The sequence below is a fragment of the Marinobacter sp. Arc7-DN-1 genome, from assembly GCF_003441595.1.
GTDB lineage: Bacteria > Pseudomonadota > Gammaproteobacteria > Pseudomonadales > Oleiphilaceae > Marinobacter > Marinobacter metalliresistant.
Window position 1 is genome coordinate 2,474,116 of record NZ_CP031848.1, and the last position, 56,492, is coordinate 2,530,607.

Annotated in this window: 57 protein-coding genes (2 of these 57 only partly in view); 20 read left to right on the forward strand and 37 right to left on the reverse strand. The window is 59.3% G+C overall.

What is annotated here, in order from left to right:
- The 3 genes from D0851_RS11635 to D0851_RS11645 all read left to right on the forward strand — a co-directional run.
- Positions 1-164, forward strand: partial view of a 4'-phosphopantetheinyl transferase family protein gene (locus tag D0851_RS11635; protein WP_162893725.1) — the end only. 592 nt of this gene lie to the left of the window's left edge; only the last 164 of its 756 coding nucleotides appear in the window; its start codon lies beyond the left edge, outside the window; it ends in the stop codon at positions 162-164.
- Between the two features lie 38 nt (positions 165-202).
- Positions 203-784, forward strand: coding sequence for a DNA-3-methyladenine glycosylase I (locus tag D0851_RS11640; protein ID WP_117618791.1), 582 nt, complete (start codon positions 203-205; stop codon positions 782-784).
- Positions 785-878: 94 nt separating this feature from the next.
- Entirely contained in the window at positions 879-1,334 is a 456-nt protein-coding gene (locus D0851_RS11645) for a DUF3429 domain-containing protein (protein ID WP_117618792.1), read from the forward strand.
- An 11-nt stretch (positions 1,335-1,345) separates the two neighbouring features.
- Here D0851_RS11645 and D0851_RS11650 read toward each other — a convergent pair whose 3' ends face one another.
- The 8 genes from D0851_RS11650 to D0851_RS11685 all read right to left on the reverse strand — a co-directional run bounded on the left by D0851_RS11650 (position 1,346) and on the right by D0851_RS11685 (position 10,912).
- Positions 1,346-2,788 carry an aspartate kinase gene (locus D0851_RS11650; RefSeq protein WP_117618793.1) on the reverse strand — a complete coding sequence of 481 codons (1,443 nt, stop codon included), beginning with the start codon at positions 2,786-2,788 and terminating at the stop codon, positions 1,346-1,348.
- Positions 2,789-2,840: 52 nt separating this feature from the next.
- Positions 2,841-4,109: a diaminobutyrate--2-oxoglutarate transaminase gene (gene ectB, locus D0851_RS11655; protein ID WP_117618794.1), complete on the reverse strand. Its 1,269-nt coding sequence runs from the start codon at positions 4,107-4,109 to the stop codon at positions 2,841-2,843.
- A gap of 204 nt (positions 4,110-4,313) precedes the next feature.
- Positions 4,314-4,829: a diaminobutyrate acetyltransferase gene (ectA, locus tag D0851_RS11660; RefSeq protein ID WP_117618795.1), complete on the reverse strand. Its 516-nt coding sequence runs from the start codon at positions 4,827-4,829 to the stop codon at positions 4,314-4,316.
- A 149-nt stretch (positions 4,830-4,978) separates the two neighbouring features.
- The gene (locus tag D0851_RS11665; RefSeq protein WP_117618796.1) at positions 4,979-5,929 is read right to left on the reverse strand and encodes a metallophosphoesterase family protein; all 951 of its coding nucleotides are present in this window, start codon (positions 5,927-5,929) and stop codon (positions 4,979-4,981) included.
- Positions 5,929-7,341, reverse strand: coding sequence for a sodium:solute symporter family transporter (locus tag D0851_RS11670; protein WP_117618797.1), 1,413 nt, complete (start codon positions 7,339-7,341; stop codon positions 5,929-5,931). The genes D0851_RS11665 and D0851_RS11670 overlap by 1 nt, the downstream gene beginning before the upstream one ends.
- Entirely contained in the window at positions 7,338-7,697 is a 360-nt protein-coding gene (locus D0851_RS11675; RefSeq protein ID WP_117618798.1) for a hypothetical protein, read from the reverse strand. Before D0851_RS11675 ends, D0851_RS11670 begins: the two co-directional genes overlap by 4 nt.
- A gap of 67 nt (positions 7,698-7,764) precedes the next feature.
- Entirely contained in the window at positions 7,765-8,736 is a 972-nt protein-coding gene (locus D0851_RS11680; protein WP_117618799.1) for a radical SAM protein, read from the reverse strand.
- The gene (locus tag D0851_RS11685; RefSeq protein WP_117618800.1) at positions 8,723-10,912 is read right to left on the reverse strand and encodes an FAD-dependent oxidoreductase; all 2,190 of its coding nucleotides are present in this window, start codon (positions 10,910-10,912) and stop codon (positions 8,723-8,725) included. Before D0851_RS11685 ends, D0851_RS11680 begins: the two co-directional genes overlap by 14 nt.
- A 269-nt stretch (positions 10,913-11,181) precedes the next feature.
- Between D0851_RS11685 and D0851_RS11690 the strand changes: the two genes are divergently transcribed.
- Positions 11,182-11,799: an RNA polymerase sigma factor gene (locus D0851_RS11690; RefSeq protein ID WP_117618801.1), complete on the forward strand. Its 618-nt coding sequence runs from the start codon at positions 11,182-11,184 to the stop codon at positions 11,797-11,799.
- Positions 11,793-12,050 carry a zf-HC2 domain-containing protein gene (locus D0851_RS11695; protein WP_117618802.1) on the forward strand — a complete coding sequence of 86 codons (258 nt, stop codon included), beginning with the start codon at positions 11,793-11,795 and terminating at the stop codon, positions 12,048-12,050. The genes D0851_RS11690 and D0851_RS11695 overlap by 7 nt, the downstream gene beginning before the upstream one ends.
- 35 nt (positions 12,051-12,085) lie before the next feature.
- On the opposite strand, the gene D0851_RS11700 is transcribed toward D0851_RS11695, so the two are convergent.
- The 4 genes from D0851_RS11700 to nrtS form a co-directional block, all read right to left on the reverse strand.
- Entirely contained in the window at positions 12,086-12,832 is a 747-nt protein-coding gene (locus D0851_RS11700; protein WP_205422185.1) for a DUF6969 family protein, read from the reverse strand.
- A gap of 73 nt (positions 12,833-12,905) precedes the next feature.
- Positions 12,906-13,391 (reverse strand): cytochrome-c peroxidase, encoded by a 486-nt coding sequence (locus D0851_RS20835; protein ID WP_264756444.1) that lies wholly within the window; start codon positions 13,389-13,391, stop codon positions 12,906-12,908.
- Positions 13,392-13,935: 544 nt separating this feature from the next.
- Complete coding sequence (locus D0851_RS11710; protein ID WP_117618803.1) at positions 13,936-14,871, reverse strand: DUF3179 domain-containing protein; 936 nt, start codon at positions 14,869-14,871, stop codon at positions 13,936-13,938.
- 93 nt (positions 14,872-14,964) lie between these two features.
- Positions 14,965-15,291: a nitrate/nitrite transporter NrtS gene (gene nrtS / locus D0851_RS11715; protein WP_117618804.1), complete on the reverse strand. Its 327-nt coding sequence runs from the start codon at positions 15,289-15,291 to the stop codon at positions 14,965-14,967.
- 184 nt (positions 15,292-15,475) lie between these two features.
- On the opposite strand from nrtS, the gene D0851_RS11720 reads away from it, so the two are divergent.
- Positions 15,476-16,231, forward strand: coding sequence for a YiiX/YebB-like N1pC/P60 family cysteine hydrolase (locus tag D0851_RS11720; protein ID WP_117618805.1), 756 nt, complete (start codon positions 15,476-15,478; stop codon positions 16,229-16,231).
- Here D0851_RS11720 and D0851_RS11725 read toward each other — a convergent pair.
- A complete protein-coding gene (locus tag D0851_RS11725; RefSeq protein ID WP_117618806.1) occupies positions 16,201-18,348 on the reverse strand; it encodes a putative bifunctional diguanylate cyclase/phosphodiesterase in 2,148 nt (715 codons plus the stop codon). The genes D0851_RS11720 and D0851_RS11725 overlap by 31 nt on opposite strands.
- Positions 18,349-18,528: 180 nt before the next feature.
- Positions 18,529-19,416, reverse strand: a complete 888-nt coding sequence (locus D0851_RS11730) for a YeeE/YedE thiosulfate transporter family protein (RefSeq protein WP_117618807.1) — start codon at positions 19,414-19,416, stop codon at positions 18,529-18,531.
- 378 nt (positions 19,417-19,794) lie between these two features.
- Between D0851_RS11730 and D0851_RS11735 the strand changes: the two genes are divergently transcribed.
- Genes D0851_RS11735 through D0851_RS11755 form a run of 5 tightly spaced genes read left to right on the forward strand, consistent with a single transcriptional unit; the run spans position 19,795 to position 25,599 of the window.
- On the forward strand, positions 19,795-21,903 hold the full coding sequence (locus tag D0851_RS11735) for a TonB-dependent receptor family protein (protein WP_117618808.1): 2,109 nt from the start codon (positions 19,795-19,797) through the stop codon (positions 21,901-21,903).
- Complete coding sequence (locus D0851_RS11740; RefSeq protein WP_227539277.1) at positions 21,903-22,718, forward strand: ABC transporter substrate-binding protein; 816 nt, start codon at positions 21,903-21,905, stop codon at positions 22,716-22,718. Before D0851_RS11735 ends, D0851_RS11740 begins: the two co-directional genes overlap by 1 nt.
- Positions 22,708-23,712 (forward strand): FecCD family ABC transporter permease, encoded by a 1,005-nt coding sequence (locus tag D0851_RS11745; RefSeq protein ID WP_117618809.1) that lies wholly within the window; start codon positions 22,708-22,710, stop codon positions 23,710-23,712. The genes D0851_RS11740 and D0851_RS11745 overlap by 11 nt, the downstream gene beginning before the upstream one ends.
- Positions 23,713-23,758: 46 nt before the next feature.
- The gene (locus D0851_RS11750) at positions 23,759-24,790 is read left to right on the forward strand and encodes a FecCD family ABC transporter permease (protein WP_227539278.1); all 1,032 of its coding nucleotides are present in this window, start codon (positions 23,759-23,761) and stop codon (positions 24,788-24,790) included.
- A 14-nt stretch (positions 24,791-24,804) separates the two neighbouring features.
- Positions 24,805-25,599, forward strand: coding sequence for an ABC transporter ATP-binding protein (locus tag D0851_RS11755; protein ID WP_117618811.1), 795 nt, complete (start codon positions 24,805-24,807; stop codon positions 25,597-25,599).
- A gap of 59 nt (positions 25,600-25,658) precedes the next feature.
- Here the strand turns inward: D0851_RS11755 and D0851_RS11760 are convergent, their stop codons facing one another.
- The 8 genes from D0851_RS11760 to D0851_RS11795 form a co-directional block, all read right to left on the reverse strand.
- Positions 25,659-26,090, reverse strand: a complete 432-nt coding sequence (locus D0851_RS11760; RefSeq protein WP_117618812.1) for an SRPBCC family protein — start codon at positions 26,088-26,090, stop codon at positions 25,659-25,661.
- A gap of 63 nt (positions 26,091-26,153) precedes the next feature.
- Positions 26,154-27,128 (reverse strand): NHL repeat-containing protein, encoded by a 975-nt coding sequence (locus D0851_RS11765; protein ID WP_117618813.1) that lies wholly within the window; start codon positions 27,126-27,128, stop codon positions 26,154-26,156.
- A 14-nt stretch (positions 27,129-27,142) separates the two neighbouring features.
- Complete coding sequence (locus D0851_RS11770; protein WP_117618814.1) at positions 27,143-28,060, reverse strand: transporter; 918 nt, start codon at positions 28,058-28,060, stop codon at positions 27,143-27,145.
- Entirely contained in the window at positions 28,050-28,367 is a 318-nt protein-coding gene (locus D0851_RS11775) for a heavy-metal-associated domain-containing protein (RefSeq protein ID WP_117618815.1), read from the reverse strand. Before D0851_RS11775 ends, D0851_RS11770 begins: the two co-directional genes overlap by 11 nt.
- Before the next feature lie 82 nt (positions 28,368-28,449).
- Positions 28,450-28,815, reverse strand: coding sequence for a hypothetical protein (locus D0851_RS11780; RefSeq protein WP_162893726.1), 366 nt, complete (start codon positions 28,813-28,815; stop codon positions 28,450-28,452).
- 107 nt (positions 28,816-28,922) lie between these two features.
- The gene (locus tag D0851_RS11785) at positions 28,923-31,349 is read right to left on the reverse strand and encodes a heavy metal translocating P-type ATPase (RefSeq protein ID WP_117618817.1); all 2,427 of its coding nucleotides are present in this window, start codon (positions 31,347-31,349) and stop codon (positions 28,923-28,925) included.
- A 140-nt stretch (positions 31,350-31,489) separates the two neighbouring features.
- Entirely contained in the window at positions 31,490-32,140 is a 651-nt protein-coding gene (locus tag D0851_RS11790) for a cytochrome c biogenesis protein CcdA (protein WP_117618818.1), read from the reverse strand.
- A gap of 4 nt (positions 32,141-32,144) precedes the next feature.
- Positions 32,145-32,819 (reverse strand): MerR family DNA-binding protein, encoded by a 675-nt coding sequence (locus D0851_RS11795; RefSeq protein WP_117618819.1) that lies wholly within the window; start codon positions 32,817-32,819, stop codon positions 32,145-32,147.
- Positions 32,820-33,131: 312 nt separating this feature from the next.
- On the opposite strand from D0851_RS11795, the gene D0851_RS11800 reads away from it, so the two are divergent.
- Entirely contained in the window at positions 33,132-34,109 is a 978-nt protein-coding gene (locus tag D0851_RS11800; RefSeq protein ID WP_117618820.1) for a cysteine synthase A, read from the forward strand.
- A gap of 86 nt (positions 34,110-34,195) precedes the next feature.
- Here the strand turns inward: D0851_RS11800 and D0851_RS11805 are convergent, their stop codons facing one another.
- The 4 genes from D0851_RS11805 to merR (D0851_RS11820) form a co-directional block, all read right to left on the reverse strand.
- Positions 34,196-34,870 (reverse strand): FAD-binding oxidoreductase, encoded by a 675-nt coding sequence (locus D0851_RS11805; RefSeq protein ID WP_117618821.1) that lies wholly within the window; start codon positions 34,868-34,870, stop codon positions 34,196-34,198.
- Between the two features lie 39 nt (positions 34,871-34,909).
- The gene (locus tag D0851_RS11810; RefSeq protein WP_205422186.1) at positions 34,910-35,350 is read right to left on the reverse strand and encodes a hypothetical protein; all 441 of its coding nucleotides are present in this window, start codon (positions 35,348-35,350) and stop codon (positions 34,910-34,912) included.
- A 91-nt stretch (positions 35,351-35,441) separates the two neighbouring features.
- Entirely contained in the window at positions 35,442-35,675 is a 234-nt protein-coding gene (locus D0851_RS21085; protein ID WP_117618822.1) for an acyloxyacyl hydrolase, read from the reverse strand.
- An 18-nt stretch (positions 35,676-35,693) separates the two neighbouring features.
- On the reverse strand, positions 35,694-36,125 hold the full coding sequence (gene merR / locus D0851_RS11820) for an Hg(II)-responsive transcriptional regulator (protein ID WP_117618823.1): 432 nt from the start codon (positions 36,123-36,125) through the stop codon (positions 35,694-35,696).
- Positions 36,126-36,198: 73 nt separating this feature from the next.
- Here merR (D0851_RS11820) and D0851_RS20570 point away from each other — a divergent pair, with 73 nt between their 5' ends.
- The 5 genes from D0851_RS20570 to D0851_RS11845 all read left to right on the forward strand — a co-directional run bounded on the left by D0851_RS20570 (position 36,199) and on the right by D0851_RS11845 (position 43,202).
- Positions 36,199-36,537 (forward strand): mercuric transporter MerT family protein, encoded by a 339-nt coding sequence (locus D0851_RS20570; protein ID WP_117620382.1) that lies wholly within the window; start codon positions 36,199-36,201, stop codon positions 36,535-36,537.
- Between the two features lie 51 nt (positions 36,538-36,588).
- A complete protein-coding gene (locus tag D0851_RS11830; RefSeq protein WP_117618824.1) occupies positions 36,589-37,020 on the forward strand; it encodes a hypothetical protein in 432 nt (143 codons plus the stop codon).
- A gap of 85 nt (positions 37,021-37,105) precedes the next feature.
- Entirely contained in the window at positions 37,106-38,452 is a 1,347-nt protein-coding gene (locus tag D0851_RS11835; protein ID WP_162893727.1) for a TolC family protein, read from the forward strand.
- A gap of 5 nt (positions 38,453-38,457) precedes the next feature.
- Positions 38,458-39,975 carry an efflux RND transporter periplasmic adaptor subunit gene (locus D0851_RS11840; protein ID WP_117618826.1) on the forward strand — a complete coding sequence of 506 codons (1,518 nt, stop codon included), beginning with the start codon at positions 38,458-38,460 and terminating at the stop codon, positions 39,973-39,975.
- Positions 39,969-43,202: an efflux RND transporter permease subunit gene (locus D0851_RS11845; protein ID WP_117618827.1), complete on the forward strand. Its 3,234-nt coding sequence runs from the start codon at positions 39,969-39,971 to the stop codon at positions 43,200-43,202. The genes D0851_RS11840 and D0851_RS11845 overlap by 7 nt, the downstream gene beginning before the upstream one ends.
- A gap of 122 nt (positions 43,203-43,324) precedes the next feature.
- Here D0851_RS11845 and merR (D0851_RS11850) read toward each other — a convergent pair whose 3' ends face one another.
- Positions 43,325-43,738, reverse strand: coding sequence for an Hg(II)-responsive transcriptional regulator (gene merR, locus D0851_RS11850; RefSeq protein WP_117618828.1), 414 nt, complete (start codon positions 43,736-43,738; stop codon positions 43,325-43,327).
- A 73-nt stretch (positions 43,739-43,811) separates the two neighbouring features.
- On the opposite strand from merR (D0851_RS11850), the gene merT reads away from it, so the two are divergent.
- The 3 genes from merT to merA are packed head-to-tail and all read left to right on the forward strand — an operon-like array spanning position 43,812 to position 45,880.
- Positions 43,812-44,162, forward strand: coding sequence for a mercuric ion transporter MerT (gene merT / locus D0851_RS11855; protein WP_117618829.1), 351 nt, complete (start codon positions 43,812-43,814; stop codon positions 44,160-44,162).
- 15 nt (positions 44,163-44,177) lie between these two features.
- On the forward strand, positions 44,178-44,483 hold the full coding sequence (gene merP / locus D0851_RS11860) for a mercury resistance system periplasmic binding protein MerP (protein ID WP_117618830.1): 306 nt from the start codon (positions 44,178-44,180) through the stop codon (positions 44,481-44,483).
- Positions 44,480-45,880 carry a mercury(II) reductase gene (merA, locus tag D0851_RS11865; RefSeq protein ID WP_117618831.1) on the forward strand — a complete coding sequence of 467 codons (1,401 nt, stop codon included), beginning with the start codon at positions 44,480-44,482 and terminating at the stop codon, positions 45,878-45,880. The genes merP and merA overlap by 4 nt, the downstream gene beginning before the upstream one ends.
- 36 nt (positions 45,881-45,916) lie before the next feature.
- Here the strand turns inward: merA and D0851_RS11870 are convergent, their stop codons facing one another.
- The 10 genes from D0851_RS11870 to D0851_RS11915 form a co-directional block, all read right to left on the reverse strand.
- Positions 45,917-46,111 carry a hypothetical protein gene (locus D0851_RS11870; RefSeq protein ID WP_117620383.1) on the reverse strand — a complete coding sequence of 65 codons (195 nt, stop codon included), beginning with the start codon at positions 46,109-46,111 and terminating at the stop codon, positions 45,917-45,919.
- 14 nt (positions 46,112-46,125) lie between these two features.
- On the reverse strand, positions 46,126-47,340 hold the full coding sequence (locus D0851_RS11875) for a YeeE/YedE family protein (protein WP_117618832.1): 1,215 nt from the start codon (positions 47,338-47,340) through the stop codon (positions 46,126-46,128).
- Positions 47,341-47,361: 21 nt separating this feature from the next.
- Positions 47,362-48,801: a DUF547 domain-containing protein gene (locus D0851_RS11880; protein ID WP_117618833.1), complete on the reverse strand. Its 1,440-nt coding sequence runs from the start codon at positions 48,799-48,801 to the stop codon at positions 47,362-47,364.
- A gap of 89 nt (positions 48,802-48,890) precedes the next feature.
- Positions 48,891-49,583 carry a TVP38/TMEM64 family protein gene (locus tag D0851_RS11885; protein WP_117618834.1) on the reverse strand — a complete coding sequence of 231 codons (693 nt, stop codon included), beginning with the start codon at positions 49,581-49,583 and terminating at the stop codon, positions 48,891-48,893.
- Positions 49,584-49,667: 84 nt separating this feature from the next.
- The gene (locus D0851_RS11890) at positions 49,668-50,222 is read right to left on the reverse strand and encodes a carboxymuconolactone decarboxylase family protein (protein ID WP_117618835.1); all 555 of its coding nucleotides are present in this window, start codon (positions 50,220-50,222) and stop codon (positions 49,668-49,670) included.
- A gap of 183 nt (positions 50,223-50,405) precedes the next feature.
- Positions 50,406-50,639 (reverse strand): formate dehydrogenase subunit delta, encoded by a 234-nt coding sequence (locus tag D0851_RS11895; protein WP_117618836.1) that lies wholly within the window; start codon positions 50,637-50,639, stop codon positions 50,406-50,408.
- Between the two features lie 20 nt (positions 50,640-50,659).
- The gene (fdhD, locus tag D0851_RS11900) at positions 50,660-51,520 is read right to left on the reverse strand and encodes a formate dehydrogenase accessory sulfurtransferase FdhD (protein WP_117618837.1); all 861 of its coding nucleotides are present in this window, start codon (positions 51,518-51,520) and stop codon (positions 50,660-50,662) included.
- Positions 51,501-54,416, reverse strand: a complete 2,916-nt coding sequence (gene fdhF / locus D0851_RS11905) for a formate dehydrogenase subunit alpha (protein ID WP_117618838.1) — start codon at positions 54,414-54,416, stop codon at positions 51,501-51,503. Before fdhF ends, fdhD begins: the two co-directional genes overlap by 20 nt.
- 24 nt (positions 54,417-54,440) lie before the next feature.
- Positions 54,441-55,979, reverse strand: a complete 1,539-nt coding sequence (locus D0851_RS11910; protein WP_117618839.1) for a formate dehydrogenase beta subunit — start codon at positions 55,977-55,979, stop codon at positions 54,441-54,443.
- A 17-nt stretch (positions 55,980-55,996) separates the two neighbouring features.
- Positions 55,997-56,492, reverse strand: partial view of a formate dehydrogenase subunit gamma gene (locus D0851_RS11915; protein WP_227539279.1) — the 3' portion only. Its footprint extends 35 nt past the window's final position; the window shows 496 of its 531 coding nt (coding positions 36-531); its start codon lies off the right edge, out of view; it ends in the stop codon at positions 55,997-55,999.

Sequence of the window (56,492 nt, forward strand, 5' to 3'; positions counted from 1 at the left end):
TCGAGGGCTACCTGGTGACCCTGGTATTCCGTGGAAGCCGGCCGCAATGGCCTGACATCACCCTGCTGGAACCACCGCCCGGCGATTTCAGCCTGGTGGATGCGGTATCGATGGAGGCTTCCTGGGAGCCGCTGTTCCAGCGCACCATCCGCCCGAAACGCTAGCAGCCTGAACCAGGCAGAGGTAACAGAGGCCACTGTATATGGATAATCCCGAACGCTGTCCCTGGTGCGGAAATGATCCGCTTTACGTGCACTATCATGACACCGTATGGGGGCGCCCCGAATACGACGACCTCGCACTGTTCGAAAAACTCTGCCTGGATGGCCAGCAGGCCGGCCTGAGCTGGATCACCATCCTGCGAAAACAGGAGAGTTACCGGGCCGCCTACGATCACTTCGATCCGGAAACAATCGTAAATTACGGTGAAGCCCGGGTGGAGGAACTGCTGGCCGACCCAGGCATCATTCGCAACCGACTAAAGGTTCGGTCGATCATCAAGAATGCCCGGAGCTATCTGGATTTGCGGGAACAAGGCATTGGCTTCAGCGATTTTCTCTGGTCCTTTGTTGAGAACCAGCCGGTTCAGAACCGCTGGCGCTCACTGGCAGAAGTGCCTACGGCAACCCCTGAATCCGAGGCCATGTCCAAAGCCCTGAAACGGGCTGGCTTTACCTTTGTCGGCCCTACCATTGTCTATGCCTTTATGCAGGCGACCGGCATGATCAACGACCACTTGGTACAGTGCCCGCAACATCAGGAATGCTATTTGCTGAGCCAATGATCTCAATGGACTGGAGGGTCGTACGTTCTGGAGTGTTTTAAACCCCGGAGCTTGACCATGAGAATCACCCTCAACGAACTCAGAGGCAGAAAACGTGATTGCTGTAGCTAGGCTCGCCATTCTCGTTGGCATTGCCGGGCTGATCCCGTTTATCGCGATGATCGCGGGGCTGTTTTTCATGCCCCAACACGGTGTCGCGCTGATTGGTTACTTCTACCTTTACAGCGCCGGCGTCCTGGCCTTCATGGCAGGGGTGTACTGGCCCATTGCCATGCAGCTCGATAATTGCAGCTATCCGGTGTCGCCACTGGTAACCATGCTGCTCAGCCAGGTATTCTTTGTGGCCGCCGGTATTGGCTTGCTGTTGCCCACCTCGGGACAGGTCCTCCTGTACACCACCGCTTACCTGGCGCTCTACCTGGTGGATGCAGGATGGATGCGGGCGTACTGGCCGGTATGGTATCTGCGGCTACGCCTGGTGCTTACGTCGGTAGTGGTGGTATGCCAGCTGTCCGCGACAGCCTGGCTCTTCCTTATTCCAGCCCACTGACCTCCTGCAGCTCAGGCTGCAACAATGGCGTATTCGTGGTTATGGGGCTCAATGAGCACGCCATGCAAGGCCACGATCGCCTTCTCGTAGTCGTCCTCATCCACCACAAACTGGATATCCACCTGGCGCATGCACTGGTGCAGGGCCAGAACGCTGATGTCCTCATCGGCCAGGGCTTTCACGGAACGGGCAAGAATACCCGGCACCTTCATGTCGCTGCCGATGGCAGACACCACAGCCACCTTGCGGGTGTTGATCTCGGCATTGGGAAACTCTTCCTTCAGGGCCTTAACCACACGTTTTACGTGCTTCAGGGTGCTGCCCACGTAATGGGTAATGGTGTTGGCGTTGGTGTCCTTGGACATGAAACGCACCTTGAAGCGGCCCAGTACGTCCAGAATACGGCGGTCCGAACCCGGCTCGCCCTGCATGTCCTGATCGAATACTTCCACAGCAAACACGCCCTTGGCGCCGGCGATAATCTCCACCTGCGGTTTCTCACTGACATAGTCGCCGGTGATCAGGGTACCGGTGTGCTCCGGCTCAAAGGTATTCATCACCCGCAGCGGGATTTCGTTCTGGCGCAGCCCCTTACCGGCGCGGGGATGAATAGCCTCCATACCCAGGTTGGCCAGCTGGTCGGCAACGTCGTAGTTGGTGCGACCCAGGGGCACCACCTTGTCCGCACCAACGATGTTGGGATCGGCGGAACTCAGGTGGTATTCCTTATGGATAACCGCTTCCCGGGCCTCTGTGATTACAGCCACCCGGCTGAAGGTCATCTCGCTGTAGCCCCGGTCGAAGGTGCGCATCAGACCTTCCTTGCACTGGGCGTAGCCGGTAACAATCGGTAGCTCACGACTCAGATCCACCGCGTCGAAGGCCTGTTTCAGCTTTTCGTCCAGCGGCAGCAACTCATTGTCACGCCACCCGGTCAGATCCACAAAGCGGGCATTGATGCCTTCCTGCTGGAGCTTCAGGGCGGTGTTAAAGGCGCTGTGCGCCTCGCCAATGCCGGCCAGCATCTCACGCACCGTCAGCAGGTGTTCTTCCAGCTGGAACTGGCCGTAGGAGCACAGACGCTGCAGGTCGATCAGGCAGCCCCGTACGCCTTCAACACGATCGGTGATGAACTGGTCCGCCTGTTGTTTCAGCATTGGATCGACAAACAGCTCGCCGTTGATGTCGGTCAGAAACTTCACCAGCTTGGTGAGATCGTCACCCCAGGCCCAGTCCGACTCGGCATCCGCAAACAGGGCATATACGCCCGGCTCGCCGGTTTTCTTGTGTTCCAACAGCTCGTTGGTCACCCCGCCATAGGCGGACACCACGTAAATGCGCTGGTACAGGTCGTCCTTGCTGCGATTACCGATAATGATGTTATCGCGGACGGCCTCGTAATTACTCATCGACGTACCGCCGATTTTTTCAACGGTATGTAGTTGGCTAGTCATAGGGTTTGCCTTCGCTATCCTGCAGCATGAATGTCCGGAGGTGCGCGGCGTCTTACGACGCCTCGCTGAGCCCTTCCTGCATGATTTCGTCCACACTTTTGGCAAGCAGTGCGGCACCTTTTTTCAGGTCCTCCTCACTGGTTGTCAGCGGCATCAGGCACTTGATGACTTCATCATTCGGACCACTGGTCTCAATGATCAGGCCGTGCTCAAAGGCACGTTTGGTAATCGGGCCTGTGATATCCGCGTGGCTTGCTTCGATACCACGCATCAAACCGCGCCCCTTCATTTTGAACTGACCGGGGTACTTGTCGCAAATCACCTGCAGGGCGTCGCTCAGTACCTTGGTCTTGGCCTTTACCTCATTGGCAAACGCATCGTCTTTCCAGTATGTCTCCACGGCGGTGCGGGCCGTGATAAAGGCCATATTGTTACCACGGAACGTGCCGTTGTGCTCGCCCGGATCCCAGACGTCCAGCTCCGGCTTGAACAGTACCAGCGCCATCGGCAGACCGTAGCCACTGAGGGACTTGGAAACGGTGACAATGTCAGGCTTGATGCCGGCAAACTCAAAGCTGAAGAACTCACCGGTACGGCCATTGCCCGCCTGGATATCGTCCAGGATCAGCAGGATGTCATGCTTCTTGCACAGCTCGGACAAACCCTTGAGCCATTCCGCACGACAGGCGTTCAGGCCACCTTCGCCCTGAACCGCTTCCACGATCACCGCTGCCGGCAATTCAAAGCCGGACGACCCATCGCTCAGCAACTTGTCCATGATGGCGAGACTGTCCACGTCGTCGCCCAGGTAGCCGTCGTAGAACATGAAATCAACATTACCCAGCGGCGTGCCGACACCACCGCGGTGATGCTTGTTACCAGTGGTGGCGACCGCACCCATGGTGACACCGTGGAAACCGTTGGTGAACGAGATGATGCCGCTGCGGCCTTTTACCTTACGGGCCAGCTTCAGGGCCGCTTCCACACAGTTGGTACCGGTAGGGCCGGTAAACTGCATTTTGTAGTCCAGGCCACGGGGGTCCAGGATGTGCTTCTTGTAGGATTCCATGAAGTCATGCTTGGCCGTGGTAAACATGTCCAGGCCCTGGCTCACGCCGTCTGCTTCGATGTACTCGATCAGCGCTTTCTTCAGGATGTCGTTGTTGTGGCCGTAATTCAGGGAACCGGCACCGGCCAGAAAATCCAGGTATTCCTTGCCGTCCTCGGTGTACAGGTGCGCGTTCTTGGCGCGGTTGAAGATGACCGGAAACGCACGGCTGTATACACGTACTTCGGATTCAGTCGACTTGAAAATTTCCATTGTCTTGCCTCTTAGCATGTCAGGTTCGAGGTAGGTGCGCGGTGGCGTATCAAACAAATGCAGATTCGGTCGCGATAGGCCCCGGGCGTTGGTTAAAGCCTGTTGGCAGACCTACCTCAGTGGCCTGCCGGCTAATCCAAATCACAGCTTTACAGTCGTTCACAGCCCTGCCATCACGTAGTAGGACCGATCCTGGACCGGCTCTCAGGCTGGCTTCGTGAAGGGCCCGATGCGCAGCAGAAACTCGGAATCATGCTGCCCGCCAAAGTGGGTCTCTTTCTCGAAGTGCTCGTGGTAGGTGAGCTCGGCTCCCATATCACGGGCGAATGACCGGAACAGCGCCCATGAGGCCTCGTTGTCTTCGGTGATGGTCGTCTCCATATGGGTGACGTCCTTACACGCTTCACGGCCGACGATTTCCTTGAGCATGCGCTTGGCGAGGCCCTGTCCACGACCTTTCTCGTGAACCGCCACCTGCCAGACAAACACGGTATCGGGCTGTTGGGGAGGGATGTATCCGGAGATAAAGCCGACCAGATCGCCTTCCTTCTCCGCGGCCACGCCGGTTTCGGCGAAGTGGCTGCACTGCAACAGGTTGCAGTAAATCGAGTTGGGGTCCAGCGGCGGGCATTCTGCCACCAGCTGGTGGAGCCTGAAGCCATCATCCTTCACCGGAGTGCGAAGCGTGATGGCGGTGGTATTCGATCCTTCTGATGTCATAGCGTGATCAGTTCGTGTCAAAAAGTTAGTGTTGAATTATATAGACCACAAAATATATTTCAAGTTAAGCCCTGAACCCGCCCGACGGGGTGCCCCGGCTCACTCTTTCAGAATAGCCCGGATTGTCCCATTCGCCAGTGACAAATTGATTAAACAGTGGAAGGAAAAACGATATCCGCGCGACTCAGGGACGTGCCATTGAGAATCCGGTTCCGATAGGAGACCGCAGCGGCCGAACCGGCCGGCCAGAGCCGGTCAAACTCCGGTAACCACGCTTCCAGAGAGTAGGATACCGGCAGCAGGGAAATGTGCAGACCATGGCGCTCAATACTGGCAACCGGCTCAGCGACAGGACTGGAAAGACCGATCCGGGTGATCAGACCACGGGGATCCAACAACAGATTACCCATTCCCGCGGATCCATTATTGACCACCACACGACTGTGCTCGTTCACCAGGCCCGACCAGAGCACCGGCAGACAGGTGTGAGTTGAGGCAATCAAATCGGCTCCGGAGGCCAGGAACCATTCCGACAGCTTGTAATCGTTGCCTGCGGCGAAAGATTCGTGGGCCAGCCCCCAGCCCGCCAGAGACTCCGGATCCCCGTGCACCACCAAAACCTTTAGGCCTCCAAACATCAGGCAACAATACCTTGGTAACAGGGACAACCGCTTCAGGATGTACGGGTGCTCGCCGGCAACGGCCTGCAAGCGTTCCATGATGAGGTTCGACCGCTCTACCACACCCTGGCCCACGAAATCCGGGTAGGCGCAGCCACAACCTGCACCAGCACTGGGATTGGCCAGCTCATAGTCAACATTCCCTAGACTGACGGTATGGTCCAGCACCCGATTATTGATGCTCTGGAACAGGCTGTCGCTGGCGTTAAACCAGTTGAAATCACCATTGAACACCAGTTTAACCCGATGCCCCTGCCGCTCTTCCGCCAGCGCCATCTGCTCGATCTCATCAAGGGCCCAGGGGTTCCCGTAGAGCCCGCCAATGATATAGAGCACATCCTCGGAGACCTGACGGGGCTCCTGGCAGAGCGATGCAGCAGAGTATCGATACGCCAGCGGACAGCTGCGACCTTCTGTCATCACCAACCTCTGGCCTGGCGCGCCGCCAGGGAACGCCCCGCCAGGCGTCGAAGCACCAGCGGAACAAAGAACCCGGCCGTACAGATCAGAAAGCCCCAGGCGTTTACGCCCAGCAGCATGGCGTACTTGCCTTCACCAATGGCCCAGCCTGATGGAATCAGGCCCACAGCCAGCAGAACCCCCAGGCTCAGACCGGTCCAGAAACTCAGATGAAAACTCCAGGGTGACCAACGGGTAAAGCGATAAAACAGGAACACCGGCGCCAGCCCCATCACCATGGTGCCGGATATGGTGGTGGCCTTGAGGATATCGGTGCCGGCGAACATCGGCAGGTTGCCCGCGAAGGCGAAGATAATCATCACCACCGCCCCCACACGAATGCCGGGAAGGCGATCCTGCGCCCGCCGCGCGAGCCGCGGCAGATCCACAGCGAGCGATTTCGCCAGCGAGGTGAAGGTGGAATCGAGTGTTGAGCCGGCCGAGGTCATCATTACCACACTCATGAAGAACAAGGCCGCCAGCCCCAGGGACTGCCCTACGGCTGCCGGCGCATTACCCATGGCCTCGATTCCGTTCAAACGGGCATGAACACCAACCAGACTGAAAATAAACACCGCCACAAAGCCCAGCAGCCCCGCGACCACAAAGCTCTTGAGCATGGTTTTTTCCTTGTTCACAAAGCCCCGGTCGGTCAGTACCGGGTCATGAAACGGATAACTGAACATCTGCAGCAGGGCCACCAGCAGCAGATCAAAGCCGGCATCAAGCCTGAACTCGCCATTGCTCAGCAGGGCACTGGTATCGTTGGCCGGAATAATCAGGAACAGCACCGCTCCGACAAAGAACACAAACACAAAGGCCTGGATCACGTCGGTAAAGATCGAGGACCGCAACCCGCCTTTCAGGCTGTAGGCCAGGGTAAATACCGTGAACACCATCGCCGCTGTGTAGTACTCCCACTCGCCCGGCAACCCGAAATAGCCACCGACCACGGCGGTGTTGCTCCACACCTCATTGTATAAACGGATCAAAATCGCAGCGGCAAACGCCAGCGCCGCAAACCGCCCGAACCGGGAGGTCAGGAAATCCTGAAGGCTACGGGCACCGGTCTGGGTCCGGATCAGGTAGATGATGTAACCGGCTACGGGAATCGACAGCCAGTAACTCGCGTAAGCCAGGCCGCCGGTCACGCCATAGGCCGCACCGAGGTTAGCCGCGTTGGTGACCGACTTGGCGAAGATCCAGCTGATAAAAATACTGGCCGTCAATGACCACTGCCCCACCGGATTGCCGTTATCGTCCGCGCCCTTGTAAAACGAATTCGCGTTCTTGCTCTTTGGCGACAGCACGTACATCACCACGCCGTACACCAGCAGGAATCCCCAGAACAGGGAGGCTTCGGTAAAATTCATTGTCTTGTTCCTGGTTCGTTATTCCCGGGGCTCTGCCCGGGGTTTCTGATTTGGGTGGTGACGGCGCTGGCCGGGAAGGGGCTCAAAAAAACGCCCGTGAATACGTCCCTGTAGGGCTCGGTCGCGCCATCCCTGGCGCTCCACGTTTTTTGACCCCCTTCCCAACCATCCCCTTGTTCGACTCTAATCGTGCTTTCCCCGACAAAGGAATTGTCTGCCAAAGAAACCAGAACAATCTTTGGTAATTTCTTTTCGCTTTTTTTTGCGGATAGCAAAGCGATATCCGCGGTCTGGGTGGTGGGGGTAAATTCTCCGCCGGAAAAAAATGTCTGAGCAAAGCGAGTTGTTTTTCCCAAGGGGAATTTACCCCCACCACCCAGGCCGCCAACTCCCGGCGATCAGTCCTACAAAGCCAAAAAAAAACTAACCAGGAGCCGAACAGCTGGCCCCAAACCGGTAACAGGAAAAACACCGGTGATGCCGCAGCATAATGCGCTCATCCATACTCTCGGCCAACGAGCCCCCGAGGTCATACTGCGGATCATCATCCACCAGCGTGCAGGCATACACCCGAACCCGGTCACCCTTCTTCACCAGCATCCGGGTGTAGGTGCACATAAAGTGCGCCCGCGACTCCTTGGTCGGATACTTCTCCATACAGGTCTCGGTAATCTCCGGGCTGCCGTCTTCCGAACCGGGCGTACCAAGGCCCGGAAACGCGGTAAACGCCAGGTTCTCGGGAATATGCCAGTCACGGAAAATCGCCCGGAAAGCCGCTTCCACATCCGACGGGATTTCCTCGGGATCGGTCTGGCGGGCAATCGACACCTTGAAACCCTGCTCAATCAGCCAGCGGATACCCTCCAGCGCCAGATCAAAGCTGCCTTCACCGCGGTCCTTGTCGTGCCGGGCGCGGTCCGGGAAATCCAGGCTAACCCGGAAGTGGATCGGGTAGGGATTGTCCAGCAACGGCAACACCTGGTGCCGGCGTTTGCGCAGCGGCTCGGTGGCATTGGTCAGCACGAAGCAGGGCCGGTGCTGGCTGGCGTAATCCAGGATGTTGACAAAGTCCCGGATCACGAAGGGTTCGCCGCCGGTGAAGGAAAACTGCTCCACGCCCATATCGATGGCTTCGTGGATAAAGGGTTTCACATCGCTGAGCTTCATGCCGGGAATGCGGCCGTCACCGGGATGGGAGCCTTCCAGACAGAACGGGCAGGCCAGGTTGCAGGCGGTGCCGGTATGAATCCACAGCTCCTTCAGCCTGTGCGCATCAATGTAGCCTCGGGGGTCACCGTTGCGGGTGTGGGTCCAGCTGTCGAACGCCCGGGGCTCCAGGACCTCCACAGCCGGAATACGCCTTCTGCGGGCCGTGGGGGTTTCAGTCAGGGACATAGAGACTCCTCGGTGCTTTTGTGTCTTTGCCGCGACGCCAGCCGTGCAGCTTTTCCAGCAACTTCAGGATGCCCGCGGGAGCATGGGCGCGCTTCCATTCACCGGCAGCGTATTTGGCGGATTCGTTCCAGGTCGGGTACGGATGGATAGTACCCAGGATCTTGTTCAGGCCAAGGCCATGTTTCATTGCCAGGGTGAATTCCGCGAGAATTTCACCGCCATGAGAACCAACCACAACCGCTCCAAGAATCTTGTCCTTGCCCGGCGGTGTGAGCACCTTGATAAAGCCATGGTCTTCGCTCTCAGCTATAGCGCGATCCAGGTCATCCAGGCCGTAGCGGGTGACCTCGTAGGCAACCCCCTTCTCTTTGGCCTCGGCCTCACTAAGCCCAACCCGCGCCACTTCCGGTGAAGTAAACGTCACCCAGGGCATCACCCGGTAATCCACCCGGAAGCGTTTGAACTGCCCAAAGAGGCCATTCACGGCGGCGTACCAGGCCTGATGGGCGGCAGCGTGGGTAAACTGATACGGGCCAGCCACATCGCCACAGGCAAACACGTTCGGGTAGCGCAGGCTCATGTCCTCTTCCACCGGTACGGTGCCGTTGGGCAAGGTATCGACACCAATCCTGTCCAAATTCAGGCCGGCGGTGTTTGCCGCACGGCCAACGGCCACCAGTACCTGATCGAAGGGAATGCGTACCCGCTCACCTTCATGCTCGCAGTAGACGACCTTCTCGTCTTCTTCTTTACGGAACTCCACCGCAGAATGTTTCAAACGGACATCCACACCATCAGCCTGGAACTGCTTGAGGACCAACTCGGAGACATCGACATCCTCCTTTGCCAGCAGGCGCTCCCCCATCTCAATCTGAGTCACCTTGCTGCCCAGCCGGGCAAACGCATGGGCCAGCTCGGAACCGATCGGACCACCGCCCAGTACCAGCAGGCGCCCCGGCTGCTCCTGCAATTCCCACAGGTTATCGGAGGTCAGCGGCTGCATGTCTTTCAAGCCCGGAATCGGCGGCATGGCTGGCTTCCCACCGGTGGCGACAACAATGCTGCGCGCGGTCAGCCGTTCGGTGCGGCCGTCGTTATGCCTGACTTCCAGCTCCCAGGGCGATACGAAGCTGGCCTCGCCAGAGATGCAGTCCACACCCAGTTTGCGATAACGCTCGGGGGAATCGTGAGGCTCCACCTGGGCGATCACGTCCTGGACGCGGTTCATGATGCTCCTGAACGAGCCGTTCACCGGCACTGACTCCAACCCGTAACGGTTGGCATGGCGCAGGGTATCTGCTGCCTTGGCACTGCGGATCAGCGCCTTGGAGGGCACGCAGCCGGTGTTGAGGCAGTCGCCACCCATTTTGTGCTTTTCGATCAGGGCCACTTTCGCCTTCACCGCCGCTGCGATGTAGGCCGAAACCAGGCCGGCAGAGCCACCGCCAATCACCAGCAGGTTGTAATCGAAGCTTTCGGGCTTCTTCCAGCCGGCATAGACCTTGCGGCGACGAATGAAGCCCACCACAAACTTGGCAATCAGCGGGAAAAGTCCCAGCAGGGCAAAGGCAAGCAGCAGGTCGGCCGAGACAATGTCACCGGTGGACCGGATCTGCCCGAGCTGGGTGCCTGCATTTACGTAGACGAAGGTTCCCGGAAGCATGGCAATCCAGCTCACCAGGGCATAGGTGCGCAACTTCATGGCAGTCAGGCCCATCGCCAGGTTGATCAGGAAGAACGGGAAGACCGGCACCAGACGCAAGGTTGCGAGGTAGAAGGCACCGTCTTTTTCGATGCCACGGTCCATTTTCGCCACGGTCTCGGCATAGCGCTTGCGCAAGGTATCGCGCATCAGGAAGCGGGCCACCAGAAACGCCAGAGAGGCACCGATGGTGGAAGCAATCGATACCGCCGCCAGGCCGTACAGGTTGCCGAAAAAAGCACCGCCCGCCAGGGTCATGATCGTCGCTCCGGGCAGTGACAGCGCGGTGACCACTACATAGATGGCCACAAACCCGAGCACCGCAGTCGTCAGATTCTGCCCAATCCAGCTTTCCAGAAGCTGCTGGTTATCCTTGAGATTCTGCAGCGTCAGCAGTTCATTACCACCGCTGGCGATAAAACCGATGATCACCGCCACGATCAACGCGACCAGAATCCATTTTTTCGATGTCATGTAATAATCCTTGTTACCCTTAATAATGTAGTACCGCAGAGACACGCCAGTTGCGGAAGTGTTACATCCGGCCCTTCTGTTTCGCTTCTTTGCTTCTTTCGCAGGTTTAAAGAAGTTGTACGTCGTTCAGGCCGGCATTGTGTCAACGATTGCTCATGAATATCTAACAATTTGGTCACGGCCCCTTGCATGGTGTACGCAGGGAACTTTTCGACAGCTGTCAGAACTTACTGCTATTCTTGAGCAGTTGTTCACAATAGGAAACAGCGATGTCGGATCCAGACACCCCCAGGGAAGCAACACTGATTCAAAGCCTGAAAGCGGGCGACAATCAGTCCTATCGGGAAGCGGTGCGCGTTTACACACCCGGGATGCTGGCGGTCGCCCGGTTCTATCTGGACCACTCCAGCGCCGAGGAAATTGTCCAGGATTGCTGGGTTACCGTGATCGATGCCATTCAAGAGTTTGAAGGCCGGTCGGGCCTGAAAACCTGGCTGCACCGGATTGTTGCCAACCGCTGTAAAAACAGGCTTCGTTCCAGCAAACGGGAAGTGGCCACCGATTTTTCCGAAAGCCTTGAGCCGGAGCTGGCCAGCCGTTTTAATTCCACTGGCCGCTGGGATCTGCCGCCAAAGCTGCAGTTTCACGAATCCGCGGACACACTGATGGAAAATGGTGCCCTCAGCGATTGCCTGGACAAACACCTTTCCGCGCTACCGGAAACCCAGCGCTCCGCCCTGATGCTTTACGAGGCTCACCAGCACAAATCCGACGATGTCTGTAACATTCTGGATGTCAGTGCCTCTAACCTTCGTGTCCTTTTACACCGTGCAAGGCAAAAAATCTTTCTGATGGTCGAAACCTTCCAGGAGACGGGCGAATGCTGATGTGCAGGGATCTGGCCGTAATTGCCAGTGATTACATTGATGGCGAACTGGCTGGTCGGCAGAGCCTGTCCGTGAAAATGCACCTGATGATGTGCAAGGACTGCCGAACCTTTATCGGCAATCTGCGGGCGAGTACCGAGCTGATGAAGGCTCACTCCTCGGCCCAGCCGGACGAGGAGCTGCTGCGCAGGATCGACGAACGTGTGACCGAGGCACTTAACGCACTGAAATCCCGGGGCAGCGATAGTTAATAACCCGTCAAACCCTGTTTTTTTGATGTCAGTGATTACCTGGTATATTCAGAGCTTCTGTTTTGCTGAATTCGCTTGGCCTGATTACGCTTTATCTGCTCCGCTTTGAGCTTATCCGCCCAACTGTCCACATCGATCGGAACAGTCCCGGTAATCTCCAGGGAACGATCTTCCAGCACCTGCTCCAGACCCTGCGCCTGCCGCTGATAGATAACCTCGTCCCGGTGATACAGCAACGCCTCGATCTGGGGCCGGAAGCAACGCACTATCGCCGTCAGCCAGCGATTGACCGGCCAGCTGGGGTAGGCGTGATCAATGGCAAACTGATCCAGCACTCGAATGATCGTCTCCGCAGGCAGCCAGCTCTCATCGGTTACCCAGCGGTTTACGGCAAACAGGTCGGTAGGGTAACCCCAGGCGTCCATGGAAACTGCGACCAGGTGCGCCACCCTGTCCTCACCCGTGGGCCCCATCACCGGCTCTATCCCTTCAGGCAATGCCGCATTACGAAGAAACAGGTGGAAATGCCCATGCTCGGCGTGGTCGTCCCGGTGAGCATGGTAGTAATACTGGGACGCGGTTTCCCGGTCATAGACGTCCTCTTTCGGGTAGTGGTCCATCTCGTAAAAAGGGCCCTGGCCTTTGAGCACCTCACCAACCACATTTAACCCGCCTTTCTCCAGCACCCGGTAGCACTCCCGGATATCGTCAATGGCCGCCAGACTGGTCAACACCTGGTTATCCGTGAGACTCGCCAATTTGGGAATACCAAGTTCCGTCATTATCTCTTATCTCCTTACCCGCGCGGCTCCGGGAGTTCCCGGAAGCCGCGCGCGTCCGACTGGTCTATTCACCTCAGGCAGCGGCATCTGCCAATCGTTTCCCGGCATTGGCCGAACAGGGGTTCTTCGCTGCACAGGGATTTTTGGTCGCGCACGGATTTTTCGTGGCGCAGGGGTTTTTGGTGGCGCAGGGGTTTTTCGTGGCGCAGGGGTTTTTGGTGGCGCAAGGGTTACAGGCGCCACATTTGCCACCCTTCAGGGCACAGGGATTAGCTGCAAGCTGCTTCTGAACCTTGCCCATGTACGCCGTGAGCGCCGCCAGCTGTTCACCGCTCCAGTCCAGAGGCTCTGCCGCCATGGGCTGAACCATACAAACCTGGACCATCTCATCCAGATGCACCGAATCCATGCCAAATATGTCCCTGGCCATGGCCACGGAATGCGGATAGGCATTGGCAAAGGTTGCGTTGTAGCCAGCGCCATCGTTGTGGCAGGTCGCGCAGGACAGGCCGTTGCTGCTGAGGGAAGGATCGTTAAACAGCTTCTCCCCCAGAGCCATCAGCTTGCAGGGATTCCCCTCATAAGGTTGATAGTTGGCTGGTCGAGTGACCTTTTTGGCAGCACAGGGGTTGGGTTTGGCGCCACACTTGCCCGTAGCTGCGCAGGGATTACAGCCTTTCACAGCGCAGGGATTACAGCCCTTGGTGGCGCATGGGTTCTTGCTGGCACATGGGTTCTTCACGGCACAGGGATTTTTAGTCGCGCACGGGTTTTTGGCCGCGCACGGATTGCAACCGGCCTTACAACCAGCTTTGCAGTGCTGCCCGGCCTTGCACTTGCTCTTGCAAGGAGAGCACGGATTGCAGGCGGCAACCGCCAGCCCGCCGGTGCCAAGCATGGCAGTCATCAATGCAGCGGACCACCAGGCAGTGCGCTGATGTTCATAGGAAATGCGAATGGCTTTTCTAAGAGGATGTATCGTGGACATGGTCTCTCTCCCTGATCATGGAGTTATGGGTTGGGCCCTCGGAGCCCGTCACCGCACAAGGGGCGGTCATGAAGGAGACACATGAGTTCCGGAACTATTACACCAGTTTTCAAAATTAATCGGCCTCATAAATCCGGGTGTCGGGATGAAAGGTGTACCAGGCGAACCAGAAGGCTCTCGTGGCAGGAAGCAGCTTGCCCGACGCATCCCGCAGCTCCGCCGACGGCACCTCCGGATCGTAGTGGATTCGTACCGCCTTGCCGCCGATCCGGTCTTCTAGAACAGCACCGTGGTCCGCCAGTTCGGGGAATGGCCAGGCTTTGCTCTCGCCATTATGGGTCCAGCCCAGCACCCAGGTTTTCGGGTGATACTTCCGGCTGGTGTGGGTGACGGGAAAGTAAAGCCGCTCAGAATGATCGTAATCCCCGTAAGGCGACATCCGGTAGTTGCGACTGTGGCCGGTGTCTGTTGAGAGCACCTGTCCGTCAGAGCCAACCCGTTCCTGCCACCTTCCCCAGAGTTCATGGCGAATGGCGACAGGCGTCAGCTCAGTCCCGGCCAGCGGGCCTGAAATTGCCCGCCCTTCAATCTGTGACCATAGGGATTCGGTTTGATGGTCATACATCAGCAAGTCACTGTTGTAGAGCAAGCCCGACACTCCGAAGGTCAAGAGCCGACCATCCACCACGGGGTTGAACGCCATGCCGGTTCCGCACAACGGGCAGAAGGTAATCAGCAGCGGCGTACCGTCAAGGTCATGATTGACGATTTCGTGCCAGTTCAGAATGCCGATGGGGTATGCAAAGTGGGCGTCCCCGTCATCAAAGGTCAGCATCAGGTCATCGGCGCGCCAGGGCAGGCTATTGGCGGGGCGCTCAAATTTTGGATCGTCTATTGAGGGGATGCCATCACGAGGTGGCCCACCACGGAGGATTTCATCAACCGGCACCCGTGCGTTGCTGACATCAAATCCGTTTTTGCTCTCGGCAATGGCCGGCTGTGTTGCCCAGAGCAAGAGAGCAATCAGTACCGAACCAATCATGTTATCCATGCTCACGATTCACCTCCTGATATCCCCAGCTCCATCAGACGCTGCTCCAGCCTGGTGGCCTGCAAGGTGAGAGACCCCTGAACAACCGAAGTGTTACGACGCGCCTTTCTGAAACTGAATTTTTTGTGCTTCCTCATGCACCCTCTGCTCCGCTGCCTCGGCTGCCCGACGCAGGTGCAGATCCTTGCTGACACTGGTATACGTCGAGACCATATAAGGAACACAATACGTCAGCGTCACTTTCACCCAGTCCATCGAGCCCGTACCAACGACCGCTTCCCACTGGTTGATCAGTACCAGAAGCGTTCCAACCACCGCGGCCAGCTTGGCGGCTCGCCAGGGCGTACCGTGGCCCACTGCCAGTTCACAGGCATCCCTGCACTGGCGAACCGGCTCACGGACAGTCCAGGAAAAAGACATCAACGCCTCACGTGTCAGTTGTTTACGATTACGGCACTACTGACACAGGCACCTGCCACAGTGTTACAAATGCCAGCTCATAGGGTGGCACTCTCAAAAGGCATATCAACTGGCTGATGTAACAGAGTTCCCCGATGTTTGTCTGTTCTATTGAACATAAACCAAGAAAAAACCGGAGCAAAACATGCTGTTGAACTGGCTCTCCAGGCGCTTGGCCGCCTACCTTTCCAAGGAAGTTTCCCGGCACTCCACCAGAACCTCCACCTGGGAAGCCATGGTAAACACGCTTGAGCCCGGAGACGTTCTGCTGGTAGAGGGTAATACGCGAATCAGTGTTGCCATCAAGTATCTGACCCAGTCCACCTGGTCTCACGCGGCACTGTACCTGGGGCCAGATGCCGGTCTCGGAACCTCGGACGATGGTGAAGCCCACGTACTCATAGAGGCAGATCTTGAGGCAGGTATCCGCCCGCTTCCCCTATCTTTCTACCGAAATACCCATACCCGCATCTGCCGTCCGGTCGGACTTGATGAAGGCGACATTCACGCGTTGACGGACTATGCCCTAAGCCGCCTCGGCCACCAGTACGACATGAAAAACGTGTTTGATCTGGCGCGTTACCTGTGGCCGACACCGCCGGTGCCGACGCGTTACCGGCACAGACTGCTGGCGTTCGGAAGCGGAGATCCCACGCGGGCCATCTGTTCCACCTTTATTGCCGAAGGCTTCCAACAACTGCGCTATCCGATCCTGCCAGTGGTGAAAACATTTCCCGCCAACGATCCAGACTGTGAAGACTGCGAGATCGAGCGTTTCCGGATCCGGCACCCCTCCCTGTTCACACCGAGGGACTTTGATGCCTCACCTTATTTCCGGATTATCAAGCCCACCATTGAGGGCAACTTCGATTACCGGGCAATCGACTGGGAGGACCGGTAACCCTCAGGTGTCGGGCGACCGAGCAGAAAGCCCTGGAGTTCATCACACCCTGAGGTCAGCAGCCAGCTGGCCTGGGCTTCTGTCTCCACGCCTTCGGCAATGACCTCGCAGCCAAGGCTGTGAGCCATGGAGATCATGGTGCGACAAAGCACCTCATCCTGTTCGTTATCCGGCAATCCGATGACAAACGCCCGATCGATCTTGATGCGTTTGACCGGCAGTGCTTTCAGGTAGGCCAGCGACGAGTAACCGGTACCAAAGTCATCGACCGCCAATAATACGCCCAGTGCCCGGAAGCGCTGAAGAATCTTCAGCGCCATGGTGACATCTTCCATCAGCGCGGTTTCGGTGATTTCCAGTTCCAGACAGTCCGGTGCCAGATTGTGGGACTGCAAAATGTTTTCGATGGTTTCAGCCAGAGACGGGTCTGCCAACTGGCGGGCGGATATATTGACGGCCATGCGTCCCTCGAATCCCTGTTCATCCCAACGTTTCATGGTCACAACGGCCTGTTCAACGACCCACAAACCCATAGGGATAATCAACCCGGTCTGCTCCGCAACCGGAACAAAGTCAGCCGGAGACACAAGACCATCAGCGGGATGGCGCCAGCGCAGCAGGGCCTCATACCCTACACAACGACGTAGCCGGTCAAACTGGGGTTGATAGTGGAGCTCGAATTCCCGGTGCTCGATAGCGGTACGCAAATCCCTCACCAACGTCTGATGCCGTTGAATCTGTTCGCCGAAATCCGAAGCAAAGAACTGGACCTTCTGATCCGGCGATTTCTTCGCCCGGTGCATGGCGATCTCGGCGTGGCTCAGCAGGGTCTCGGCGTCACTGCCATCCATCGGAGCAACGGCAACACCAGCGCTGATATGGCATTCATGACTGAATCCCCCAACCTGGACTGGCGCAGTACAGGCACTGATCACATCAGCAATATCCGCTTCCAGATGTACCTCTGGCTTGTCTTCGCGGGCCGTAAACCACAAACCGAAGACATCACCGCCCAGCCGGGATACAAAACCCGGCTCCCGGCTGAAACGGCCAAGCCTCCGCGCCACCTCCTGCAATACCCGATCACCCGCCTGGTGGCCCGCAAGCCCGTTGAGTGCCTGAAACTCATCAAGACCAAACACCACAAGCGCACTGGCTGCCGCATCGTGTTTGCCCGCCTCCGCCAGATACTGCGTAATCCGTTCTTCAAACAGGTTACGATTGGCCAGCCCGGTGAGTTGATCGTAAAGGCTCCGGATCTCCAGTTCCTGCTCGGTGCGCTTCAGTGAACGGGTCCGCTCCATCAGTAACTGATCGAGGCGCTGGTTCAGGGACTGCAGGCGGTTCAGGTAAGACGCATTCTGTTTCAACATGCCGTTAAACGCGCCCTCAACCTCCCCGAACTCATCACACCGTTCCGGCTGCCGGACGTAGCTCAGGGGGTGCTCGGCATCGGTGCCGGCCTGGATAATACGGCTGCGTAGTCTCAGTAAAGGTGACAGCATCATGCGATCGACCACGGCCATGGTGACAATGGTTACGAAAATGGCAATCAGCAACGACAGCCCCGAAATGCGAGCTACGAACGCGGTCAACTCCGCCGAGACACCGGTAACGTCCACCCGCGCCCGCACCGGGTAGTCGCCGAGCCATTGGCCCTCCTGCCAGGCAATCTCCAACCGGATACCTTCGGGCCGCTCAAGATCCCGCAGCCGCCCCAGGGCATCGCCCGGCTCCCTGACCGCCTCACCAGCGCGTAACCACTGGTCACCCACCATCAGCTCGATACCCGTTAACCGTGAGCTTTCGAGCAAATGCTCAAGCGAGTCGGCGGTTACCGAGCCTGACTTTGTAGCCAGATAGGTTTTGATGGCCTGTTCAGCGACGGTGGCATGCTGGCGTAACAGGCTCTCTTCGTAATTTCGATAAGACGGAATCAGAATCACGAACTCGATGACCAGGATCGCCACAAAGGCGGCCACGGTCAGGTTCCGGCACAGCCGACAGGCAACAAGTTGTCTGGCCCAGTTCATCAGCGATTGCCAGTTGGTCCGACCGAAACCAGTGCCTTCCCTCGCACCGTCAAAACCTGCTTCCATCCCAGCCGGCCACCTCATTGCACTGTCTCCCGTTGATTGGCGTACCCGTTGATTCCACGTACTATCGACACAACAGGCTTACGGTTGTTACACCCCCTGTCCCTGCACGTCCACGGCTGTTCAAAGGTGAAGATAGCGTGGTTGAGGTTTTCATCAACCCCGTGATCAGTCGTTTGTGACAAGATCTACCGGCGATTCTTATAGCTCCCGCACCCCCAACCAGATCCCTGCCAGCATACCGGCCAGGGCAGACAGGCTGGCCAGGGACAGGGCGGGCAAGGCCAGTAGCAACTGGAAATCGTTACCCCCCAGCGCCAGAGCTGATCCGGCTCCCATCAACAACCCGCTGCCCAGGTGTTTGCCGGTTTCGCCGGAGGCTGGCACCACCCATCGGAAACGGCGGAAGCGCCAGGCGCCCGCGGTCATGCCCAGCAACATGGAGACCAGTATCAGTGCCCGGGAGAACGACGGCGGTGGCGAGGTGCCTACTATCAGGTTAAGCCCTGCGTCGCGAACAAAATCACTGGGCGACCAGGCCGGCTCATATAGAAAGAGCGCACCCGCAAAAACTCCCACTAGCATGATGCCGCCCCACATGCGCCAGCGGTGGCGAAACTTCCGGTAAACCAGTATCGAGGCCAGCACCAGGCTTGCCACCGCAAACCAGGGCAGCAGCCCTAGTTGGTATGGCGTGCTCCGGAGGTCTGGCTTCAGGTCTGCAATGATCAGCAATACCCATCCGGCCAACCAGCCCAGCATGGTTAACAGCATGCGCAGATCTCCACTGGAAAGGCGTGTAGCCGTGGAGATGGAACAGGCGCCATTGATCGCTGCCCCGACCCCGAACACAAAACCACCCAGGGGGATAGACCAGTGAAAAGGATAGACCGCCAGAAAGGAATGGTCATGATATTCAATCAGGGGCGTGAACAGATAGATCCAGAATCCAGCCATGAGGATAGCTGTCAGGCGCAAACGTCGGCCCCTGATCCAGTCGTTGACACCACGGACCATACAGAGGCCAGTTACCTGGGCGGTGTAACCAATCACCGCGGCAATGGTCAGTGCGATTGCGACTGAAAACATGAAAACCCTGCTCCCTATCCTGAAGTTCAGGACACGCGAACAGGGTAAATGTTACCGGAGGGCAGGTTGCCATTTCCCGACCCGGTTATCGGCAAAGTTCACGCTCCAGAAGCCTGTCGGACTTAAGTGATCGTCACGAGCAAGGTGGGAAAGCGGCACAGTAGATCAGCCTTAAGTCCGACAGGCTGCCAGTGCCCCGTCTGGCTAATTCGCTAATCTACTGAGCCACTGAGGGCCTTGAGAGCAAGGCGCGGTGGTGAAGGTTTGGTGGTTCCAAATCGAGCACGCGGCTTCCCTCCTTACCCATAAATTAATTGTAATGCGAATCATTATCAGTAAAATGCGCACTAAAATATGGAACTAGTGCTGGAGAATCCAATGCCAAAATCCGAATATTCAAAGCCGCTTAAGCGCCACCCACTGTCTGTGGCAATAGCCCTGCTCCCGGTCTCGCTTCTGGCTATTGGTACTGCACCTGCCCTGGCACAGAAGCAGGCTGATGCGCCCGCCCTGCTACCCGGCCTGAACGTTACCGCCGACTGGCTGGGGCCGCCGACCGAAGACTCCGAGAAAACCTACACCGGCGCCCGCACGGTGGTGGAGGAAGAAGAACTCCAGGATACCGGGGCGCTGAATCTGGAGGATGCCCTGCGCCCGGTACCCGGCGTCACGGTGCTTGATGAGACAGGTACGGGCATTCTTCCCAACATCGGGGTGCGCGGTCTGAACCCGCTGCGCAGTGAACGGCTTCAGATTCTGGTGGATGGCTACCCGATTGCCATTGGACCTTACAGTAACGTTGGCGTCTCGCTTTTCCCGGTCACGCTTCCGAGCCTGGAAGCCGTGGATATTGTCCGTGGCGGTGCCTCCGTTCATTACGGCCCTAACAACGTGGGCGGCGTGGTTAATTTCGTGACCAGGCCGATTCCGGCGAAAACCTCCCAGACCCTTCGCGAGCGGGTCACCATCGCCGAAGAGACCGGCAACGTCTTCACCGATACCTATTACCGTGTCGGCGGACGCGCCACCGACAAACTCGACTTGCAGCTCCAGGCCAACGTCCAGCGCGGTGACGGCTTTCGCGATCACTCCGATACCGAGGTGGATAACCTGATCCTGGACGCCCGCTACTACCTGAACGACCGGCACGAACTGGCCTCGCAGTTGCAATACTACCGTGTGGATGCCGAACTTCCCGGTGCCCTGACACCGGAAGCCTATGAGCAGGACCGTACCCAGAGTCAGCGCCCGTATGATGGATACGAAGCGGATATGAGTCGCGCCACCTTCACCTGGACGTACACGCCGGCCAACAACATGGAATTTCAATGGCGCAATTTCGTGCAAGATGCCGACCGTACCTTCTTTTTTGGTCAGAACCTCAGCGGTAGCGGCCACTGGGCGGATCCCGGGCTGGATTCTACCCACGTCGCTGATTCACCGAGACTGTTCACCGTTTACGGCACTGAGCCACGAATCGCCATCAACTATGGCCGTCACGACATTACGCTGGGTGCCCGATTTGTCAGTGAGGATGTGGAGTTCGACGTCAATCGCCTGGAATTTTCCTCCGGTACCCGTTCCGTGGCGCGCGACTGGCACCTGGACACCCGGGCCATGGCTTTTTACGCCAGTGATACCCTGTCGTTCCTGGATGACCGCCTGACCGTAACTCCGGGTCTGCGCTACGAAGACGTGGATATGGATTTCCGTGACAACCTCAGCAGCACCACCGAGGGAAACCGCGCCGAGGAGTTATTGCCGGGCCTGACTGTCGGTTATCAGGCTTCCAATGATCTGTTTGTCTTTGCCAACAGCCAGCGCTCTCTTGTGCCGGTCCAGATTGCCCAGACCACGCGTGAGGGCGCGGTCGCCAATGAAACTGCCTGGAATAACGAGTTTGGCGCACGATTGCAGGTAACCCCCAGTCTGAGCTCATCTGCAACACTGTTTCGAATTGACTATGAAGACCAGATTCAGTTCAATCGCACTACCAGTCGTTTCGAGAACCTTGGAGAGACCCGCCACCAGGGTGTCGAGCTGACGAACCAATGGAGTGTCAACAACCACTGGGAACTCGGCTTTGGTTACACCTTCCTGGACACGGAGCAACTGACGGGTGAAAACGAGGGCAACGAACTGCCCAACGCGCCGACCCATAAAGTCAGCGCCGATGCGGTGTACAGTTACCAGGCCTGGGATGCCAGCCTGAACTGGGTGTACGTCAGTTCCAGCTACAGTGATGCGGACAACACAGAAGAAGAAACCAGTAATGGCAGCGCCGGTGAGTTGCCGGACTACCATCTGGTCACTGCCAGAGTCGGTCGCGATATCCCTGTTGGCGGTGATCGCGTCCTTAACCTGGGCCTGGCTGTCAACAATCTGCTGGATGAGGATTATTACTTCCGGGGCGTGGACGTCAGTCCGGTCGGCCGTGTGCCCCAGCCCGGCCGAAGCTTTATCCTTGAGGCGCAGCTCGACATCTGATGGCCTGTTTACGGAACCGGATCGCGAAGATCCTGATCATTGTCCTGCTGTCGCCTGCTTCAGGATTGGCTGACGACAGCGGCATCCGGCTGACGGATGACCGCGGGAAGACCCTGCGGTTATCCGAACCCGCGACCCGACCCGCTGCGATTTCGACCTTTGGCGCCGATGTCGCACTGGCGTTGAGCACCCCACCGGTTGCGGTCACCGACTACGGTATCCAGGGGATCCCGGACTACCTGGCGTCGGAACTAACCGGTGTTCATGGCCTCGGCCCGCGACATCAGCCAAACCTGGAAGTGCTGTCATCGGTCCGGCCGGATCTGGTCATCGCCATTGGCCGTTATACCGAGAAAGACGGTGATCAGATTGAAGCCATCGCCCCGCTGCTCGCCCTGGACCTGATCACGGTTCAGGACAGCCTGCGGGCCGTGGAATTAGCGGGGCAAGCGCTGGGGGCGCCAGCAAAAGCCACGGAACTCAACGCTCGCTTTCTGGAGCGCCTGGGCTTCGACAATGTCGGGGGAAAGCCGCCTAATCCCGACAGCGGTATCCCGCTGGGTTACAGAATCAGTCTTGAAGCACTGTTGGAGCTTAACCCGGATACCATTCTCCTGTTGCCCACCCGTCGTCAGCGAGCATTCACAATGAATCCGATCTGGCCTTACCTGAAGGCAGTGCGCAACAACGGCGTCTACGAAGTTCCGCAATACTGGAAAGAAGGGGCCGGCCCCATCGCCAGGGAACGGATCCTTGACGACATTCAGCGCCTGTTGCTGACGTCAGCGCCGACAGAACCGACAAATGATGAGTGACGATTCAACCACCCGCCCCATCAGCATTTACGGAGCAACTGTGTTGCTCCTGATGCTGCTGTTCTTCGTGGGCCTGATGGCGGGCTCCCGCTGGGTGTCGCCGACCCTGTTGCTGACAGCCATGGACGGCAGCAGTGACCTGCTGACACGCATCACCGTGCTGGAGCTGAGGCTGCCGCGCAACTTGCTCGGCATTCTCGGCGGCGCAGCCCTCGGGGTTGCCGGTGCCGTCATGCAGGGCGTCACCCGAAACCCCCTGGCCTCGCCTGGCCTGACCGGCGTGATCGCATCGGCCGCCCTGGCAGTGGTTTCGCTTCATACCCTGAGTACGCCCGGCGCCCTGTGGCTACCGCTGATGGCCCTTGCCGGAGGCCTGTTGGGTGGTGCACTGACGTTTGCCATCGCCGGTCGGCGACAACTTCAGCCAGAGCGCGTGGTGCTCGCCGGAATAGCGGTAACATCGCTGGCCACCGCACTGACCACGGGCCTTCTGCTGGTGTCAGGGGCGGAGGCGGCAGAGCTCTACTATTGGCTGGCCGGCAGTCTGATGGGGCGGGGATGGCTTCAGCTCCAGATGGTGCTGCCCTGGCTGCTGCTTCCACTCGGCACCTTGTTCGTCATGCAGCGGCCATTCCGCTTGCTGCAACTCGATGATGATCTGGCGCTTGCCATGGGGCTGGCCGTCGGGCGCTGGCGACTGATTTTTCTGTTGCTGGCTTTACTGCTGGCTGCAGCACTGGTCGCTTTCACCGGTCCGATCGTGTTTATTGGCCTGGTGGCGCCGCACATTGCCAGGCGGATGATTGGCAACCAGATCCAGCATTGGCTGCCCCTGAGCGCCCTGTTTGGAGGGCTGTTGTTACTGGCAGCCGATATCCTGGCACGACAGCTGGCTTTTCCCCAGGAGTTACCCGTCGGTATGCTGACGGCCCTTATCGGGGCGCCCTGGCTGGTTTATCTGCTCAATTCGCGAACCTCACCCCGGAGCGCATAAGGTGACAAATCCGGCAACGACACCTCCTCGGGCAGGCCGCCGTGGCATGCAGATTCCAGGCGCCGGCCCTGTCGCCAGACTGCTACTGGCGGGCGGGCTCAGTCTGGTTGTTGTCATCGTCGCGGGCGTCCAGTTGGGGGCGGTAGACCTGACATGGTCCCAGGTATGGGCCGGACTGACCGGCAACAGCTCGCAACACGTGCAACGAGTGGTCTTCGAATTAAGGCTGCCCCGCACCCTGGCCGGCGCCCTGATTGGCATTCACTTTGCCCTGTCAGGATGGCTGTTACAGTTGCTGAGCCGCAACCCGTTGGCCGAGGCCGGCATTCTTGGTATCTCCGCGGGCGCCAGTCTGGTGGCCGTCGCCGCCTTTATTATCGGAGACTGGATAGTGTCCAGCGCGAATCCCTACAACAATGCGTCGTTCGCGCTTCAGTATTTACCCCTGTTTGCCATGGCGGGCGGGCTTGTGACGGCCCTTTCGGTGTACTTCCTTGGCATGCGACATGGCCACCTGTCGCCGGTCAAGATGACCCTGACCGGCGCGGTAATTGCCGGCATGTTACACGCACTGACCACGGGCGCCCTGGCGTTCTGGGGCCACGCCCATACCGAGTTGGTTGCCCAATGGCTGGCCGGCTCATTGTACGGCGCAGAATGGCAACATCTCCGAGCGCTGTTGCCATGGACACTCATCGGGCTGGCCGGTGTCGGGCTGCTCGTGCGCCCACTGGAGGTCATGCAGCTTGACGATCAACACGCACGCACCCTGGGTCTGGGCCTGAATCGCTGGCGTGCCTTTGCCCTGCTGATTGCCACCCTGCTGGCCGCCAGTGCCGTTGGAGTGGTGGGGCCGGTTGGCTTCATTGGCTTACTGATTCCCCACATCAGCCGCCGGCTGGCCGGTGCCAATCTTCCGGCCCAGTTGGTGTTATGTGTACTATTGGGAGCGGTACTGGCGGTGCTGGCGGATTTACTCGGCCGGACACTGTTCACACCCTATGAAGTGCCCGTGGGTGTGGTTTCCGCCGTCCTCGGCGTACCGTTTTTTCTTTACCTGTTATCGCGTCAACCCTGAGGCCGGGATCCGCCATGTTACGAACCGAGCATCTCTCACTTGCCTACGGTGACAAGCCAGTTGTGGACAACGTCTCGCTGGCCATTCCAGAAGGTGGGATCACCTGTCTTCTGGGCCCCAACGGTTCCGGTAAAAGTACACTCCTGAAAAGCTTCGCGGGCCTGCTACCGGCCCGGTCAGGACAGGTTTACCTGGACGACAGGCCGGTTGAGCAATGGGACCGGCGCCGGCTGGCTCTCAGGCTCGCCATGCTGCCCCAGAAACCGATTGTACCCGATGGCATCAGGGTTCGGGATCTGGTGGCGCTGGGTCGTTTCCCACACCGGAAATGGTGGCAAAGGAACCTCACCACCGACGACAGCGCGACCCTCAATGCAATGGCAATGACGGGGGTTTCGGACCTGGCGGAGCGACCGGTGGAAGCGCTCTCCGGAGGGCAGCAGCAGCGGGTATGGATCGCCATGGCGCTGGCCCAGGAAACCGACATTCTTCTGCTGGATGAACCGACCACGTTTCTGGACTGGGGCTACCAGCTGGAAGTGCTGGAACTGTTATCCACGCTAAATCGCCAGCACGGATTGACCGTTGTGATGTCACTCCACGACCTCAACCAGGCCGCGCAATTTGCTGACCGGATCGCCGTCCTGGCCGGTGGCCAGCTCGAAAGCATCGGCAACCCCGGGGAAGTGATTACCGAGCCCCTGATCAACCAGGTATTTCGGGTTCATACCAGTATCATTACGGGGCCGGATGGTCGTCCATTTTGCTCCGGGTTTGCCGAATCCTTTAAATACGCATCACCCTTTTGAGGGCGCTAAACGCCTAGGATATGCGCAAAAGCAGGGAACGCCCAACCTGCGTCAAAGAATTACTGGTCCAACGCTTTTTTCAGTTGACCCAGGAGAGCCGTGTATATCCCCTGGCAGAATTCCTGCGCTGCCTCATCGTTACCGGTCCAACTGGAGTACCACTCCACAAAGGTGCCGCCATCACCTTCCGTTACCGGACGAACCCGGACATGCCCCTCGTAGCTACTGACTTCATTTGAAGAAACCGGAGAAGGTCCTTCGTCGATGCTGTAGGTGAGCTCTCGGTTATCGTCGTCGAGAGCATGCAGGGTCTCGTGAAATGCCCCGTTCAGCACCCGTTTGGCGCCCGGCTGGTCGCCTTTCTTGTCCCCGACAATATCAACATTGGTTACTACATCCGGCGCCCAGCTCATGTCGTGAAAGTCGCGAAGCTTTGCCCAGACCGTCTCAGCCGGTGCATTGACCACAACTGATTGATAGGTTTTACCCATGGTGAATCTCCTCGATCTTCTACGTAAGTGAAGCGTCTGTCTTCTGATCCCCTCTTTGCCAGCTTACTTCACGGGTTCCCACTTCTCGACCCGATTATCGGCAAAGTTCACGCTCCAAACGGTTCCGTCACTCTCGATGGCGACGGCCATTGCCGTGTGGCCGGGGTTTTCCGGCTCGCTGCCGAATGCGGTGAGGTAGTCCCCATCCGCCGCGAACTTCTGTATACGATCATTATAAAAATCGGCCACAAAGATGTTGCCTTCAGGGCCGACCGCAATTGACGTCGCGGTGGTGAGCCAGCCCTTGAGCGGCCCGTAGATGCCCAGGGCAAACGGCCCACCCCACTTGTGCAGAAAATCACCTCCGGTATCGAAACTCTGGACACGATTTCCGTAGCCATCTGCCACATAGAGAGTTCTGTCATCAGCAAATGTTACATCAGTAGGATAAGTAAATTGCCCTGCACTCTTTCCCGTCTCCCCGGTGGTTCCCCACTGTTTGACGAAGGAACCATCCGCCCGTAAGTGCTGAACACGGTGGTTGTAAAAGTCAGCCACGAACAGGTCGCCATTACCGGCGACGGCAACACCGCCCGGTGCATTGAACTGCCCCGGCTCCTCACCGGGGCCGCCGATTACCGCAAGAGGCTCGCCAGCGAGGCTGAATACCTGAATCCGGTCGTTCATGTACTCGGGAACGTAAAGTTTTTCGTCGTGGATCGTCAGGTTCATCGGCCGTCCGAGCTCGCCGATGCCATCGCCGGTGGTGCCGAATGCCCGTTTGAGTTGCCCTTCGTGGTCAAAGACCTGGATACGTCCGTTGCGTGCATCGGATACGAAGACTTCGGTATCCGTGACGGCAATACCGGTAGGGTCATTCAGTTGCCCCGGGCCGCTGCCTTTTTCACCCCAGCTATGAACGAGAGCGTACGGCGGCTCCTGGTTCCAGTTGATCGCCCCGCCCGCGCAGCCGAGTATGGTGAGCACTACCACGAGACCGAGAATACTGTAGCCTGACCATTTAGCGATTTTTTTCATGCCGCACCCGAAACCTAGAAATTGCGGCGAAAGCCGACGCGCACAATGTAATCGTCCTCGATGGCGTCACCGTTGGAGTCTTCGGCCACAGGCAGCTGTACCGTGCCTTCGACGATCCAGCTTCTGCTAACGTATTGCAGCCCGGGTGCCAGCAGCCACTGGGTACCCCCGGAATCGGCATCGGTGCCACTCCCCAGGTCGTCGCGTTCCCGATGGATTACATTGGACTCCAGCAGGGCATAGACGAAGCTCGGCGTGCCAGGCACACCCTTCATGCTTCGCGGCCAGATCCGGTATTGCAGCGAAGCGTCGAAGCGCGTCTCATCCCCTCGTGCGAAACCATCGTGGCGCCCGTTTTCGCGGTAGAGTAACTGCCCATCCACCTGGTACTGCAGCGTCTGGTAGGTAGTTACCACAGCACCGAAGACATCCCATGCGCCATCGCCGGCCTGTAGCGGGCGTGGCAGTTCGCCGAAACGATCACTGTCGTTATCGTCGCCGGTTGGGGCGGTGAAGCCGACAACCGGTGCCACGCGAAAGGTGCTGCCCGTATAATCCTTCTTGTAGAGCGTGTAGCGGCCAAACAGCGAAATATCGCCAAAACCGCTGGTGTCACGCTCCACCCGGCCCATGGGTGTGGTAACGTCCAGCTCTTTATTGAAAAAGTAGGGGACCATGCCAAACACGGCGAACTTCGAAGTGACGCCATAACCCAGCACACTGCCCAGGGTCTGTACCGAGACTTGGCGGTCCATAGGCCCATTGTCCGAGCGCTCCCGCAACACAAACTGCTCACGCCAGATAGTCTGGTCCTGGGCCACGGGCAGGGCGGTGTTGAAAGTGTTGGGGGCGGCTTGTACTGCAGACACACCGGCCATTAACAAAGCGCCGACCAGCACTGGTACGCTAAATAAATGGTTGTTATTTCGCATCGCCACCTCCTGTCTCGCCTCCGGACTCTGAGTAGGATCGCAGCGTGAAGCCAGCCTCATCGACTGCCTGACGGGCCTGCTCCTCAGTAAGTGTCTTGCCCTCTTGCAGGGTTACGCGTACCAGGCTTTCACCAACGTCGACCTGCACATCAGTGACACCGTCGACCTTGCTCAGACGTTTTTCGATGCCGTAGGCACAGAAGGGGCAGGCCAGGCCATCCACGCCCAGCACGTATTGATTATCGGCGGCCAGCACGGCAATGCTGAACATCAGCGCCGATAGCAGCACGTACAGTTTTGTTAACATGACGAACCCTCTCTCCATGGATGTACAATCACAGCTTTTCACCTTGATTTGACTCCACCTCAGAGCCGGGCGAGGTAATGTTTTACGACCGGCTTGCATAGACAATCCGCGCAAGGATCACCAGAGTCGCCAATTGCAGTGCCGATTTGACCCAAAAGCCGATGATCATCCCCTCGACTATGTGAAAAAGGGCGAACAAGGAAAGTAACGGCACGACATAACGATGCTTGCGCACGATGCCCCAGATAAAATAGATGACCAGGCCAAGCGAGATATAGATATTGAATGCCCGATACGATAGCCAGCCAAAGTTGATGACCTCGGGCGCCCAGCCCTGCGCGCGGTATATCAAAACGCTAGTCGCACACGCAGCAAACAAGAGTTGCAATGCGATCAGCGCAATGATCTGCCATCGGTTGGGGGATAGGGGGTGCCGGTATTCTTCCATCAACTGAATCCTCATCAAGAATGGGCGGACGATGGTCAGCGTCAACACCCCTGTTTTTTGGCCCCGTCCACGGCAGCATCATCGCCTGCCAGGCTGAGCCTGCCCGATCAATCACCCACGCTCGCGACCGTATCGAAAAACAATGCCGGGCGTTGCCACAGTGAATTAATGAAAATGGCTGTCACGCTGGCTGCCATGGCCACCATCGCCCAGACCGGGTAGATCAGCCCCGTACTGGCCAGCGGAATGCCGATACCGTTGAACAGAAAGGCCAGGCTGACGTTCTGGAGCATTTTACGATAGCCCCAACGGCTGATGTCTATTGCCGTCACCACGGCGTCCACCCGGCTGTTTAGGATGATAATGTCGGCGGCGTCAATGGCGATGTCCGTGCCGCCACCCATGGCAATACCTACGTCCGCCTGCATCAGGGCGGGGGCGTCATTGATGCCGTCGCCCACCATGGCGACCCGCTGGCTTTGCTGCATGGTTCGCAGCCGGTCCGCTTTCTGTTCAGGCAGCACGCCGGCATGCACTTCATCGATACCGGCCTGTTGCGCGATGTGGTGGGCGGTGCGTTCGTTATCACCGGTCAACAGGGCGGTGCGGATGCCCATCGACTGCAAGCTGGCTATGGTGTCGGCGGCATCGGGTCGCAGAGCGTCACCGAGTGCGATGGTGCCCAACAAAGTGCCGTCACGGGCCACCACGATTACCGTATGGCCCTGGGCCTCGTCCGCTTCCACGGCATCGGCAACGGATGTCATTTCCACGCCGGCCGTTTCGGCAAAACGCGGGCTGCCCACCAGTACCTGCTTGCCATTCACCTGCGCGGTGACACCACGACCGGATTCGGCCTGAAAATCGGCGATCTCGGGGAAGTCCACATTTCTTTCAAGTGCCGCTTCAACGACGGCCCGCCCCAGCGGGTGCTCCGAGGCCGCCTCGACCGCTGCAGCCAGCGCCAGCAGCGCATCGTCGTTGCCATCCACACTGTACAGAGAGCGCACAGCGGGGCGGCCCTCGGTGAGAGTGCCGGTCTTGTCGAACACCACCTTGTTCACTTTGCGCAGGGCCTGAAAAGCCTCGCCGGTGCGCATCAGTACGCCTTTGTCCGCAGCCTCTCCTGCGCCACGTACGATGGATAGAGGTGCTGAGATGCCCACGGCGCAGGGATAACCCATGACCAGCACGGTCAGGGCGGCAAAAACGGCTCGTTCAAGGGCCGGCTCGCCGCCAATCAGTACGGGGCCGATCGACCAGAAGCCAAAGGCGAGGGCCGATATGATCAGCACGGCCGGCGTATAGATCCGCAGTACGCGATCCACCAGGTGCAGCAATCCCGGCTTGAGTGCACGCGCATCTTCGATGCTGCTGATCACTTGCTGGAGAAAGCTTTCGCTGCCGATGGCCGTTACCTGCAGAAGAAGGGTGCCGGAGCCGTTGATGGCGCCGCCCACGACGGTATCGCCAGTGGTTTTCTCCACTGGTAACGGCTCGCCCGTGATCAGGGACTCGTCCACGGCCGAACCGCCTTCCACCACCTCTCCGTCCAGGGGAATGCGTTCTCCAGGCCTAATACGTACCCGCATACCAACCTCAACCTGGTCTGCGAGCATGTCACGCTCACCGTCCTCGGTGACGACGCGCGCCGTCTCCGGCTGCAGGTCCAGCAACCGCTTGACCGATTGCGAGCTGCGGGTCTTGACGATCAGCGACAGCCATTCGGAGAACAGATGATAGGTCAGTACCATGACAGAGACGGCGAAAAACGCCGCCGTGGGATAACCTTCGGGCGATACGATCAGGCCGATGGCGCCCCCGGTCAGCCCTGCGAAGGCACCGATTTCCACCAGTACGTGCTGGTTGAGGATGCCACGGCGCAACGCCTGAAAGGCCATGTTCAACATTTGCCGTGCCACGCCAAACACCATGCCCAGTGCCAGCGCACCGACGGCCAACGGCTCATAGCCGCCCAAAACGCCGGCGGTGCGTAGCGCGAGGAATGCCAGTCCGCCAGCCGCCAACAGAGCCGTGCCCGTGAGCGCGGCTGACCTACCCTGGCCGCGCAGCACCGCGAAGCCGAACAGAACCAAGCTGACGTAAACCACTGCGGAAAGCCCGAAGGTCCAGGCCGAGGTAAAATCAACGATCAGTCCGACCGCTGCCAGGCTCATGGCCAGGGCGACGACAAACCGATTGCGTTCAATCGCCAGCGCTTGCTCCTGGCGTTCGAACGGTTCCACCTTGCGCGGGTCGCTCAGGGTGTAGCCGATCTGCTGCAAGGTACCCATCAGAGCCTCGGCGCTGTTCTCCCGAGAGTCGAACTCCACCAGCGCCTGCTCGTGAGTCAGACTCACTGCAACCCGACGCACGCCGGATTTCTTGCCCAGCGCGCTTTCAATCGTGCCCGTGCACAGCGAGCAGTGCAGTCCACCGATATGAGCCTTGACCCGTTGAATGTCGGGGTCCGCCGTTGATTCCAGACTCCAGGGCTGGGTATCGTCGTCAGCGGTTGTCACTGCCGTGTTCATGATGCGTCCCCTTGATGAAATGAAGTCACATTTCAAGGGTAGGCCCCGTACCAAGATACGGAGTCAAGTGATCGAGGAATATCAAACGGTTTAAACAGGGAAAGCTGTCAAAACAGGGAGGATGTACTTGGTCTTAAGGCCTAAGCCAGCGCCAGCCAAAAGGTCCAGAGGCCCAGCACGACCATTATGGCACCGGTCCATCGTGGCATACGCCCCGCGAGCCGAGTGAGGTATTCCAGCCAGCGACGGCCACGGGCGGTAAAAACAATGAACAGCAGAGGGGCGGAAAACGCCAGCCCGAACACCATCAGGGTTGATGCACCGAAGATAACAGCTCCATCCGTTGCCCCCCGGGCGGCGGCATCGCCGAGCAGCACCGCAAGCAAGGGAGCCGCGCAGGCCGGCACGTTCAAACCAAACACCACGCCCAACGCGGGACCGCCAGGGATGCGGGTGATGCGTGGCAGAAACCGGTTCACCAGCGCAATAAACCGGGATGTACCACCGCCCAGGTACAGCAGCCCGACCAAGACATAGAGACTCCCGAGCACAGCCCACAGGCCTTGCTGCAGCCCGGTGAAGGCAGTTCCAACGAAGACGGCAATCACGCCAAGCACGGCCATCAAAGAGGCCCGCGTCAGGGCAAAAAGCAGTGTGTGAGCAATCTTCATCCGCTGTGACAAACCCTTGAGGTAACGGATGAACAATAAGTGACTGCCTACGGAACACGGCTCAATAAAGGCCAGTAGCCCGAGGCCGGCGGCCAGAGGCAAAGCAACTGAAAATTCCAAGAGGCTACTCGGTCGTCTTCATAATGTTTGCAGAATAGCCCGCACTGCGCACGGCCTCTGCAAGTTCCTCGTCCGAAATTCCAGATTCGTTAACGGCCACCCGGGCTTCACCGCTTTCATGGGAAACGGAGCATCCCTTCACGCCTGGTTGCTGTTCAAGCACGTGGCGTACGACTTCCTCGCACCCACCGCAGTGCATGCCACCGATTGAAAGCCTGATTGTCTGCATGTCTGTCTCCTCACTCATTGTTGGCCCGCTGGCAGGGCCCGCGTTGTGTTCCAGCGCCTCAAAGATGGAACAGCATTGCAACGGCCCCTGCCCCGGACAACGGTCCACAAGTGCCGCAAGGCCTTGGCGGATTTGCCGCAACTGATCAATTTTCCGGTCTACATCGTGGAGTTTTGTCATCGCCCGTCGCCGCACATCACTTGCGTCGGCATGGTCACTGTCGGCATCACGCAGCGCAAGCAGCTCGGCGATCTCACGCAGGGAGAAACCAAGCTCTTGCGCACGGCGAATAAAATGCAGTCGGCGCACCGTGGCGTCCGAATAAACCCGATAGCCACTTTCCCTGGGACGTGGTGGCTGTTCAATGAGCTTGCGCCGTTCGTAAAAACGAATTGTCTCCACCCCGACGCCCACCACGTCAGCCACTTTACCAATTGTCATGTCAGTCATGGCGGCACCTTCGCGATTCCTGAGTTCAGATTAACGCCCGTACTGTGGTACGGGGTCAAGGGTGGCGGCATCCAGCACCGCCAGCGGTGAGCGTCTGACCGGTCCCCGGATGGGGCGCCAGGCGTTGACCTGCACGAATGGCACGTTGCGCAGACGGCGGGCGTCTTGGTGCCGCCACTGCCACCGTCGTCGCGGCGCGGGGTATGATCGAAGATCACCACCCGGGAGGCGTTAGGCAACGCTCGCAATATAGCTCCGTCGCTGATCCGTGTGTTAGTGTCAGGAGAGGTGTGGTGTCGAAGGAGGCTCTCCATGGATATCGTTGACGGCTTCGCCGGCGCGGTGGGTAATACGCCGCTCATCCGGTTGCGCGGATTTTCCGAAGAGACCGGCTGTGAGATCCTCGGCAAGGCGGAGTTCATGAACCCGGGTGGTTCGGTAAAGGACCGCGCCGCCCTCTCCATCCTGCGCGTCGCCGAGGAGCGTGGTGAGCTTCGCGCGGGCGGCACGGTGGTCGAAGGCACCGCCGGCAACACCGGCATAGGCCTGGCCCACTTGTGCAACGCCCGTGGCTACCGCTGTGTTATCGTCATCCCCGAGACCCAGTCGCGGGAAAAAATTGACCTGTTGCGTACTCTCGGCGCCGAGGTGCATACCGTCCCGGCGAGACCTTACAAGGATCCCGACAACTACCAGAAGGTGGCCCGGCGCATGGCCGGGGAAATGGACAACGCCATCTGGGCCAACCAGTTCGACAACACCGCCAATCGTGACGCTCACTACGCCACTACCGGCCCCGAGGTGTGGACCCAGACCAATGGCAGCGTGGACACCTTCGTCGCCGCCACTGGCACCGGCGGTACCCTCGCCGGTGTGGCCCGCTATCTCAAAGAGCGCTCCGGGCGGGTGCGCATTGTGCTCGCCGACCCGAGCGGCAGCGCCCTCTACCATTACGTCCGTACCGGTACCCTGGAGGTCATGGGCGATGGCTCTATCACCGAGGGCATCGGCACCAGCCGCGTCACTGCCAATCTTGAGGGCACACCCATCGACGATGCCTGTCTCATTGAGGACCAGGAAGCGGTGACTTGTGTCTATCGGCTGCTGCGCGAGGAGGGCCTGTTCCTCGGCAGCTCGTCGGGTATCAACGTGGCTGCGGCCGTCCGTGTCGCCCGCGAGCTCGGGCCCGGGCATACCATCGTTACCGTCCTCTGCGACGGCGGCGGACGCTACTACTCGCGGCTGTTCAACCCGCAGTGGCTGCAACAGAAGGGGTTGCAGCCTGGCTGAATGCTGCGCGGCAGGCCCTGCCCCGGCCGGCGCTGTCGGTGACGCAACCTCTGTTACTCTGAAATCCGGGCATTTTGCAAGGCAATCTATTTTTCGAAGATCAGCGCGTCCGGGCTGGCTCCCAGTTCCTCAAGCGCAGCCATGATGCCCTTGTTGAACGGACTTGGTCCGCACACGTAGAAAGCCTGGCCGAAATCCTCGATGTGTGATTTCAAAAAAGCCTTGTCGATAACGCCATTCAGAAAAATATGATCACCGGTCGGTTTCTCCTGGGTGATAACGTTCATAAAACGGTCACCCAGAATCGTCTCGAACTCCTCTTTCAGGATAATGTCCCGCTCGGTCTTGTTGGAGAAAATCAGCCGGTTGTTTCCGGTCTCGCCCCTGCGATGCAGGTCGCGAAGAATGGCAATAAATGGCGTCACGCCCGCACCGCCGGCCAGGAACACGCCCTCGCCCTTGTATTCGATGGTGCCCCACGGGTCGCCGATGATCAGCCTATCGCCCACGCCAAGCTGTCCAATCTGATCGGTCACGCCCTCGTGGTCCGGGTAGGTTTTGATGACGAACTCCAGCCAGGGATCCGTGCTGAGCGAGGTGAAGGTGAACGGTCGTTTCTCATCCGTCCAGCCCTCACGATCAACGGCCACCTCTGTGGCCTGCCCGGGCGTAAAGGTGTACCCCTCGGGCTTTTCAAGCCGAACCTGCCTGACGTCGTGAGTAACCTCTCGAATATCCTGAATTTCCAGTGTATGACTCATAGCTCCCCTTATGCTTTCGGTTTGGGCCGAATTACGCCGTCACTCGGCGTGAACCTTTTGGCCGCATGGCGTGACCAGGTACCATTCCGCCCCAAAGCCGTTGATATCCTGGCCCCGGGTATCGCCGGGTGCCTTGTCCTTGATGAAGTAGTAAAGCGGCCATCCATCGTAGGTCACCTGCATCGTACCGTCCCGGCGCTCAAGGGTGCCGAGAGCATCGGCGTCAACACCTTTACCCGCCCAGGGTTCGCCACTCGTAGTATAAGGCGGCCATGCATTAGCACAGGCATCGTAACAAGTGCTTTTGCCGGCTTCGTCGGCCTCAAAGAGGTAGAGGCTTCTGCCTTCACTATCAGCCAGGTAGGCGCCGAAAGGCGATTTTTCGGCCACGGTGACCCTGGCAGGCTCTGCAGCATTGGCTGCGGGAAGTCCGGCTACCAGAGCCGTCAGGAAGAGCAGTGCGTTCATCGGCATGTTCATGGGATGTCTCCTATGAGTCCGTGATATTCGTGAGTGTCAGCGATTACTACGGAATCTCACCTTTTAAAGATAGAACCCGTCCGCAGGCCGGTCAACGCGTTGCCACCTTCTCTGTCCCGGGGTTACGATCTGCAATGCCACCGTTCGAAAGATGAAACAGCTCAACCCCTAAACGCATTTTATTGTGAAACCGATAAAACGATTTAAACCCCGAGCGAAATCCCAGTTTACTTCCAAGCTTTACATCCAGACCATTGGCAAAAGAACCAAGACCGAAGCTCGGTGTGATTAACCAGTGTTCGGTCAGCGCGTACTGAAGCCGCACTCCAGTTTGAGGTTGGTGCTACCTCTCAGAATCTTGTTCTCTGATCCCCTCATGCAATGACTCAATGAGCGGACAGTTGATATTGCCTTGTTGAGCGTGGCATCGGTCGACCATTTCCCCAAGCACTCTCTCAATTTTTTCCAGTCTGCCGATCTTCTCTCGCACGTCTCTCAGCTTATGCTCGGCCAGAGCACTGGCCTCCTGGCAGTGGGTGCCGTCTTCAAGCCGGAGCAGGTCGCTGATCTGGTCGAGACTGAAGCCCAACTGCTGCGCCGTTTTCACGAACGTCAATCGGTCAATATCAGCATCACCATAGCGCCGAATACCTCCCGGAGGACGTTCGGGTTCCGGTAATAACCCTCGCCGCTGGTAATAACGGATCGTCTCAATATGAACGTTTGCTGCCCTGGCGAGGCCACCGATGGTTATTGAACCTGTTTTATCCGACATGCGCGCTGACTCCGTAGCTGACTACGGATGTAACCTTATCCCAGCGAATAAAATCATGAAAGGTGCGGGCGTTATGTCGGATGCGAAATCGGGGCTTGGTCCACTGGTTGCCGCTTTGCTCGCGTCGGCCTGCTGTCTTGGATCTCTTGTATTGATCACTCTGGGCGTTTCCGGCGCCTGGATCGGTAGCCTGACCGCCCTGGAGCCCTCGAAAATGGGCGAGGTGCGCTTTGAGCGTGAGGTGAATGCCTGTTTTAACCCTGGCGGAGGAGAAGCCATACCCTTGCGCACGGCCGCCTATATCCAGGGTGTCCAGAAGTATCAGACCACTTCACCCCGACTCTTACCTGTGATAGAAAGGCAGGCAACTTTGAGCGAGAAAAAAGGGGAAAAGTATTTCAGGAAGCGGTAGCGCTGCTAAAATTAAGCACTCTGTACTCTAAGTAGGTTGCACCCAGGACAGATGATTAAACGTAATCGTTGGCTTTTAGTGGTTCCGCTGCTCCTCATGCTTTGGGGGCAGTTTACCTATGCCTGCGAGACCATGGAAATGCCGCCCCAGCCGGTTTGCTGTTGTGAAGACGGCATGGCGGGCTGCGACAAGGCAGCGCCTTCCCCCTCGGAGGATGGTTGCGAACATGTTGGCTCGACCGCGTCGTCAGCGTCCTGCTGTGAAGTCGAGCACCAGTCCGCATTCGAAGACGCTGCTCCTGCCTCGTCAAGCGCCGATCAGGTATTAACGTGGGTGGGTATGGTCGCCTTGCTGTACTGGCCCCACCTGGACTCGCTGTTTACCCTGTCTCCTGCGACCTCTCCCCCTGCCCCGGGCTGGCTCCTTGCCCAGGCCGAAAGTGGTCGTACCGTCTATTTCTCTACCCTTCGTCTGCGTATCTGATTAATCCGCCCGAGTTGTCATGAATTATGGCTTTCCCTGTTGGGAAGCCGAAGATTTTCCGTTATGCCGATTGAGGGTATTTCCCATGCGCAACCGAATTGGTGGCCTGATGGCCCTGATGGTGCTTATCGTACCGCTGAAGGGTATCGCTGCGCCGCCGTTACAACAAAACAATCAATCCTTACAGGATGTGAAGGCGCTGACCGCCGAACAACTGGTGGTCGCAGTACTGACCCGGAACCCGGGCCTTAAAGGACTGACAGCCGCTGCCGAGGCGGCGAACTACCGTATTGAGCCCGCCGGCGCTCTGGATGACCCCATGCTGACCTATGCCGGGGCCCCGAAAACTGCCGGCGGACCCCGTGGCGTCCAAGAACGAGTGGAGTTGAGTCAGAGTCTCCCCTGGCCGGGCAAACTCGGGCTGCGGGAAGACGCGGCTCGCGCCCGGGCCGAGGGTGCGAAACAATCTCTGGCGGATGGCCGGCTGACCCTGATGGCAGCCGCCAAGAGCCTGTTCGCCGAGTGGGCATATATTCATCGTACCCTGCAAATCAAACACGCCCACAGGGATCTGTTCGCCGAGTTGCGCCGCGTCGCCGAAACCCGGTACGCGGCGGGGCGAGCCCGCCAGCAGGATGTGCTGCAGGCGGATGTGGAAGCGGCCCTTATCGACACCGGCATCGTCACTCATCAGCGACGCCAGCGGGAAGTCCAGGCGATGATCAACGGCTTGCTGAACCGTCCTCCCCAAAGCCGGCTGCCGCCGCCAGCGCCACTGCCCACACCGGCCGAACCACCGTCGTTGCTGGCGTTGCAAAAGACGGCTCTGGAGGAGCACCCGGAACTGCGCCGGATCCAGGCGCGTATTGACGAGGCAAGGGCCCGGCACGGCTTAGCGGAGAAGGACTATTTCCCCGATTTCAGGTTGTCCGCCGGTTACAACAGCCTGTGGGATGATGCCGACAAACGCTGGACGGTGGGCCTTAGCATCAACCTGCCCTTCGATCTATCCGGCAAGCGCAGTGCCACCCGGAATGCGACCTCGACCGATATCATGCGCTACCGGTGGCAATTGACGGATCGCGAGGCGCAACTGCTGGCGCAACTGGAACAGGGGCGTGCGCAGGTACAGGAGACCCGGGACATCGTGGCCATCAACCGGCAGCGGCTGCTACCCCTCGCCGAGGAGAGCCTCAATGCCGCCGTGGCCGATTACCGAGCGGGTCAGGGCAGTTTCCTTGCGGTCATCGATGCCGAGCGGCAACAACTGCGTACTGAGGACAACCTGGCCCGCACCCATGCCGATTATCTTCGAGCTCTGGCGGCCCTGGAGCAGACGGCTGGCCGGCTACTGACCAATGACAGTTCGCACTCAACCCAGATTAATCAGGCACCGACGGATACCGCCGGTCAGCGCCTCGAACAAGAGTAACTAGCATGACTCAACGCACCACATTTCTTTTGCTGTTTGTTTTCGGGTTGCTGGCAGGTATCGCTGGCATATTGGGCCTTCAGTGGCTCTCCGGTGAGGATGCCACCACTGCCGCTCCCGCTGAGGGGCCGCCCCTCAGTGCCTCCTACCGGAGCGGCCCCTTTCAATTGGGTATCGATATTGAGCCGGAAACACCCCGGGTAGGTATAAACGACCTGACCCTGGTATTGCTGGATGGCTCAGGTGAGCGGGTCAGTGGCGCTGCCATCAAGGCCGTGGCGGAAATGCCCGCCATGGGCACCATGCCCGCCATGCAGGCCCCGGCCGATATGCAGGAAATTGAACCCGGTCTCTATCGGGGGACTTTCGAGCCATTAATGGAAGGCAGTTGGCCGCTCACGTTGCAGATCAGCAAGGAGGGTGTTGGCTCCGCACGTGCCAACTTCGATCTGGCCACGGGCCGAAAGGGGCTGCAGCCGGCCAGTGGCGTGACTGTCCTGACACAAGAGGCAGGCGGCGCCCGAACCGACGGTGGCGGCATGGCCGAAGAGGCACCGCCGGGTATGGTGACCCTTGACAATCGTCGCCGCCAGTTGATCGGCGTCAAGACCGCCGAGGCGCAAGCCATGACCATGACGCGGACCATCCGCGCGGAAGGGCGGATCGCCTACGACGAGACCCGCCTGACAGACGTCAGCCTCAAGTTCGATGCCTGGATTGGCGAGCTCTATGCCGATTATGTGGGGGTTCACGTCGCCAAGGGCGAACCGGTATTCACGGCGTACGGCCCCGAACTGCTGGCCACCCAGCAGGAATACCTGGAGCTGAAGCGCCGTGGCAGTGCATCAAGAACCCTGGTGGCTGCCGCTCGCAAGCGGCTCGAGCTCTGGGACATGACCGCCGGGGAAATCGCTAACCTGGAGAAACGGGGCGAGCCCTTCGACTATGTCGCCATGCACGCGCCGATCAGCGGCACCGTGGTGGCCAAGAACGTGGTGGAAGGTGCCGCCCACAAGGCCGGCATGACATTGCTGCGCATCGCCGACCTGTCACAGGTCTGGGTGGAAGCCGATATCTACGAGGGCGAACTGCCGCTGCTAACGGAGGGAATGCCGGTGACGGTGACCCTGCCTTACCTGCCCGGGGAACCGTTCGAGGGCCGGGTCGACTACGTCTATCCCTATCTGGACGGTGCCAGCCGCACCGGGCGGGTGCGTCTTACCGTCGCCAATCCCGAAGGCCGTCTCAAGCCCGACATGTACGCCGAAGTGAAGCTCAAGGCCGACCTCGGTCGACGCGTGGCGGTGCCGGAAGCAGCCGTCATTATCGCTGGTGAATTACGGGTGGTATTCGAGGATCTGGGCGAAGGCCGGCTGGCGCCGCGCAAAGTGCAAACCGGGCAGCGGGCCGGCGGTTTTATCGAAATCATCGAGGGGATCGAGGCCGGCGACCGGGTGGTCACCTCCGGTAACTTCCTGATCGCCTCCGAAAGCCGACTCAAAGCGGGGATGGAACAATGGTAAACGACGTACATAAACATCCGCCTGCTCATCCTCCCGCCGAAGGAGAGGGCATCAGCTGGCTGCAACGGATTATCGGCTATTGCGCGCGCAACCCCCTGATTACCGTGGTGGCCATGCTCGCCCTTACTTTTGGCGGTTGGCAGGCGCTAATGCGGGCGCCGCTGGACGCCATTCCCGACCTGTCCGATGTGCAGGTGATTATCTTTACCGAGTGGCCCGGGCGCAGCCCGGACCTGGTGGAGGACCAGATCACCTATCCCTTGACGACCACCCTGCTATCCGCGCCGGGGGTGAACTATGTCCGCGGCCAGAGCATGTTCGGCTTTTCATTCGTCTATGTGATCTTCGACGATGGCGTGGACATGTACTGGGCCCGCTCCCGGGTGCTGGAGTACCTGAACAGTGCTGTCGCCGACTTGCCGGATGGGGTCAATCCTACCCTGGGGCCGGACGCCACCGGCGTCGGTTGGGTCTACCAGTATGCCCTGCGGGATACTTCCGGCAATCACAGTCTGGCGGATCTGCGCTCGCTGCAGGATTTCAATCTGCGCTATGCCCTGGAGGCGGTCGAAGGCGTGGCCGAGGTAGCGTCCATCGGCGGCTTCCAGCGGGAATACCAGATCAGTCTCGACCCCAACAAGCTCGCCTCCTATGACATCCCTCTCAAACGGGTAGCCGAGGCGGTGGGCGACTCCAACCAGGATGTAGGCGGACGCATCCTGGAGGTGGCGGGTCACGAGCAGTTTATCCGCGGCCGGGGCTATGTGAAGTCTGTGGCGGACCTGGAGAAGGTGGTGCTGAAAACCACCTCGGCCGGCGTCCCGGTTACCGTGAAAAATGTCGGCCATGTGGCCCTGGGGCCCGCCATGCAGCGGGGCCAGGCGGAACTGGACGGCGAGGGCGTGGCCGTGGGTGGTATCGTGGTGATGCGCTACGGTGAAAACGCCCTGGATGTGATCAACAAGGTCAAGCAACGGCTGGCGGATATCAAACCGGGGTTGCCCGAGGGGGTGGAGATCGTACCGGTCTACGACCGCTCGACCCTGATCAAGGACGCCATCGACACCCTGGCTAAAACCCTGATCGAAGAGATGCTCATCGTCTCCCTGATTATCGGCATCTTCCTGTTGCACGTGCGCTCTACCCTAGTGGCGGTGATCACCCTGCCCGTGGCGGTGCTGATGGCATTTATCCCGATGTATTTTCAGGGGTTGACGGCAAATATCATGTCCCTGGGCGGGATCGCCGTGGCCATCGGCGCCATGGTGGATGCCGCCATCGTCATCATCGACAACATCCACAAACGGCTGCATCGCTGGCAGAGTCCCGACGCCGATCAGGAGGAACAGGCCAAGTCCCGGCGGGACGTGATTATCGAGGCCATGCAGCAGGTGGGGCCCAGCATCTTTTTCTCGCTGGCGATCATCACCATTTCCTTTATGCCGGTATTCGTCCTGGAGGGCACGGAAGGGCGGCTGTTCAAACCGCTGGCGTTCACCAAGACCTACTCCATGGCTTTTGCGGCGCTGTTGTCCATCACCCTGGTGCCGGCCCTGGCGGTATGGCTGATCCGCGGCAAAATCCGCGCCGATCACAGCAAGTTGAACCAGTGGCTGGTGGCCGCCTACCGGCCGGTGGTCGCCTTTGCGGTGCGTTTTCGTTGGGCGGTGGCCGGAGCAGCCGTGCTGGTATTGCTGTTAACCGTCATACCCTTCCGGCAATTGGGCAACGAGTTTATGCCGCCCCTCAACGAGGGTTCGATTCTGTTTATGCCCACGGCCCTGCCGGGCATGTCCATTACCGAGGCGACCCAGACAATGCAGACCATGGACCGGATCATTGCCGATATCCCCGAAGTGGAGCATGTCTTCGGTAAGGTGGGCCGCTCCACCAGCGCCACAGATCCCGCACCCCTGTCCATGGTGGAAACGGTGATCACCCTGAAACCTAAAAACCAGTGGCGCGAGGGGATGACCTGGGACGGGCTGATTCAGGAGATGGACGGGAAACTGAAGTTTCCGGGTATGCCCAATATCTTCTGGATGCCGATCCAGACCCGCACCGAGATGCTTGCCACCGGTATTCGCTCGGCCCTGGGCATCAAGGTCTTTGGTGCCGACCTTGCCACCATCGAGGAAACCGGCATTGCCATCGAGAATGCGCTACAGCAGGATGAGCGCACGGCTCCCTTTACCCGCAGTGCCTTCGCCGAGCGCAGCACCGGTGGCTATTTTCTGGACTTTACCGTTGATCGAGCGGCGGCCGCACGCTTCGGGCTGAACGTTGGCGACGTGGAGCGGGTGATTATGGCGGCCATGGGCGGTACCGTCGTATCACAAACTGTGGAAGGTCGGGAACGCTACAACATTCTGGTGCGCTACGCCCGGGATTACCGCGATAATGTCGAGGCATTGGAGCGGGTGTTGGTGCCCACTCCCACCGGTGCGCAAATTCCCATCACTCAAGTGGCAGATATCGAGTTCCGCACCGGTCCGCCGGCGATACGCAGCGAGGATGGCCTGCTCGTGGGCTTTGTCTTTGTCGACGTCACAAGCGATATCGGCATTGCCGATTATGTCGAACGGGCGAAGCAGGTCGTCGCCGACGAGGTCACGGTGCCGGACGGCTACCGACTGGCCTGGGCCGGACAGTTCCAGTATTTCGAGCGGGCCAAAGCCAAGCTGCAGTTACTGGTGCCAGCCACGCTGTTTTTGATCTTCTTCATGCTGTTCATGCACCGGGGCTCCCTCACCGAGACCCTGGTGGTGATGCTGAGCGTGCCTTTCTCGTTGAGCGGCGCTGTCTGGCTATTGTGGTGGCTGGGTTTCAAGCTCAGCGTCGCCGTCTGGGTGGGTATGATCGCCGTGGCGGGCCTCGCCGTGGAGCTGGGTCTGCTGATGATGGTGTACCTGGATATCGCCTGGCGTGATCGCGAAGTGGAGCGCCGACTCAATACCGGCGGGGACATGGCGGAAGTGATTCAGAGCGGTGCAGGCCAGCGCATCCGTCCAATGCTGATGACTGGGGTGGCCCTGTTTATGGGGCTGATACCGATTTTGCTGTCAAGCGGCACAGGCGCGGATGTGATGCAGCGCATCGCCGCGCCGATGGTCGGCGGCGTGATTTCTGCCCTCCTGATAGTGCTGGTGGTGTACCCGGCAATCTTCATGCTATGGCGGGGGCGCGGCCTGCCCAAGGGAGCACCGACACCACCACCGGAAACTTAAATGCGTAATCGCCGCGCCGGTACCGATCCGTACTTTCGGCACCGGGCGGCGGTACTTCCGGGTCTCATACCCGCTTTACTTGGAGATTAGATCCCGTTCTGGAAAGGCTATGTGCTAGCTTTTTACCCAACCCCTCCATGCAATGCCGCAATGAGCGGGCAGGTAATATTGCCTTTTTGGGCGTGGCATCGGTCAACCATTTCGCCCAGCACCTCTTCAATTTTCTCCAGCCTGTCGATCTTCGCTCGCACGTCCCGCAACTTGTTTTCGGCGAGCGCACTGGCTTCCTGGCAGTGGGCGCCATCTTCAAGCCGAAGCAGATCGCTGATCTGGTCCAGACTGAAGCCCAACTGCTGCGCCGTTTTCACGAACGTCAACCTGTCGATGTCGGCGGGACCATAACGCCGAATCCCGCCGGGAGGGCGTTGGGGCTCCGGTAACAGGCCGCGCCGCTGATAATAGCGAATGGTCTCGACGTGCACGCCCGCCGCCCTGGCCAGGCCACCGATGGTTATTGAACCCGTTTTATCAAACATGCGTGTTGACTCCGTAGCTGACTACGGATGTAACCTTATCCCAGCGAATAAAGTCATGAAAGGTGCAAGCGTTATGTCGGATGCGAAATCGGGGCGTGGCCCACTGATTGCCGGAGGCGTTGCCGCTTTGCTCGCGTCGGCCTGCTGCCTTGGGCCTCTTGTATTGATCACTCTGGGCGTTTCCGGCGCCTGGATCGGTAACCTGACCGCCCTGGAGCCCTACCGCCCGCTTTTCATTGGCGCGGCACTGGTAGCCATGTTCTTTGCCTGGCGCCGAATCTATCGGCCAGCGGAACAGTGCCAGCCGGGAGACATCTGCGCCGTACCCCGGGTGCGAACCGCCTATAAGGTGATCTTCTGGGGGGTGGCGGCACTGGTACTGGTTGCTCTGGTGTTCCCTTATGTCCTGCCTCTGTTCTACTGAAAAGGAGATTGTCCCATGAGAATGCGCCTTGTTCTGACGTTGCTCATCGCCGTGCTCAGCATGCCTGCTTCAGCCGCCATGCAGACTGTCACGCTCTCGGTATCTGGTATGACCTGTTCCGCGTGTCCGATCACTGTCAAGCTAGCATTGAATAAGGTGGACGGTGTTTCGCAAGTTGACGTGCGCTACCCGGATCGTACGGCCGTGGTTACCTTCGACGACACGCTAACGTCCGTGGACGCGTTGACCGAAGCCACGGCCAACGCCGGGTACCCCTCCACCCTGAAGCCCTCGAAAATGGATAAGGAATTCCCCGAATGAGTAACGACCTGCCTATTGCCGTGATCGGCAGCGGCGGGGCGGCCATGGCGGCCGCTCTGAAAGCGGCCGAGCGCGGTGCCCGCATCACCCTGATCGAGCGCGGCACCATCGGTGGCACCTGCGTCAATATCGGCTGTGTGCCCTCGAAGATCATGATTCGCGCCGCGCACATCGCGCAGCTGCGCAGGGAGAGTCCCTTTGATCTGGGGGTGAGTGCCCAGCCACCGGTGGTGGACCGGGCGAAACTGCTCCGGCAACAGCAGGCACGTGTCGAGGAACTGCGTGACACCAAGTACGCAAGCATACTGCGCGACCACCCGGCCATCACGGTCCTGCGCGGTGAGGCCCGGTTTGTCGATGCCAGTAACCTGGTGGTTAAGCTGAACGAGGGCGGGGAGCAGACTGTCCCTTTTGATCGCGCCTTTATCGGCACGGGCGCCCGGCCGGCGGAACCGCCGCTGCCGGGGCTGGCCGATACGCCTTACCTGACTTCCACCAGTGCGCTGGCACTGGACAGCGTCCCCGAACGGCTGATCGTGATCGGTGCCGGGTTTGTCGCCCTGGAACTGGCCCAGGCGTTCTCGAGATTGGGCAGCAGAGTCACGGTACTGGCCCGTAGTCATTTGGTCTCCAGCGAAGACCCGGCAATAGGTAAAGCCATTGAAGCGGCGTTTCAACGAGAAGGTATTGACGTGCTCAATCAGAGCCAGGCCAGCCATGTGGACTACACTGACAACGAGTTCGTGCTAAACACCGAAGCCGGGACATTGCGGGCCGATCAACTGCTGGTGGCCACCGGACGAACACCCAACACCGAGGCTCTTGGTCTCGACGGCATCGGCGTTGAAACCGCGAGGGGTGGGATTCTGGTGGATGAGCACCTGCAAACCACGTTACCGGGCATTTATGCCGCCGGTGACTGCACCGATCAGCCAGAGTTTGTCTATGTCGCCGCCGCCGGGGGCACCCGCGCCGCCATCAACATGACGGGAGGCGAGGCAACCCTGGACCTCAGCGCCATGCCGGGAGTGATGTTCACCGACCCTCAGGTCGCCACCGTTGGCCTGACGGAAGCCGAGGCACTCCAACACGGCTTCAACGTGGACACCCGCGTGCTCGATCTGGAGAACGTGCCGCGTGCGTTGGTGAATTTCGACACTCATGGCTTTATCAAGATGGTCGCCGACCGCGATTCAGGGCGCTTGCTGGGTGTACAGGCGGTAGCCGGGGAGGCCAGTGAACTGATTCAGACGGCAGTGATGGCGCTACGGTCACGCCTGACCGTGCAGGAAATCGGCGATGAGCTGTTTCCCTACCTGACCATGGTGGAAGGCCTGAAGCTCTGTGCCCAGACTTTCACCAAAGATGTGAGCCAACTGTCGTGTTGCGCAGGATAAGTACTGGCGACCATCAGCCAGCGTGTCAGAACCTCATCAGTCTCGTGTTGACGGGCACGGCGCCCCACAGGGCGCACAAGCCGTTTGATCCCGCTGCATCAGGGCCGTTTCCACGTTGCCCCGACCGGAATTGAATGCAAACGTCGGGCTGTTCAGGTGATCGGCCATAATCAGTACCAGAATGATCCCGAGCATACCCAGAATGCGGGTACGGCTATACGGTCTTTCCATTACGCCCTCCCGCATCAGTTAGGCAGCCGGAACCAGGGCCGCAGGCGAATGCCGATCAGCGAACCGGCGAAGGCGCAGGCAAACCAGATCCAGGCGTGCAGGCTGGCCGAGGCAATGCCGGAAAACAGCGCCCCGATGTTGCAGCCAAAACCCAGCCGGGCGCCATAACCCAGCAGCAAACCACCGACTACGGCGGCCAGGAACTGACGACTTTCCGGCCGGTTGCGACTGGCTTCATTAAAGCGATTGGCCAGGCCCGCCGCCAGCATGGCGCCGAGCAGCAACCCGAAGTTCATGACCGAGGGAATGTTGGTCAGCACCGAATCCTTCAGGGCCATGGCGGGGTAATCCCAGGTCCAGAACTCGAACTGGGACATGTTCACGCCCACCACCTCCAGGGCTTTGGCACCCCAGACATTGAACGCGAAGGTAATGCTCCAGGGGGCGCCACCGATGGCCAGGGTCAGTGCGTTACCGGCCGCCAGGATCAGGATCGCCCAGGTAAACGGCCAGCGACCGCTGAGCAGGGTTCGGAACACCCCGTGACCCTGGCTTTTCCAGAGCAGTTCGTCCCGTTCGATGGCGCCGTGGGCCTTGCGTTCAATGCGGTTGACCCACCAGGCAATCAGCCCCAGCCCGACAAACTGCACCAGGATAGCACCGACGACACCGAAGCTGCCGACCAGCGGCACCGGATCGAAACCCGGCCGGTCCAGCCACCAGGGCAGATGAATGGAGCCCAACACGGTACCGGCAATAAAGAACACCAGCGTGACTACCATACGAATATTGCCGGCGCCGACGTTGAACAGGGTGCCGGAGCCGCATCCACCACCCAGCTGCATGCCCATCCCGAACAGGAAAGAGCCCACCACCAGGGAAGTACCCACCGGTGCGATTGCCCCCACCAGACCGGCCTGCCCGCTGTGGAGCATGGGCACCATGATCAGAGAAGTCACTCCGAACAGCAGTAACTGTGCGCGCATGCCGGCGCCGCGCTTCTTAACCACCAGATTGCGCCAACCGGCGGTAAAACCGAAGGCACCGTGGTACAGGGCCATACCCAGCACGGTGCCCACCACGAACAGCGCCACCATGAACGGAGCGATTTCCAGCCAGATCAGCCCGCCCAGCAGGGCAAAGCCAGCCAGCGCTGTGGATACGATAAAACGGTCCACCTGCCACCCGGGCTGCTGAAGCCCGGACTGGAGAACTGCAGAATCTGCCATTTGATCACTCAACTAAACGGCTCAGTTAAACAGGTCCAGGAGTTTACCAAGTCCCTTCCTGGCTACCTGCATCGGGCGACTGCTGTCCTGGGACCACTCCGCCATGGAACCATCATAAAGCGCAACCTCCTGGAAACCCGCCAGTTCGCTCAACACGAACCAGTCCGTGGCTGCCCAGTGGCCGGTGTTGCAAAAGGCAATTGTCCGGGCCTGAGGATCCAGCTCAGCGCTGTTAACCTTCTCGGTGATGACGTCCCGATTCAGATAGAACACCTGGTTTTCCTGGTTGATAAAAGAGTGGTGGGGCAGGCTCTTTGATCCGGGAATCGTGCCGGCTACCTTGGCGGCCGGGGACTTGGTTTCGCCCCGAAAATAGTCCACAGGGCGGGCATCCACCAGCTGAGCCTGGGTCTCCCGGGCGGCCTGGACCTCGTCCAGACTGGCGATCAGGTGATCCTGAAGCTCAGCGTCGAATTGCGTCACCGGCAGGCGCGCACCGTCACCCTCGGTAACCTGGTATCCTGCGGCTTTCCAGCCGGCAAAGCCGCCATTAAGGATGGTCACGGCCTCGTGCCCCAGCACCTTGAAGGTCCAGTATACCCGGGCGGCACTGCCGAAGTCGGTCGAGCCGGTGCCGGCCGGAACCAGGACCACCGTATCGTAGTCGATGTAATCCAGTTCCGCCGTCCTGGCCACGTGTTCGGCTACCGAGTCGCTGGCCCAGCGACGAATAAAGGCCCGAACCGAGCCCTCCGCCTCGACAAAATCCTCCTTGTACCACTTGAACAGTTCGGTGCCATACAGGGTGTCGCCGGTCACCCGAAGGTGATGTTGGGTATTGAAGGCTCGGCGGGTATTTTCTTCCAGCAGGCCCTCGAGATTGGCAGCGGTATAGATCTGATCCCGCAATGGCGGGCAGCCCACAGAAGCACAGTTCACGGCGAAGTGAATGCGGGAATCCTTCCAACCCCGGGATTGATAGCCTTCACCCAGCAACACGCCTTTTTCGATCTCATTCAGGCTGAAGCGCTCACCACCAATCACAAAGCTCTCCCGTTCAAAGACGCTGTCAACAAACGGGTTCACCCGGCCACCGTAATCCCAGACGGATGAGACGAGATAGCCGTCAGGCCGCTCGGTAAGAATCTGTTCAAGCATGAAAAAATTGTAGGCATTAATCCAAAATGCGACGGACTCTTGCCTAGCCTCGAGGGCTCCGGTGTTGAATTCCGACAAAGCCTTGCGCTGGCGCTCCAGCGTCGACACCAGGTCTGTATCCGCCAATGCGGCCTGGTAATCAAAAGCGGAGACCAGCCCGTCACCGGGCAATGTCCGTTCAATGAGATAGCTGGACAACAGTCGCTGGTATGGCTTGTACAGGCCGGAATTGATATCCGCCCATACCAGTCCGGGCATCAGGACCAGTGCAACAAAACCGGACGCCAATCGATAACCACGCATAATCACTCCCAAGTCAGTCTTCAGTATTACTTCAGAACCGTAGTTACAGACCAAGACAGTCGCGTTCTGTTACAACGGTAAGCCTGACTTCAGACCTCAGTATCCAGGTGCAGGAAACGGGACAGCCGGGAGTGGGGGCGTCGTCTGAGGTACAGCGGCAGGGTACTCATGACCACCAGGATAGTGGCTGCGGCTATCACCGTAAGTATTGGATTGAGCTCAAAGCTGTGGCCCAGCCCGGCAAACACGAAGGTCATGGGCAGCATGCCCACGGCGGTCGCCAGCGCATAGCGCCATAGGTGGATGGAGGTAACCCCGGCGGCATAGCTGATGAGGGCAAAGGAAAACAATGGGATAAGCCGCGTCAGAAATACCGCAATGAAGAGAAAGCGCTGGGACCCGCGGGCCGAAAATACCGGGTTGTGATCCAGCTTGCGCTGGATGGCTTCCCGCCCGAGTACCCGCGCCAGATAAAACGCGATGATCGAGCCAGCCAGGGCTCCCGTAACGGCAATGGCGGTGCCGGTAAACATGCCATAAACCAGTCCGGCGGCGGCACTGATTGGCAATGTGGGAATCGGCCCGACAACCACCGCAAGTATCATCATCAGCATCAGGAGCACAGGGCCAAGGAGCCCCTGCTGGGCCAGCCAGTCGGAGAGTGCCGAGGGAGCAAGGCTGGCGGGCATGCTCAGTTGTTGGAGCAACAGCCAGATGGCGGCCATCAGCAAGACCACGATCGCCAGAAACGAGAGACGGAAAAGCCACGGTGAATGGTTCATCGGGCTATTCTAGCCGGCTTGAGGGATCGGGGGAGGGAAAAATGGCTTGGCCGTGCGGATTAGTCTGCACGGCCTGACGAACGTTTACTGGTCCTTGCTCCATGCAAATTTCTTGAACGGCTCATCCACCGGCGTCTCAGCAATGTGGTTGATATAGTTACTCATAACCTTCTGGGACAAGGTCATAATCACTTCCAGTACCTGGCGGTTGCCATAGCCTGCTTCAAAGAAAGCAGCCAGATCTTCCTCGCTGACGTTGCCCTGCTTGCGCATGACCGCGAGGGTAAAGTTGCGCAGTGCTTCGAGCTTGTCACTGGGAAGCGGAGTCTCGTCACGCAGCGCGTTAACAATGTCATCTGAGACTTTCATCATCTTTGCGATACCCGTGTGCGCCGGCACGCAATAGTGGCAGGCATTTTCGACGTTGATGGTCTGCCAGACCACAGTTGTCTCGTCGTTGTTGAAGCTGTTGTCCAGAACCAGCTGGTGCAGCTTCTGGTAGGCCTCCAGTACCTGTGGCGATTCCGCCATCACTGCATGCAGTCCGGGGATCATGCCGGAATTCTTCCGGGAATTTTCCAGGAAGGGCTTGGCGCCTTCCGGAGCGGATTCGATATCGTGCAATTTGAAATCAGCCATACTCAATCTCCTTTTTTGAACGAATGCTCAACAACCACGATGTTAGTAGTTGTTGATAGAACATTCAAGAAAAGAAACAGAACCACCCAGGGGCAGGGATTCCCAAACATATCCGGACGATGCCACCCTCGCAAAGGGCGGTGACGGGGAGGTGACAGACAAGCGACAGTTAAGTGACCGGGATCAGGCTTCCTGGGGCTCCGCCAGTCGTTTAACCGCCAGCCGGGACACCGGGGACAGCTCGAGCCCGTCAGATTCCGCGTAGGCGATGATCTGCTGCTTCATGCTTCGGGCCCAGAATTTCTTGATGTGGGTTGCCACCACCTCGGCGGCCTGATCTTCATCGCCGTGGTGAAGGTTGTTGATACTGATCTGGTTGATCATTTTGATCAGGTTCTGGAGCTGTTGGTCGCTCATTCTCGCATCTCCTCAGAGGGTTACTCGTCACCACGGACGTAAATAACGTGCCGGCCCGGGCGGGCAAAGCCTATCAGGGTCATGCCGGCCTTGCGGGCCTCCCGGATGGCCAGTGCGGTGGCCGCCGAAACGGCAATCAGGCTGCTGACGCCGACGGTGGCGCTTTTCTGCACCATCTCGTAACTGGCCCGGCTGGAAATCAGTACAAAACCGTCGTCAAAGGCCCTGGCACCATGGTCGCGAATGCGCGCTCCAATCAGCTTGTCCAGGGCATTGTGCCGGCCGACATCTTCCCGGGCCTGCTGTATCCGGCCCTGGTTATCACACCAGGCAGCACCGTGCGTGGCTCCGGTCTTTTCCTGCAAGGGCTGGTAAGTCGGGAGATTACGCAGGGCTCGTTGCACCGCTTTGTCAACCGGTGCCGGGCGCGCCGGTACCCTGGGGATGGCCCGGATGGCATGGGCCAGGGATTCGGTGCCGCACAGCCCGCAGCCAGTTCGTCCGGCCATGTTCCGGCGCTGTTCACGCAACCGGGCGAAGCAGTCGCCGGCAATGTGCATCTCCAGGGAAATACCCTGTTCACTGACCACAGCATACAGATGGAACAGCTGCTCCGGGCGGTCCAGAATGCCCTCGGTCAGACTGAAGCCAAAGGCAAAGTCCTCCAAATCGCAGGGTGAGGCCATCATCACGGCGTGAGAAACGCCATTGTACACCATCGCCACGGGCACCTCTTCAGCGACCAGATCCCGGCAAGGCGCACCTTCAATACCGCCGCGCACCTCCACCGGGGTCTCACAGGCCACCAAAACATCCTTGGGAGCATCGAGGCCTGTGACTGCCATGGCAGCGGCGCCCGGATTACTTGAGGGCCGAAGCATCGGATGGCTCCGTCTGGCTGGCCGAGGGCGCCAGCAACTGGTGCTGGCGCTGGTCAAACTGCTCAAAGTGGCGCTGCCAGGCCGACGGCTGGCTGACTTTCTCCACCTGCACCGCGGTGACCTTGTATTCCGGACAGTTGGTGGCCCAGTCCGAGCTGTCGGTGGTGATCACGTTGGCGCCACTGCCGGGATGGTGGAAGGTGGTCCAGACCACGCCCGGCAACATGCGGTCGCTGATCCGCGCCCGCAGAACCGTCTGGCCCACACGGCTGGAAATACCCAGCCAGTCGCCTTCCCGGATACCGCGCAGTTCGGCGTCGCTGGGATGGATTTCCAGCACATCCTCATGATGCCACTGGCTGTTCTCGGTGCGGCGGGTCTGGGCGCCGACGTTGTACTGGCTCAGGATGCGGCCGGTGGTCAGCAGCAGCGGGAACTTGCGATTGGATTTCTCCTCGCTGGCGACATACTCGGTAACCGCAAACCTGCCCTTGCCGATCGGGAAATCCAGGGTGTGCATGGTCGAGGTGCCTTCCGGATGCTCCTCGTCGCACGGCCACTGGATGCTGCCCAGTTTCTCCAGTTTGTCGTAACTGACGCCGGCAAAGGTGGGCGTCAGCCGGGCGATCTCATCCATGATCTCGGACGGATGCTTGTAGTCCATGGGGTAACCGAGTGCATTGGACAAAGCCATGGTCACTTCCCAGTCTTCCATACCTGCCACCGGCGCCATCACCTTACGCACCCGGTTGATGCGGCGCTCGGCGTTGGTGAAGGTGCCGTTTTTCTCCAGAAAAGTGGCGCCTGGCAACAGCACGTGCGCGTGCTTGGCGGTTTCATTCAGGAAGATGTCCTGCACGATCAGGCAATCCAGGGCGCTGAGTGCCGCTTCCACATGCTGGGTGTTGGGATCGGACTGGGCAATGTCCTCGCCCTGAACGTACAAGGCCTTGAAGCTGCCGGCGATGGCCGCATCGAACATGTTGGGAATCCGCAGGCCGGGTTCGTCGTCAATCGCCACGCCCCAGACCTCCTGGAACCGGGCCCGCACCGCCGGGTCGCCCACATGCTGGTAGCCGGGCAATTCGTGGGGGAAGGAGCCCATATCGCAGGAACCCTGAACGTTGTTCTGGCCCCGCAGCGGGTTCACGCCAACACCTTCACGGCCAATGTTGCCGGTGGCCATGGCCAGGTTGGCAATGCCCATCACCATGGTCGAGCCCTGGCTGTGCTCGGTGACGCCCAACCCGTAATAGATGGCACTGTTTCCGGCCTCGCCATAGGCACGGGCGGCCTGGCGTACCCGCTCGGCCGGTACGCCGGTGACCGCCTCCACGGCTTCCGGCGAATGGCGTTCCTCCGCTATGAATTCCCGCCAGTCGTGGTACTGCTTCGGCTCACAACGGCTCTCGATAAACGCCGTGTTTTCCAGGCCCTCGGTGACAATCACATGGGCCAGGGCATTGACCATGGCCACGTTAGTACCCGGGCGCAGCGGCAGGTGAATGCCTGCACTGCCGTGGGGCGTTTTCAGCAGGTCGATGCGGCGCGGATCAATGACGATCAGCTTGGCGCCCTGGCGCAAACGCCGGCGCATCTGGGAGGCGAACACCGGGTGGGCGTCGGTGGGGTTGGCTCCGATCACCACGATGGTGTCGGCTTTCATGACCGAATCAAACGTCTGGGTGCCGGCGGATTCACCCATAGTGGTTTTCAGGCCAAACCCGGTCGGTGAGTGACAGACCCGGGCACAGGTGTCGGTGTTGTTGTTGCCGAAGGCAGCCCGGACCAGCTTCTGCACCAGGTAGGTTTCCTCGTTGGTGCAGCGGGAGGAGGTGATGCCACCGATACTTTCCCGGCCGTATCTGGCCTGGGTGGCCTTGAGTTTTTTCGCCGCAAACCCGATGGCGTCGCCCCAGGACACCACTTGCCAGGGATCGTTGATGGAGTCCCGGATCATCGGCTCCCTGATACGGTCCTTGTGGGTGGCGTAGCCAAAGGCAAAGCGCCCTTTCACGCAGGAATGGCCATGGTTAGCCTCGCCGCCCTTGTAGGGAACCATGCGCACCAGCTGGCCGCCTTTCATTTCGGCCTTGAACGAACAACCGACACCGCAATAGGCACAGGTGGTGACCACGCTGTGCCCGGGCTGGCCGGCGTCGATCACGCTCTTTTCCATCAGCGTAGCGGTGGGGCAGGCCTGGACGCAGGCGCCGCAGGATACGCATTCGGAATCCATGAACGGGTCATTCTGGCCGGCGGACACCCTGGAGTCGAAGCCACGGCCGTCGATGGTCAGGGCAAAGGTGCCCTGCACTTCCTCGCAGGCGCGTACGCAACGGGAGCAGACGATGCACTTGCCGGGGTCGAAGCTGAAGTAGGGGTTGGAGTCGTCCACTTCCGCATCCAGATGGTTTTCACCCTCGAAACCATAGCGCACTTCCCGCAGGCCCACGGCACCGGCGACATCCTGAAGTTCGCAGTTGCCATTGGCCGGGCAGGTAAGGCAGTCCAGTGGGTGATCGGAGATATACAGCTCCATGACGTTGCGGCGAAGCTTCGCCAGTTTGCCGTTCTGGGTAGTGACCGCCATGCCTTCGGTAACCGGCGTGGTGCAGGACGCCGGATAGCCGCGACGACCCTCGATTGCCACCGCGCACAGGCGACAGGAGCCGAAGGCTTCCAGGTTGTCGGAGGCACACAGCTTTGGAATGTTAATCCCGGCCAGGGCGGCGGCCCGCAATACGGACGTGCCTTCCGGTACGCTGATGTCGGTGCCATCAATGGACAGGCTGACCAGGGTTGCGGAGGTGCTCGGCGGCGTGCCGTAATCCATGTCCGGATTCAGGCCGCGGGTACCGGGGTCGCTCTTGTTCGGGTCGTAATAGTGCAACATTGTTATTGCCTCCACTCGCGTCGGTCAGGCCGTCAGGTCGTCCGGGAAATGTTTCATCACACTCTGCACCGGGAAGGGTGTCATACCGCCCATGGCGCAGAGGGAACCATCAACCATGGTCTCGCACAGATCTTCCAGCAGCGCCAGGTTAGCCTCCCGGTTCTCGCCGGCGCGGATGCGATCGATCACTTCCACTCCCCGTACCGAACCGATCCGGCAGGGCGTGCATTTGCCGCAGGACTCCACGGTGCAAAACTCCATGGCAAAACGGGCCTGCGCCCCCATATCCACGGTGTCGTCAAACACCACCACACCACCGTGGCCAATACCCGCACCGAGCTTGGCGAAGGCTTCGTAATCCATCGGTGTGTCCCACTGGCTCTCGGGCATATACGCCATCAGGGGTCCGCCCACCTGGACGGCTTTCATGGGCCGACCGGTGAAGGTGCCACCGCCAAAGTCTTCCAGGATTTGCTTCAGGCTGACGCCGAAGGCCAGTTCGATCAGGCCGCCCTGGCGGATATTGCCCGCCAGCTGGATCGGCAGCGTGCCCCGGGATTTGCCCATGCCGTAGTCGGCGTAGGCCTGGCCGCCCTGATCGAGAATGAACGGCACCGCCGCGAACGACAGCACGTTGTTCACCACCGTGGGCTGGCCAAACAGCCCCTTGATGGCGGGCAGGGGCGGCTTGGCGCGCACCAGTCCCCGCTTGCCTTCCAGGCTTTCCAGCAGCGACGTCTCCTCCCCACAAATGTAGGCGCCCGCCGCCAGTCGCACTTCCAGGTGGAAAGTACGACCACTGCCCCGGACATCCTCGCCCAGATAGCCGGCCGCCTCGGCGCGGCGGATAGCTTCGTCCAGCATGCGATGCGCCACCGGGTATTCCGAGCGCAGGTAGATATAGCCCCGGGTCGCACCGACGGCCAGCCCGGCAATGGTCATGCCTTCGATCAGCATGAACGGGTCGCACTCCATCACCAGCCGGTCGGCGAAGGTTCCGGAATCGCCCTCATCGGCATTGCAGACGATGTATTTTTGCTGCTGCCAGGGCTCATCATGAACTGTCTGCCACTTGATGCCGGTGGGGAACGCCGCACCACCCCGGCCACGCAGGCCCGAAGTTTTTACTTCATCCACAATCGCCTGGGGCGTCATGGCCACGGCCCTGCCCAGCCCCCCAAAACCACCATGGGCCCGATAATCATCAATAGACAGTGGATCGGTAATACCAATCCGTGAAAAGGTCAGGCGCTGCTGGCGTTTGAGGTAGGGCATATCCGCCACCGGGCCGAGAAACAGCGGGTGATCGGATTTGCCATCGAACAGGCCGGCGTCCACCAGAGCCTGAACGTCGTCCGGTTCAATAGGGCCGTAACCGATCCTGCCCGTGGCGGTCCCGATTTCCACCAGCGGCTCGAGCCAGCACAATCCGCGGGAACCGTTTCGCACCAGTTCAATGTCCACGCCCCGGGCGCCGGCGTGATACTCGATCAGTCTTGCCACCTCGTCCGCGCCCATGGACAGGGCGGTGGTATCGCAGGGCACGAAGATTTTTGTCGCCATGATCAAGGCTCCTGTGATTACCGGATGTCCAGCGCGGAGGTGGTGAGTTTGTCCGCCAGGCGGTCAAACTTCTGCGGGGTAACCCGGCCATGGATATCGTCGTTCACGCGAATGGACGGTGCACAGGCGCAGTTGCCCAGGCAATACACCGGCTCCAGGGTAAATTCGTTATCGGCGGTGGTGCCGTGGTAATCCACACCCAGCCGCGACTTGATATGGTCTTCCAGAGCGCGGCCACCCATGGCCTGGCAGGCTTCTGCCCGGCAAACATGGATGACCTTGCTGCCCACCGGGTGAGTGCGGAAATGATGGTAGAAGCTGATTACCCCGTGCACTTCGGCCCGGGTCTGTTGCAGCATCCCGGCAATGATGGCTACCGCGCCTTCGGGAATGTAGCCGATCCGGTTCTGGACAGCGTGAAGAATGGGAAGCAGGGCGCCGGGTTTGTGCTTCAGTGCGTCCACTTCGTCCCGGATCATGTCAGGTGTCCAGTCGCCGGCGCTGGGCCTGGTG

Bases quoted from the DNA above. Each gene is read 5' to 3' on its own strand.
- D0851_RS11640 (WP_117618791.1), top strand. From the start codon at position 203: ATGGATAATCCCGAACGCTGTCCCTGGTGCGGAAATGATCCGCTTTAC.
- D0851_RS11650 (WP_117618793.1), bottom strand. From the start codon at position 2,788: ATGACTAGCCAACTACATACCGTTGAAAAAATCGGCGGTACGTCGATG.
- ectB (WP_117618794.1), bottom strand. From the start codon at position 4,109: ATGGAAATTTTCAAGTCGACTGAATCCGAAGTACGTGTATACAGCCGT.
- ectA (WP_117618795.1), bottom strand. From the start codon at position 4,829: ATGACATCAGAAGGATCGAATACCACCGCCATCACGCTTCGCACTCCG.
- D0851_RS11665 (WP_117618796.1), bottom strand. From the start codon at position 5,929: ATGACAGAAGGTCGCAGCTGTCCGCTGGCGTATCGATACTCTGCTGCA.
- D0851_RS11670 (WP_117618797.1), bottom strand. From the start codon at position 7,341: ATGAATTTTACCGAAGCCTCCCTGTTCTGGGGATTCCTGCTGGTGTAC.
- D0851_RS11680 (WP_117618799.1), bottom strand. From the start codon at position 8,736: ATGTCCCTGACTGAAACCCCCACGGCCCGCAGAAGGCGTATTCCGGCT.
- D0851_RS11685 (WP_117618800.1), bottom strand. From the start codon at position 10,912: ATGACATCGAAAAAATGGATTCTGGTCGCGTTGATCGTGGCGGTGATC.
- D0851_RS11690 (WP_117618801.1), top strand. From the start codon at position 11,182: ATGTCGGATCCAGACACCCCCAGGGAAGCAACACTGATTCAAAGCCTG.
- D0851_RS11695 (WP_117618802.1), top strand. From the start codon at position 11,793: ATGCTGATGTGCAGGGATCTGGCCGTAATTGCCAGTGATTACATTGAT.
- D0851_RS11700 (WP_205422185.1), bottom strand. From the start codon at position 12,832: ATGACGGAACTTGGTATTCCCAAATTGGCGAGTCTCACGGATAACCAG.
- D0851_RS20835 (WP_264756444.1), bottom strand. From the start codon at position 13,391: ATGGCTCTGGGGGAGAAGCTGTTTAACGATCCTTCCCTCAGCAGCAAC.
- D0851_RS11710 (WP_117618803.1), bottom strand. From the start codon at position 14,871: ATGGATAACATGATTGGTTCGGTACTGATTGCTCTCTTGCTCTGGGCA.
- nrtS (WP_117618804.1), bottom strand. From the start codon at position 15,291: ATGTCTTTTTCCTGGACTGTCCGTGAGCCGGTTCGCCAGTGCAGGGAT.
- D0851_RS11720 (WP_117618805.1), top strand. From the start codon at position 15,476: ATGCTGTTGAACTGGCTCTCCAGGCGCTTGGCCGCCTACCTTTCCAAG.
- D0851_RS11725 (WP_117618806.1), bottom strand. From the start codon at position 18,348: ATGAGGTGGCCGGCTGGGATGGAAGCAGGTTTTGACGGTGCGAGGGAA.
- D0851_RS11730 (WP_117618807.1), bottom strand. From the start codon at position 19,416: ATGTTTTCAGTCGCAATCGCACTGACCATTGCCGCGGTGATTGGTTAC.
- D0851_RS11735 (WP_117618808.1), top strand. From the start codon at position 19,795: ATGCCAAAATCCGAATATTCAAAGCCGCTTAAGCGCCACCCACTGTCT.
- D0851_RS11740 (WP_227539277.1), top strand. From the start codon at position 21,903: ATGGCCTGTTTACGGAACCGGATCGCGAAGATCCTGATCATTGTCCTG.
- D0851_RS11745 (WP_117618809.1), top strand. From the start codon at position 22,708: ATGATGAGTGACGATTCAACCACCCGCCCCATCAGCATTTACGGAGCA.
- D0851_RS11750 (WP_227539278.1), top strand. From the start codon at position 23,759: ATGCAGATTCCAGGCGCCGGCCCTGTCGCCAGACTGCTACTGGCGGGC.
- D0851_RS11755 (WP_117618811.1), top strand. From the start codon at position 24,805: ATGTTACGAACCGAGCATCTCTCACTTGCCTACGGTGACAAGCCAGTT.
- D0851_RS11760 (WP_117618812.1), bottom strand. From the start codon at position 26,090: ATGGGTAAAACCTATCAATCAGTTGTGGTCAATGCACCGGCTGAGACG.
- D0851_RS11765 (WP_117618813.1), bottom strand. From the start codon at position 27,128: ATGAAAAAAATCGCTAAATGGTCAGGCTACAGTATTCTCGGTCTCGTG.
- D0851_RS11770 (WP_117618814.1), bottom strand. From the start codon at position 28,060: ATGCGAAATAACAACCATTTATTTAGCGTACCAGTGCTGGTCGGCGCT.
- D0851_RS11775 (WP_117618815.1), bottom strand. From the start codon at position 28,367: ATGTTAACAAAACTGTACGTGCTGCTATCGGCGCTGATGTTCAGCATT.
- D0851_RS11780 (WP_162893726.1), bottom strand. From the start codon at position 28,815: ATGGAAGAATACCGGCACCCCCTATCCCCCAACCGATGGCAGATCATT.
- D0851_RS11785 (WP_117618817.1), bottom strand. From the start codon at position 31,349: ATGAACACGGCAGTGACAACCGCTGACGACGATACCCAGCCCTGGAGT.
- D0851_RS11795 (WP_117618819.1), bottom strand. From the start codon at position 32,819: ATGACTGACATGACAATTGGTAAAGTGGCTGACGTGGTGGGCGTCGGG.
- D0851_RS11800 (WP_117618820.1), top strand. From the start codon at position 33,132: ATGGATATCGTTGACGGCTTCGCCGGCGCGGTGGGTAATACGCCGCTC.
- D0851_RS11805 (WP_117618821.1), bottom strand. From the start codon at position 34,870: ATGAGTCATACACTGGAAATTCAGGATATTCGAGAGGTTACTCACGAC.
- D0851_RS11810 (WP_205422186.1), bottom strand. From the start codon at position 35,350: ATGAACATGCCGATGAACGCACTGCTCTTCCTGACGGCTCTGGTAGCC.
- merR (WP_117618823.1), bottom strand. From the start codon at position 36,125: ATGTCGGATAAAACAGGTTCAATAACCATCGGTGGCCTCGCCAGGGCA.
- D0851_RS20570 (WP_117620382.1), top strand. From the start codon at position 36,199: ATGTCGGATGCGAAATCGGGGCTTGGTCCACTGGTTGCCGCTTTGCTC.
- D0851_RS11830 (WP_117618824.1), top strand. From the start codon at position 36,589: ATGATTAAACGTAATCGTTGGCTTTTAGTGGTTCCGCTGCTCCTCATG.
- D0851_RS11835 (WP_162893727.1), top strand. From the start codon at position 37,106: ATGCGCAACCGAATTGGTGGCCTGATGGCCCTGATGGTGCTTATCGTA.
- D0851_RS11840 (WP_117618826.1), top strand. From the start codon at position 38,458: ATGACTCAACGCACCACATTTCTTTTGCTGTTTGTTTTCGGGTTGCTG.
- D0851_RS11845 (WP_117618827.1), top strand. From the start codon at position 39,969: ATGGTAAACGACGTACATAAACATCCGCCTGCTCATCCTCCCGCCGAA.
- merR (WP_117618828.1), bottom strand. From the start codon at position 43,738: ATGTTTGATAAAACGGGTTCAATAACCATCGGTGGCCTGGCCAGGGCG.
- merT (WP_117618829.1), top strand. From the start codon at position 43,812: ATGTCGGATGCGAAATCGGGGCGTGGCCCACTGATTGCCGGAGGCGTT.
- merP (WP_117618830.1), top strand. From the start codon at position 44,178: ATGAGAATGCGCCTTGTTCTGACGTTGCTCATCGCCGTGCTCAGCATG.
- merA (WP_117618831.1), top strand. From the start codon at position 44,480: ATGAGTAACGACCTGCCTATTGCCGTGATCGGCAGCGGCGGGGCGGCC.
- D0851_RS11870 (WP_117620383.1), bottom strand. From the start codon at position 46,111: ATGGAAAGACCGTATAGCCGTACCCGCATTCTGGGTATGCTCGGGATC.
- D0851_RS11875 (WP_117618832.1), bottom strand. From the start codon at position 47,340: ATGGCAGATTCTGCAGTTCTCCAGTCCGGGCTTCAGCAGCCCGGGTGG.
- D0851_RS11880 (WP_117618833.1), bottom strand. From the start codon at position 48,801: ATGCGTGGTTATCGATTGGCGTCCGGTTTTGTTGCACTGGTCCTGATG.
- D0851_RS11885 (WP_117618834.1), bottom strand. From the start codon at position 49,583: ATGAACCATTCACCGTGGCTTTTCCGTCTCTCGTTTCTGGCGATCGTG.
- D0851_RS11890 (WP_117618835.1), bottom strand. From the start codon at position 50,222: ATGGCTGATTTCAAATTGCACGATATCGAATCCGCTCCGGAAGGCGCC.
- D0851_RS11895 (WP_117618836.1), bottom strand. From the start codon at position 50,639: ATGAGCGACCAACAGCTCCAGAACCTGATCAAAATGATCAACCAGATC.
- fdhD (WP_117618837.1), bottom strand. From the start codon at position 51,520: ATGCTTCGGCCCTCAAGTAATCCGGGCGCCGCTGCCATGGCAGTCACA.
- fdhF (WP_117618838.1), bottom strand. From the start codon at position 54,416: ATGTTGCACTATTACGACCCGAACAAGAGCGACCCCGGTACCCGCGGC.
- D0851_RS11910 (WP_117618839.1), bottom strand. From the start codon at position 55,979: ATGGCGACAAAAATCTTCGTGCCCTGCGATACCACCGCCCTGTCCATG.